Origin of the sequence: Okeania sp. SIO2F5, from assembly GCF_010692685.1 — a bacterium.
GTDB lineage: Bacteria > Cyanobacteriota > Cyanobacteriia > Cyanobacteriales > Microcoleaceae > Okeania > Okeania hirsuta.
Map to the genome: position 1 here is coordinate 1 of NZ_JAAHGU010000058.1, position 40,704 is coordinate 40,704.

The window sequence follows — 40,704 nt, forward strand, 5'->3', positions numbered from 1 at the left end:
ACTGCTCCATGGCCTCTGGAGTCAGCCAAAAAGTGAGACTCCCTCGCTGCTTTAAGGAGGCATCATACTCAGACCAGTTTTTGAGTCGATACAAGGACTTGGAGTTGGATTTAGACTTACTCTTACTCATATCTGCTGAGTGTAGTTTCGTGTACCATCTTGACTTCTTTATTTTTACCCTAAACATCATCTTTTGTGCAACAAAGCCGAAAAAAAGTGCAAAAAATGCTTTATGTATGTAATATCAAATCCGTTTAATTGGACATAAAAAAAATCTTCAATCGTCATAACTACCCTCATCTTTGTAATTCTTTCTCCTCCTGACTCCTGTCTCCTGACTCCTGAGGACTCCTAACTTAACCATTCTATGGCTGTTTAACCGGATTTGATATAATGTGTAATTTCCACTTTTATGTCTATTTAATTTATAAGTATTCAATCAGAGTTGAAAAAACCATCTTCTGACTTCAATGGCAAATCTCTCCCTGCTCTCTACTGACTGCTTTTCTCCCTAGCTAAATGTAGCAAAATTTTGAGATTTGGTATTATGGCAGGGAATAGGGAATATCAAATCCGTTTAATTGCACATAGCTCCAATTTAGACAGATAGGGAATAGTGAAATTTATAGCAATACTAAAAACGTTGAAGGGTTTAGCATCCTCTACAGAGAACAGACTACTGAATTGAAGTGAGGTTGTTCAACCAGATTTCATATAACAGGCAATAATGGGAAAAGTATTTCCCTATCTAACGTTCATCATCAGTCTATTTGCTCACCAAATCGTTCCTTTCTATATGATTTAAAAATTTAGTTGATTTTAGTGATTTTGTTGAATAATTATTAAAGATTTAAGCTCAGTCTTAAAGCAAAATTAAACAACAAACAAGTTGTTTATTAAACAAGATGAAAAAAATGTAATAAAATGTGAATCAAGTGGTTCAAAAAAATAGTAATATGTAACAATATAAATAAATTAAAACTTGAATAAGCAGGCAGTAAATATTAAGTAAATATCGACTACTATCAAAAGCAAATACCAAGAGCAGTAAGTTGAGGAGTATTATAGAAATGGAAACTGCCACGAAAGATACTAAAAGCAAAGATTCTCAACAACAAAAAAAGGGTAATCCTAGTGGCGATAAACGCTTTAAACAGTTAGATATTACAATGAAGCGGAATCAATATCGTCAAGATTCTTTAATTGAAGTATTGCATAAAGCACAATCAGTATTTGGTTATTTAGAATCTGATGTTTTGATGTATATAGCACGAGGTTTAAAGTTACCATTGAGTAGAGTTTATGGAGTAGCAACTTTTTATCATATTTTTTCACTTAAGCCTAATGGTGCTCATACTTGTGTGGTATGTATGGGTACTGCTTGTTATGTAAAAGGTGGTGGAGAGGTAATTAAAACATTAGAAAAAGAACTAGAAATAAAACTAGGAGAAACAACAGCAGACGATCAAATTTCTCTGATGGCAGCTCGTTGTTTAGGTGCTTGCGGGATTGCGCCAGCAGTGGTTTTTGATGGTAGCGTCGCAGGTAAACAAACTCCAGAATTAGTTATGGAAAAAATTAAAGGTTGGCAGGAGTAAATTTAGCCAAAAATCAACAGTCAAAATTCCATGGGTAAACATAGATATTTAGGTAAAGTTTTACCTGATTAAAAGTTGATATTTTTTGATTGTGGAAATATTTAAAGCTAGAAAAAGAATCCAGTTGTGAAGTTAGAATATTTAGGTAAGATGGAAACTAAGAAAAACTGGTAGTCCTGCATAGTAATGGTATACAAGAAACAAGGGATGCTTGGCACGGGAGCAAGATGCTCCCACTGCCGTACCTCGTAACAAAAATAATGCAACGCACGACCATGACAATGCACCACCACCGAAAAACAATCTCACTTAATTACTTAATGATCTATTTTTTTTTACTGACTTAATAAATCAAAATCAAACTCAAGAAAAGAAAAAAAAGCTATAGCACTACGCAAATAGGGCGCGGACATTTATAAATGCTCAAAGTTAGTCAGGGATGACTTCTGATTTCTAACTTTTAACTTCTGACTTCTGACTTGCGCTGTTAGTCAGGGATGACTTCTGATTTCTAACTTTTAACTTTTAACTTCTGACTTCTGATGTCTAACTTTTGACTTGCGCGTAGCGCTATAACTGCCGATCGCTCAGTGCTAATAACTAGAAATAAGAAAGGAGAACAAAATATGGACTATCAAGACTTGCTCGACATTGCCGAAACAGAAAAAAATAGACAAAAAAGCATTCGCGTTCACTGCTGCACATCTACAGGTTGTCAAGCGGCTAATTCTGTAGATGTGATGAAAAACATGAAAAATGCAGTTAAAACAGCAGGGTTGGAAGAACGTGTCGAAGTAGTAGGAGTAGGTTGTATGGGATTTTGCGGACGCGGTCCCCTGGTACAAATAGACCCCGACGACACCCTCTACGAAGAAGTAGAACCCGAAAACGCTGCCAGTATTATCGACGCACTCAATGGCGGTACTACCGAAGTCATTAAAGGCGACTCCCAACACCCATTCTTTTCTCATCAACTCCGCATCGTCAGAGAACACACAGGCAAAATTAATCCCGAACGCATCGAAGAATATGTCGCCGTCGGTGGATATCAATCTCTTTACCACGCATTACATGAAATGACTCCCAGTGAAGTCGTGGACGAAATTACTCGCAGTGGTTTGCGCGGTCGGGGTGGTGGCGGTTATCCCACTGGCTTAAAATGGGCAACCGTTGCCAAAATGCCAGAAGGTCAGAAATATATTATCTGCAACGGTGACGAAGGAGATCCAGGTGCATTTATGGACCGGAGCGTATTAGAAAGCGACCCCCATTTAGTATTAGAAGGAATGGCGATCGCTGGTTATGCTGTGGGAGCAAATCACGGTTTCATTTACGTTCGTGCTGAATATCCTCTCGCCATCCAACGATTACAAAAAGCTATTCAACAAGCCAAAAAATATGGACTCTTGGGTAGTCAAATATTCGACTGTCCTTTTGACTTCAAAATTGACATCCGTATCGGTGCTGGTGCATTTGTTTGTGGAGAAGAAACCGCTCTAATTAAATCAGTGGAAGGTAAACGTGGCAACCCTGTACCCCGTCCGCCATATCCTGCTCAGTCTGGACTTTGGGGATATCCAACTCTAATTAATAACGTGGAAACTTTTGCCAATATTGCCCCTATTCTGAAAAAAGGCGCAGAGTGGTACGCTAGTATTGGTACTGAAAATAGTAAAGGCACAAAAATATTCGCTCTCACAGGTAAAGTTAGAAATAACGGTTTAATTGAAGTACCGATGGGAATTACTCTGCGGGAAATTGTTGAGGAAATGGGAGGTGGTGTTCCTGGTGGGGAAGTGAAAGCGGTACAAACAGGGGGACCTTCGGGTGGCTGTATTCCTGTTTCCATGATTGACACTCCTGTAGACTATGACTCTCTGAGCAAAGTTGGTTCCATGATGGGTTCGGGTGGTATGGTGATTATGGATAAGGAAACTAGCATGGTTGAGGTGGCGCAGTTTTACATGGAATTTTGTCGTGGTGAAACTTGTGGAAAATGTATTCCTTGTCGCACTGGTACGGTGCAGTTATATGCTTTGCTGACTAAGATTTTGAATAAACAGGCGACTGCTATAGATCTAGAAAGGTTGGAGGAGTTGTCTTATGTGGTGAAAGATACTAGCTTGTGTGGTTTGGGGATGACTGCACCTAATCCGGTTTTGAGTACGTTGCGCTATTTTAAGCAAGAATATCTAGATTTATTGCAGGAGTCGGAGTTTTCTAGCAATGGTAAGGTATTAACTTAGGAGTCAGGAGTCAGAACTCAGGAGTCAGGAGAGAAGAAGGAGGTGCGCTATTAACTTGAAATGATATTAGGAGTCAGGAGTCAGGAGAAAGGAAGTTTTTGTGCTATTAACTTGAAATGATATTAGGAGTCACGAGAATGTAGGAGATGGCGATCGCCTTGCTAGAGAAGTCAACTAACAGGGAATTTGGATGAAAGAGTAACTCAAATACTAACTCCCTAAATATTTAAGTGGTTTATAACAGTTGAAAAGCTCTGCGATTTTACTTTTAGAAGAGGTGTAATATCAAATCAGCTTAGTTCGTTCTAAAAAAATGTTCTCTTCACGAGCGCCATTGCCAAATCTTTCTTAATCTCCCTATATCCTCATCTTCTCATCCTGGGAGGGGTTAGGGGTGGGTCTCCACAGTATGAATCTAGTTACACCAATGCTACCGGATTTGATATAATTTTAGGAGAAAATAAATATGTCAGTAAAAACGTTAACTATTGATGGCAATCAAATTGCAGTGGAGGAGGGAACTGCTATTCTTGAAGCAGCTAAGGAAGCAGGGGTTCGTATTCCTACTCTCTGTCATTTGGAAGGAGTTACGGATATTGGTGCTTGTCGGTTGTGTCTGGTAGAAGTTTCTGGGACGAGAAAATTATTGCCTGCTTGCGTGACTGAGGTTGCCGAGGGAATGGAAATTCAGACTCAAACTCAGAAGTTGCAAGAATATCGACGGATGTTGGTGGAATTGTTATTTTCTGAGGGCAATCATGTTTGTGCGGTTTGTGTTGCGAATGGGAATTGCGAATTGCAAAATATGGCAGTAGAGGTGGGGATGGATCATACTCGGTTTCCCTATCGTTTCCCAGACCGGGGAATGGATCTATCTCACAAGCAGTTTGGTATAGACCATAATCGTTGTATTTTGTGTACTCGTTGCGTGCGGGTTTGTGATGAAATAGAAGGAGCGCACGTTTGGGATGTGGGAAGTCGTGGTGCTGCTTGTTATATTGTTTCTGGTTTGAATCAACCTTGGGGAGAGGTGGATGCTTGTACTGCTTGCGGTAAGTGTGTGGATGCTTGTCCCACTGGTGCAATTTTCCGTAAGGGGGCAACGGTAGCTGAAATGGAGCGCGATCGCTCTAAGTTAGAATTTTTGGTTAATGCTAGGGAAAATAAACAATGGACAAGGTAAATGAAGTCTGAAGTCTGAAGTCTGAAGTCTGAAGTTAATTTGTTTGATTTCTATTTTGGCTAATCTATTTATTGTGGATAGTAAAAGGTGTTTTAGAGCAACTATTGAAATTATAGTTAGAGACTGAATTTATAAAATTCCCTGTTCCCTATTCTCTATTCCCTATTCCCTACTCCTTATTCCCTAATTAAAGGTATTAATTATGTCGAAAAAAATAAATAAAGTCTGCCACAGTTTAGTAGGGTGCGTTGCAACGCACAATTAATTACAGATAACAGATAATTGCCTAGCGCTGTAAAAGTAGCGATAACCTAATAAAAAGTCAAGCACGCAAGCAAATACTATTCCTTTGAAACAGAAAATTTGAGTGCTTTTATATTCCCTGTTCCCTGTTCCCTATTCCCTGTTCCCTAATTGAAGGTATTAATTATGTCAAATAAAATAAAATTTGCCACAGTTTGGTTAGCTGGATGTTCTGGTTGTCATATGTCGTTTCTCGACTTAGATGAATGGTTGTTTGAACTTGCGAATCATGTTGAGGTTGTTTATAGTCCGGTGGGAAGTGATATTAAAGAATATCCAGAAAATGTTGATGTTTGTTTGGTGGAAGGAGGTATTGCTAATCAGGATAATTTAGAAATAATTTTTGAGGTGAGGAAAAAGACTAAAACGTTAATTTCTTTTGGTGATTGTGCTGTTACTGCTAATGTGCCAGCTATGCGAAATATGTTGGGTGGTACGAAACCTGTTTTAGAAAGAAGTTATTTAGAGTTAGCAGATGAAAATAAGCAATTACCAAATTCGCCGGGAATTGTACCAGAATTACTTGATAAAGTTCGACCAGTGCATGAAGTTGTTCCAGTGGATATTTTTATGCCTGGATGTCCGCCTTCTGCTGATCGAATTAAGGCGACTTTAGAACCTTTATTAAAGGGTGAAATGCCAAAAATGGCAGGTAGAGAAATGATTAAGTTTGGGTAAAAGAAGAAGAAGTCAGGAGACAGGAGTCAGGAGACAGAATTAAGCTAGGGTAGGTTGGGTTAAGCGGTAGCGCAACCCAACAGATATATATTGAAGAAGGAGTTAGGAGACAGGAGTCAGGAGACAGAATTAAGCTAGGGTAGGTTGGGTTAAGCGGTAGCGCAACCCAACAGATATATATTGAAGAAGGAGTCAGGAGACAGGAGTCAGGAGACAGAATTAAGCTAGGGTAGGTTGGGTTAAGCGGTAGCGCAACCCAACAGATATATATTTTTGTTAGGTTTATCTTCCGGATAAGCTCGGCGAACATTCCTCAACTGAACCCACAGTATTAGTTAGTCAAAAAAAACTGATGAAAAAACACAAAATAAGTCTGATTTTAACTGTTATATCCTGTGGAATTTTAATACTTTTATCTTTATTAAATACTCCCGAGTCTTTAGCTACTCAACAAGCAAGAATTTCTCAGATTATTGATGGAGATACTGTAGACATTAGTCTGTCACAATGTCGAGTTCCTTGGAAAGGAAATTCACAACTTTGTAGAATTCGTTTAGCCTGTATTAATACTCCAGAAAGAGGAGAAAAACCTTTTTTTGATGATGCTAAAAACCGAATTGCAGAGTTGCTACCTATCGGAACAAAAGTTACTATTAGAGATACAGGTGATACTAGCTACAATCGTATGGTGGCAGAAATATTTAAAGATAATACTTCCATTAATTTACAACTGGTTAGTGAAGGAAAAGCTTCCCTTTTCTGTAAACATCTAAATGATACTTGCCCTAGTTTAAAAACTGCTTACTTGAATGCTCAAAATTCTGCCAAACAAGCAGGTTTAGGTATCTGGAATTCTCGACAACCTTGGCAAAAAGCCCGCATTTGTAATTAGAAGAAAACTGATAAACAAAGTAGAGGTAGTTTTGAGAAATAAATTTTATAATATTCTCAAAACCTAGTGCCGCTACGCAGAAGTTAAAAGTCGTAGGGGCGTTAACGATAGTTATGCGAAGCAAATGCCATTCGCCCTCAAAAGTATTGATTGGTAAAGCTATTAGAATTTTGTAACTGGTTAGTTATTTCTGCCATCCTACACTAGAGTTTAATTTAAGTAAGTTAGGTTTTGTTTCCTCAAGCAAAACTACTAAAATTACTTTCCTTTTACCTTCTAATAATGACAATTTTTAACGCCAACCTACACATCTTTTTTGTTGGGTTGCGCTCTCGCTTAACCCAACCTACTAAAATTACTTACCTGTTTTCTTTTCATCACATTAGTTACTTACTCAGAAAAATAGCTTTGAAAAATTTCTCAAAATCTAGAGATTATTTATTTAGTAAAGGAGAAAATAAACTATGTCTAAAACAATAGTCATCGACCCAGTAACTAGAATCGAAGGTCATGCCAAAATATCAGTAATATTAGATGATGCGGGAGAAGTATCCGACTGTAGATTTCATGTCGTAGAATATCGTGGCTTTGAAAAATTTTGTGAAGGGCGACCCTTTACAGAAATGGCAGGAATAACAGCTAGAATTTGTGGAATTTGCCCAGTAAGTCATTTATTAGCTTCTGCTAAAACAGGGGATAAAATTCTCGCAGTGCAAGTTCCTCCCGCAGGAGAAAAATTGCGCCGAATGATGAATTTAGGGCAGTTAACTCAATCCCATGCTTTAAGTTTTTTCCATCTTAGTAGTCCTGATTTTCTATTAGGTTGGGATAGCGACCCAGCTAAACGAAATATCTTTGGTTTAATGGAGGAAAATCCAGATTTAGCTAGGGCAGGAATTCGACTTCGGCAGTTCGGTCAAACAGTCATAGAATTATTAGGAGCTAAAAAAATTCATGCTGCTTGGGCGGTACCTGGTGGTGTACGTTCTCCCTTATCTGAAGAAGGGCGAAAATGGATAAAAAATCGTCTCTCAGAATCTTTTGAAACTACTAATATTGCTATTAGTTTGTTTAAGGGTTTATTAGACGAGCAACTGAAAACTGAAGCCGAAGTTTTTGGTAAGTTTCCATCATTATTTATGGGATTAGTTGGTGCAAATGGTGACTGGGAACATTACGGCGGAAAGCTCAGGTTTACTGATAGTGAAGGTAATATTGTTGCTGATAATTTAAGCGAAGATAATTATCAGGAGTTTTTAGGGGAAGCGGTGGAAAGTTGGTCTTATTTGAAGTTCCCTTATTACAAACCAATGGGTTATCCTGATGGAATTTATCGTGTCGGACCTCTTGCTCGTTTAAATGTTTGTTCTCAGATAGGTACAGAAAAAGCAGACCGAGAATTAAAAGAAATGCAAGAGCGGGTAGGTGGTGTTCCTACTTCTTCTTTCTTTTATCATTATGCTCGTTTGATAGAAATTATTGCTTGTTTAGAAAGAATTGAACAATTGATAGATGACCCAGATATTGTTTCTCCTCGCACTCGCGCTACTGCTGGTATTAACTGTCTGGAAGGAGTGGGAGTTAGTGAAGCGCCAAGAGGTACTTTATTCCATCATTACAAAGTAGATGAAAATGGAATTATTCAGAAAGTAAATATGATTATTGCCACTGGTCAAAATAATCTGGCAATGAATCAAACTGTTACTCAAATAGCCAAACATTATATTCACAATAATCAAATTCCAGAAGGAATGTTAAACAGGGTTGAAGCAGGTATTCGAGCTTACGATCCTTGTCTCAGTTGTTCGACTCATGCAGCAGGTAAAATGCCATTACATATTCAATTAATTGCGGCAAATGGCAATATTTTAGATGAAGTTTATCGGAATTAAAAGAAGGAAGAAGGAAGAAGGAAGAAGGAAGAGGGAAGAAAATTATCGATATAAAATTAACATCCTAGAAGTATCAATAGGGGTAAAAATTTCCAACTCCCCATCGCCAAAAATATCTTCCTGTAAAACAAGGAATAAATCAGAAGGAAGAAGGAAGAAGAAAGAAAATTATTAATATCAAATTAACTTCCAAGAAGTATTAGTAGGGGTGAAAATTTCCAACTCCCTATGGCAAAAAATATCTTTCTTTTTGTTTTTTCTTGATGGCAAAGATTGACTTTTGACTTCACCTATACTCACCTGATTCTTAGATGTAGCTTATGGCAATTAAAAGAAGGAATAAGCAAGAAGGAAAAAAATTATCAATATAAAATTAGCATCCAAGAAGTATCAGTAGAGGTAAAAATTTCCAACTTCCTATCGCCAAAAATACAACATATTCCTCCCATAAATAAGAAGTATAGAGATTAACAATTAAATATTTGTAGTGTGGGCATCTTGCCCGCGATGGATGTATCTCACCCTTAGTGGAATCTGTTGTATCTTTCTTTTTGTTTTTTCTTGATGGCAAAGATTGACTTTTGACTTCACCTATATTCACCTGATTCTTAGATGCAATTTATGGCAATTAAAAGAAGGAAGAAGGAAGAAAATTATCAATATAAAATTAGCATCCTAGAAGTATCAGTAGAGGTGAAAATTTTCAAATACCGATGGCAAAAAATATCTTCCTCTTTATTTTTGATTGAGAAGAAAGATTGACTTCTGACTTTAGCTATACTCACCTTATTCGCTGTTAAATTTTTGTCTTTATTCTCTTGACTCTTTCTTACTAACTATTTTTATATAAAGGGTGAAAAAAGAATGCTATACTTAGGTGAAACTTCAATTATTAAGTAATTAACACAGGCAAAATAACCTTTTTGATAATTATTAACCAGTTGGTGTTAATTATTATTATGTTTAGTTCTCCCCTACTCCCCCACTACCCTACTCAAGAATGAACTATGAAAAAAGAAAATTTATATCTTTGTATGGGTTCTGCTTGTCATCAACTAGGAGTTTATGAAGTATTGCCCAAACTTCAAAGTATGATTAGCGAATATCACCTAGAAGACAAAATAGAATTAAAAGGTTCATTTTGTTTAGAATCTTGTAGTGATGGAATTGTAATGAAATACAAAAACCAAGTATTCATCAAAATTAACCCCGAAAATATCGAACAAAAATTCCAAGCAGAAATCTTACCCACTATCAATAAACCAAAGGAGTAAATTATTTTGACTAACGAAAAAAATCTCTGGCAAATCCTCTGGGAATATGACCCCAATGGCTTAATTGTTGTTGACACCCAGATGAATATTACTCTAGTTAATCCAGCATTTTGTAAAATGTTTAATGTCAACCAAACAGAGATTATTGGTCAACCAGCATCTATAGTTTTAGAAGATTTAGCAGACTTTCAAAAAGTCTGGGAAAAAGATGAAGTAATTCGAGGAAAAGAAAAAAAATATAAACCTGAAAATCAAGCAAATTCTGAAGCAGATATTGTATATGTCAAAGAAGTAATTTTTCCCATTCGCGACCAAAATTTAATTGCTTGTATTATGGTTGATATTACCTATGAATGGCAACGAAAACAAGAAATGATTAATCTGAGAAACGAAACAGTTAGTAAAGTAAATGAAGTAGTCGATCATCAGATGAAAGTAGTGCAAGAAATTGCTGGTTTATTAGGAGAAACAACTGCTGAAACAAAAGTCAGTTTATTAAAAATTATCAAAATGGTAAATCAAGAGACTCTCTAATCAGGCAACAGGCAACAGGCAACAGGCAACAGTGTTATTATCCACATAAGTCCTAACCAACTCATTCTTTGCTATAACATCTCCAGTTTAATATTAATTATGTCTGTGAAAATGGGTAATAAATAATTGATAATAAGCTGATAGCTGACCGAAAAATTTGGGTAGTTACGCCTCCTCTTTTAACAAGATAAAAAAAGAAGATTCCGTATTTCAACTCTCCTTATTGTACAGGTACTGGTAACTGATTGATATATATAGCAATCCTAAATCATTTGTGATAATTTTATCAAAATAATTGGGTCGCGCAACCCTGCCTTTAAGGCGAAATATTTTTGGAGAGTTGCTCAAATACCCGTTACAAAAATAACTTCTGACTTCTGACTTCGTTAATGCTTAGGTGTTTCTTCCATATCTGTTCCCTGTTCCCTTTTCCCTGTTACCGAATAATTAATAATTAATAATTAAATAATTCTGGTTTAAAGCCTCCTCTTTTAAGGGAAAAAAAAAGAAAATATTCCTGATATTCAATTCCGTAACGGTTTTAACCAGAGGTAATTATCAATTATCCATTATCCATTAATGAACTATTCCCTGCTCCCTATTCCCTATTCCCACAACTCAAATAAGATTGATATAAATGGAAAATTTTTTAGATATTTACAATTTTAGCCTCAATAAAAAAGGCGAAGAATTATGTGGCGACCAAGTTAAATTCCGCAAAGCCGAAAATAAAACTATTATCGTTTTGTCTGATGGTTTAGGCAGTGGCGTAAAAGCTAACATTCTAGCCACTTTAACCACAGAAATTTTGATTAATATGCTAAATACTGATGACGTTTCTTTAGAAGATGTAATTGAAACAGTCATCGGTACTTTACCTATTTGTCAAGTTAGAAAAATTGCCTATGCTACCTTTACCGTAATTCAAATTAACTCCAAAAATAATAACTTTCTAGTAATTAACTTTGATAACCCTCCCGTTTTATATTTTAAAAAAGGTAAATTATTTCAGTTAGAAAACAAAACAGAAAAAATATTAGATAAAAAAATTACTTTATCTGAAGGTAAGCTAGAAAAAGGCGATTTCTTAGGAGCTATTAGTGATGGAGTTTTGTACGCAGGTTTAGGAGTTAGCTTAAATTTTGGTTGGGGTTGGGATAATATTGCTAAACATATCGAAGCTTTATTTATCAATCATACTCATACTGCTAGAAATATTGTTCAAAATGTAATTAAAAAAACTCATAATCTCTATGGAGGCAAAATTGGAGATGATGCCTCTTTCGTTGGAATTTATGTGCGAAAGAAAAATCCAGTAATGATATTTACAGGTCCGCCCCTAGATGAAAATAGAGATTTTGAATATGTAGAAAAATTATTAAATTTTCGCGGTCGGAGAGTTGTTTGTGGCGGAACAACTGGAAATATTGTGGCAAATTTTCTGGGAGAAACTATTGAAATGGATATTACGACGATGACTAAAGAAATGCCACCCATAGGTAAATTAAGTGGAATAGATTTAGTGACCGAAGGAATTTTAACTATTTCCAAATGTACAGAGATTTTGAAAAAGTCTAATTGCGATATTGGCAGGTTGCCTTCAGGAAAAAATGGTGCGGTGATGTTGGCAGAAGAAATATTAGAAGCAGATTCAATTTTATTTTTAGTAGGGCAAAAAATTAATGAATTTTATCAAAATCCTTTATTACCAAAAAATATTTCGATTCGTCGTAATTTAATAGAAGACTTAGTTCAATATTTGCGGGAAAAACAGAAAGAAGTAACTATAGAATATTGTTGAAACTAAGAAGTAATATCAAGTCTGGTAGCATCAGTCTTTTCAGGTAAAGGCAAGGAATAAGGAAGAGGGAGGAAGGCTTAAAAGTTGGAAAAAAAACTTACATTTCCTCTAGATATTCACGCTTAGGTTTACACAAACAATAAGTGTTTAAACATGAATTACCTAATCTTATTCTCTGTAATTTTTACAGCATCAGCTTTTTAGCTTGAGAGTATGTGTAATTAATTTTGTATGACTACTTACCAGCGGACATGATATAATATCAATTATCAGTTATAGTTTAAACTTTTACTTGTAATTTTTTGAAGCTTCTTAGCTTTTCTAATCTTAATGCGTATAAAAATTATTTAGATTTTATATTCTCTGTTGCCTGTTGCCTTTGACAAAAATTATATATATGGCTTAAATGTTGAACACCTTATTTCACAATTTAACAATTAAGATTCATAATTGAAAAAGCTGTAATTAGTAAAATCAATAATCAAGAGGAGTTAGAAATATGGCAGCAAAAAAAATTCTGATGCTGGTAGGCGACTATGTAGAAGACTATGAAGTAATGGTACCTTTTCAAGCATTACAAATGGTCGGTCATACTGTACACGCTGTTTGCCCTGACAAAACTTCCGGTCAAAGTATCAAAACTGCTATTCACGACTTTGAAGGCGACCAGACCTATAGCGAAAAACCAGGTCACAACTTTACTTTAAATGCTACCTTCGATGACATAGACCCTAGTGAGTATGATGCTCTAGTCATTCCTGGTGGTCGCGCTCCAGAATATATTCGTCTCAATGACAAAGTTTTGAAAATATGTCACCACTTTGCCGAGAATCACAAAGCGATCGCCTCTATTTGTCATGGTTTACAAGTGCTAGCTGCTGCTGGTGTTTTAGAAGGGAAGCGTTGTACTGCTTATCCAGCTTGTAGTCCTGATGTTTTGAGGGCAGGTGGTAAATATGTAGAAGTGGCTGTAGACCAAGTAGTAGTTGATGGTAACTTAGTTACAGCTCCTGCCTGGCCTGCTCATCCCCAATGGTTAGCAGCATTTTTGCAAGTTTTGGGAACTAAGATCGAACATTAGAAAATAGTAACTATCTTATATCAAATCCGGTTAAACAGTTATAGATTGGTAGTCTTTAGGAGTCAGTCCTCAGTCCTCAGTCCTCAGCTAGAGTAGCTGTCGGTAGGGCGACGTACAGGAGGAGAGAGAATCACTTTGATGAGCGTAGTTATGAGGATTGGATATTTTTTTTATGTCCAATTCCCCCGGATTTGAGATCAAACCACAGAAGAGTTTAAAACATGAAACGTCCTAGTTCTGTTTAATATCCAGTCTCATTAATTAGCCATAATAAATAGCCATAATAAAAATGTTCTTCTCTTGAGAGAGAATATTTTTTCGGTGCGGAATGCTGCGCAAACAAAATTTCCATTGTTTTCTACTCCCTAGAGATGTTGCATGCAACCTCCCTGCCCCTAAATTTTTTATTGTGGTTATTCAAACAGACATTAGAGTTGTCGCTAAATAAAGGGAAAAAATCACTCTAACCTAGACAGAGCAATAATTCCCAGCATTTTTGCTATCCAATAACTACAATCCTTACAGAACAAGGTTTTTGGGGAATTTTTAAGTTATAAAGCGACAAGTCTATTATAGTCAGATTTTTTCTTTTAGCGCTGAAAATAATATCCAATACTCTTTGAGCGATTCAACAAAAATGCTAGTCACAAAACAATGATTTAGGAAAAATTACCTTTTGATAGGGTTTACCAGTTTTTCACACCCTATCAAAAGGAACAATTATATTTGATCTCTTAACAAATTGAGTATCTCTACTTTGACTAATAGTATCTAGCTGACTTCTACTACTTACAATTTCTGTAGTAACAGAACTCAGAAAACTAAGTAATAGAGAACCAACTAACTTCCTAACTTCTCTAGCGGATATATTCTTTGAGGATACTATTACGATTTGGATGTCGTAACTTCCTGAGAGCTTTTGCTTCAATTTGTCGAATCCGCTCGCGAGTTACATTAAATATTTGACCAATCTCTTCCAAAGTTTTCATCCGACCATCATCCAAACCATATCGTAAGCGTAATACATCCCTTTCCCGTGGACTTAAACTATTTAAAACACTTTCCAAATCTTCTCGTAGTAAATTTTTGGATACTTGGTCTTCAGGAGTTTCCCCATCTGACTCAATGAAATCTCCAAGTCGAGAATCTTCTTCTTTACCTATAGGAGTTTCCAGAGATATTGGCAGTTGAGCTGACTTAGCAATAAAACGCAACTTTTCTATAGTCATCTCCATGTGAGTTGCTATTTCCTCCTCTGTAGGTTTGCGACCCATTTCTTGAGAAAGAAGTTTGGTAGTTTTCTTAATCCGGGATATAGTTTCATACAGATGAACTGGTAGACGAATAGTACGAGATTGGTCTGCGATCGCTCTGGTAATAGCTTGACGAATCCACCAAGTTGCATAGGTACTAAATTTATACCCTTTTTCATGGTCAAATTTTTCTGCGGCTCGAATTAATCCCAAACTACCTTCTTGAATCAAATCTTGGAATGACAAACCTCGGTTCATGTACTTTTTAGCGATCGAAACCACGAGACGCAGGTTAGACTGTACCATCTTTTCTTTAGCTCTACGTCCAAGTATTAAGCGACGCTTAAACTTTAGCAACTCCATGTCTACAGCATTTGCCCACTCACTAACTTGTGGTTCTCGATCCAAATGATACATTAGTTCTTCTCGAATTCGCTCCAATTCCAGTAAATCTGCAATTTTACGCGCTAGTTCAATTTCTTCATCAGCTCTTAATAACCTAATTCGTCCTATTTCTTGTAGATAAAGGCGAATAGAATCTTCAGTGTAATGCTTTTTTTTGCCCGCAGTCGCAGTCTTAGTACGAGACTTAGCAACTTTACCAGACTTCAGAATGTCCTCATCAGACTGAGTATCTGTATATCCTTCTCTCTCTGTGATTAAGATGTCTAACTCATTATCTGGTTGTCTGGCTGGGGTTTGCGGAAACAATTCGCTAGGATCTAGCTCAGGCTGAATTTTGGTTTCGATTACGTTGTTAGTCTGGATCATGTCGCGTTCCTCATGCTCCTTAAATTGAAGAATAAATTACTTTACAGAAGTTTTCTGTCTATGTTAAGACAGTATAGCTAGTGACCAAACCTATATGGTTTATGTTTTGTCTTCGAAATTGGGCATTTCTCTAAGTAAGCTTTGAATAAATATTTATTGCAGGGCTTACTTTATTAATATTGAACTTTTTTCCCTCGTGTTTAAAGTGTCAGATTATGGTTGGTAGTCGTGCCAACATCATTTTTATTATCCTTACTAAACTGCTTTGTAGCTCCTCTTGGGTCTCACAGGCCAATACTCTTTTGGAGACATTCTCAACAGAATCTTCGTCATTCAAGACGATTCAAGTTTTACTTAACCTTTCTGGTGATGACAAACCTTGATCTCCTCATTGAGAAGAACCCGCATAGTTACCTTTTTTTCCCATAACTTACTTTTACGTAAGTATATAGATTCAAAATTTTTACTAGCAGACAAGTATGAACTATTCTGGAACTTTTACCTGTCTGACTATGTATTTGCGTTTAGTACGTTTCTCATCTTTTACTGAGAGCTTGAGCTAGAGTAAAAGTCTTTCTTTGTCGGATTAGAGCCATAACTCTACTTTCTAGTTGCCTGTCTGAATGTTAGTTAGTTGAATAGGAATCTACAATACTGAGAGTTTGATCGTAACCTCGCATTGTGTTTGCTATGAACAATAAATTTTTAAGCTTTAGGCTATCTAATATGTTAGTAACATAACTTAAGCTTTCAGCCTATTAACAATTAAAAGAAACTGACACAAGCAATCTCAAATTAATGTATCAGCTACTCATTATCAAAAATGACAACTATTTAGACATGAAGGGTGTACCTCATAGTTGCCCCCCTTTCTCTTCCCACTTTATGAGGTAAGAATTTAGATGAGGGTTTTCATTTCTCATCTAACAGATGAAAAATAACACGCTAACCATAAACCTTTTAATCAATCCCAGAAAGGGATGAACTATAGTTATTATTTTTTTCTATTACACCTCCTTTTTTTCTTAGCACCTACTCTTACTATTACATCTCCTATTAATCTTAGGGTTGGTTGGTAAGATTTCTAGGTGACTATTTTTATTAGTTTAATGCTAGCAATAATCTGTACATTAATTTAGCTCCGCTATTTATCATGTTGAATTTAGAGAAGTATTCATAGTTTTTTCAAACATAGGACTTAATTTTAACTATAGATAAAAATTTTGCCCAACTGCTGACTGCTAATATTTTCAAGACTTGTTGGTTCAGTATTATTACTGATTCCTATATTATGATAATTAATTTTATTCTATCTGCGATAGTTGAAGTCTAATTGGGGAAAAACTAAGTACTTTCCAGTATAACAACTTAATTCGAGCAAAAGTCACTCTTAATTATCCTCATACTTATGATTTTTTTGTAGTTACGGTCATTACAGATCGATCTTTTGTTGTTTATTCTTCTGTAATCTAACACAAATTAATTAATTATTTGAATTTTTATGTTAATTTTTACACTGTGGTGTCAATCTTTAAATAATAGCAAATTTTGATATTTGTAATTTCTTAACTGTCTTATTGTAACTTTGGAGCTGACCTGTGAGCAAAAAAACTGTCAAGGTAGACTTAATAATCTGAAAAATATCTAATTTAGAGAGTTTGCTACTGCGAATAATACTTATCCTTTACATCATTATGTACACTCAATTGGTATTATAACAGATACCCCTTATATGTAAGTTATCTCAAACTTTAGCAATTAGGGTTAAATATTTACGTTAAGATAAATTAATTTTTTGATGGTAACAGTTTAACATCAAGATTTATGAGCAAACTTTTGTAAACACAAAGTTAAGGCGAGTGAAAATAGAAAATATGAAATCAATTCATTGCCAGCGCTGAATATGAAAATAGTTAGTATTAACTGTTGATAGATGCTCTTAACTGCTAAACATAAGTAAAATAACAAACTACAATTTTTGCCAGAAATTGATATTTATTAAGATTTATTAATTTAAGTGTGACTTTCTCATATTTGCCTATTTATTCCAAATAAGAACCTTTTCTCAAAAATTTGATGTAATTTTCAACAAAAGGGCGAGTAATCTTTCTGTTAGTGATTCTTTGCCCACTATGATAGTGAATCTGAGCATGAACATGATAACCAGAAGTTCTTCCTGTAAGTCCTTGAATACCAATTGGTTGTCCTTTCTTAATTCTTGTTCCTCTTCTTGGTGGAGAACCTTGAACTAAATGACCCATCAACCAATAATAATTAGTCCCATCACACATAAGTTCAACTATCTGACCTGCACCTTGGGCAGTTGTAAAACTTCCATTTGTGCCTTGAAATCTAGTTCTAAGAATAGTTCCTTGACAGGGTGCTGGAATGGGAATTTTTAATTTACCATTTTGTTCTAGAGTAAAATCGTAAGCTCCAGGAGGACTATCGTCAATCAAATAAGGTGTATGAACTACATAAGGGAGAAACCGATCGGATTTACCATAGTATGGGGGAAACAATGGACTAATTTTCTGGAAGTGTTCTTGTACCCATTCTTGAACAATGTCAATTTTTTTTATAGTTTGCTCGAAAATTTTGACTCCTGTTTTTACGAAAGGAGCTAGCACTGTTATATAGATCAAAGATATAAAGATCAAAAAAACTAAAAAATTTTTAATACTGCCAGTATAACGATTATCTTTTGCGTGAAAGGCAAGTTGTTTAATTATCAAAAAAAATGGTAATTGAGGGTACTTTATTGAATTTTTAGATATTTTTTTATATTTTAATTTTAGCGGAAATTTTTTCAAGAAAAATTGCATAATTGAATTTTTATTATTACAATCAATTGAGAATTATAAAGACAGTACAGTTGCACAATACTAAAGATGGTTTTCAGAAAATTATCTTTATTTATCAAAAACTTATAGATTCTCCTATTACGTCTTCAGGGCAAATAGAAGTAAACTATGTACCAATATATAGTTTTTAAACATACTATAACTGTAGAACTTAAAGAATAAATTTTACCTATTTTGTTTTTTTTTAGTTTGATATAAAATTCTTCATTATGTATCTGCTAAATTCCAGACATTGAGATTAAAAAATATAAAATTTTAAAATTTTTTCTATATATATTAGCAATCCTAAATCCTATGTAAAAAATTCAAAATATACTTAATAAGTTTGAAACTTTTCCTTCTATAATTTGTTGCCTTTGTTTTCAGGATAAAAAATTGTCAGTTATATAGTAATTTCATTTGAGTTGCGTAAAAAAAAATGGACGCTTTTAGACAAAAGGCAATCATGTTAGAGGCAACAGGTAAGAAGGTTTGCCGGACTTTTTACTGTTAGTGAATAACTAACTCTTGTTTGACATCTCATTTGAAAACGCTATAGTAATTTTCATTTAGTTAGATAGGATACAGATACTACAGTTTAAAGGTAGCTATAGTTATAACTGATTTAGTTCAGTAAAAAAAAGTCAGTCTAACCTTATTACTTTTTTTCTCATCCTCCGAGTTAAATAATCAGCACTTACTTCTAGTTTCTAGTATTTTAAAATCAAAAACTGTAGTAATGCTACTACTAACTAATACCTATTTCATGTAAAGCTACACAGAATGAGGTTTTAGGTATTGTGTATTATACCAATTTAATCTGAAGTGGCATAGAACTATCAAATTTATTAACTTGTATATCTCGATCTAAAGTCAACTTTGACGAAAATAATTTTATGCAACTTCTGATGAATTTGGTATAAGGAAATAGCAAAAAATCAATTATCCAATTCTTGGACACCTCCTCATCTCTGCTCCCTACTAAAGCAGGGCTGTTTCATTCTAAACTGTGCCATTTTATGCATTGACTAAACCACGTTATTTACAGCTTTAGGAAATTTATCTTTCCCTGTCTGAAAATCAATAAATTCATTGTCAAAATCTAGAATGAAATTACCCTGCTACTCAAGAAATATATTTTTATTTAAATTATTTAAAGTCCCTAATAAGAATTAATTTGAGTTATCTTTAATTACCCACTTCCACAAAATATTAGTAGGTCCTTGAGCACGAATCTGACATACTTGTTCTTCTAAACGCTTTTGTTCTTCAGGAGATAAACCCCAAAGAATATGTCTACTTTGCCAAACTAAAACAGCAGTTGTCATACCAATACACAAACCTAAACCAAGTGTCGGTAACCTATGATAAATCAAAGCGTAACGTACAGCAATCCAAGTAAAATGCTCTGCCCACAAAGAAATTTCTCTGCGTAAACTCCAGAGACTTAGAAAACCAATACTCATCCAAAGCAACCCAACTATCAGCCATCTAACGTAGATGATTAGTCTGTAAAGTCTTTCGACTCGGACTTTTAAAACTGGATCATCTTTGTTCATTTTGAGGAAGAAATAAGCAAGAGTAAATTTTTATGATATACCAATTTAATCAAAGACTATGACAAAACTTTTTAGAAGAAATAGGGAAAAATTAAGTATTATAATTTTCAAATTATCATTTTCCTATAGTTATTTTTAAATAGGGCTTGCTGATTAAATCTCAAAGTATTTACAGATAAAAGTTTTAGCCTTTTTGGGGTCGAATTGCAGTGCGCCTGTTTCAGTCTAAAACCCTCAAAAAGGAGCGTATTTTAGGCGCATAGTTGGGCAGAAAAATTATTCTTACAATTCTTACTCCTACCTCCTCTAAGTAACCATGTCTCCTGTCTCCTGTCTCCTGTCTCCTGTCTCCTACCCTCACCCATAAGACTTTTTCAGCAAACCCTAAACAGTATTTTCTTGGTCTTCTGGTAATTGAAAATTTTCTACTACTGGGTTAGGAATAGATTGACCAATACGCTCGCGCCACCAAGCTAAAAGTGTACTAGCAATAAAAATACTAGAGTAAGAACCTGCAATAAAACCAATAATTAAAGCTAAGGCAAAATACTTTAAAGTTTCACCACCAAATAGAAGAATGCCTACTAACGGTAATAGAGTAGTCACAGTAGTATTAATAGATCTGGTCAAAGTTTGATTGACTGCATCATCAACAATACGATCTATTGACTCTCCTGGATAGCGCTTAATTACTTCCCTAACTCGGTCATAAATTACCACTGTATCGTTAACCGAAAATCCAATAATAGTTAGTAGAGCAACCAAGAATAAACTATCTACCTCAACACCAACTACTAAACTAATAATTGAAAAAATACCCACCGTCACTAATATGTCATGGAACAGAGCGACAAAAGCAAATACTGCATAGTCCAACTGGAATCTAAAAGTTAGATAGACAGTAATACCAAAGAAAGCAACCAGGAGAGCTGATATTCCAGAAGTAAAAATTTGTCGTCCCAAAGTAGGGCCAACAGTATCAATTTGTGTAGAACTTGGATCGAATTCACCAAACTCTGAACTTAAAGCAGCGATTAATTTAGTTCTATTATCAACATCTAGAGTTTTGGTGCGTATGTCAAGAGCTTGTTTTTCTTCTCCTACAACTTGAATCTTGCTATTACCTAAATCTTGATTGCTCATTATTTCTCTAACAGCACCAACGTTAATAGCTTCATTACAACTGTTAGGCATACTGCAATCTAGTTCAAGTTGCAGGCGAGTACCACCAACAAAATCTAAACTTGGACGTAAAGGAGCTGCAATATCTGGCCTAGTCCAAGAAATGACCATTGCAATTAAACCACTAATGATGATCGCTCCTGAAATTGTCCACCATAGTGATCGCTGTTCAATAACACTGATTTTCATTTTTTACTGATTTTATAGAATAGGTGCTAGGGAATAGGGAACAATTAATAATTAATAATTAATAATTAATAATTAATAATTAATAACTAGACAGTGCAAAGTTCTTGAAATAACTATTCCTAGCTAAGGCTTTCAGCGCTCTAAAGGTTAAAAACTCTTTATTCAGAGCTGTAAGTACTGTAAGGTTTTACAGTAATACTTTCAGCCTTCAATGCAAATTTTTCTTGGGAAGAACTTTGTACTCTCCAGACTAATAATCACCTTTCCTTTAAAACGGATAGGATTTACTAATCATAAAAATTTTTCTTTATTATCCTCTTATTATCCCCTTAAAAGGCTATCCATTACCCACATCTTCCTTAACATAAAACTTGACAAAATAGACGAGTTATGTGTAAGTCTTGGATCGGCTTTTTCGGGATAAACAATGTATGGAAAAATACATTTATTTTGATAACTTCAGTAGTTTTACTTAGCTACTATGATTTTTTCCCCTTTCTCCCCTGCTCCCTGCTCCCCTTCTCCCCACAAGGGTTTCAAGACTTATGGGTAAAGGATAGCTTAAAAGAGGAGGCTTTACACCACAAATTTTCGGTAAAAGGGTTTTAGGATTGAAAAATGTCCCCGCCCAATTCTTGTACTGCTATATAACTGATTTTATAGAGGTCGGAACTGACCTCGCATCCCGATGTATTGTGATTAAAATAACGTTTACTTGAAAAAAGTGGGCTGGACTAACCATTTAAAGACAAATAAGCGTTTTGGTTAGATTTGTGGTTAGTCCTACTTCAATTTAACTCTGGGCAAAATAATTTTGGTTTGCGGAATTGGGAAAAACCGATCGCCCAAAACATTAGAGTACGACTACAAGTAACAGCAGTAAACATACTAATAGCTACACCAATTCCCAAGGTTAGAGCAAAACCTTTTACCAAACCAGTTCCTAACCAGAATAGTGCTATGCAAGCAATCAAGGTTGTGACATTACCATCTAAAATGCTGGAAAAAGCCCGATAAAAGCCAGACTCTACAGAACGATATAAAGTTTTACCAGCTCGTAACTCTTCCCTTGTCCGTTCAAAAATCAAAACATTAGCATCAACTGCCATACCAATACTCAGAATAAAACCAGCAATTCCTGGCAATGTCAAAGTCACTCCCAAGATAGCAAAACTAGCAATGGTAAACAGAGAATAAATAACTAAAGCCACATCAGCAATCATGCCAGGAAGTCGATAATAAACTACCATAAATATTAATACCAAAATTAGGCCACCAGCTCCTGCATAAACACTACGCTGAATACTATCTCGACCTAGAGTTGCGCCAACAGTTCTATTTTCCACAATTTCTACTGACACAGGCAGTGCCCCACCCCGGAGTTGTACTGCCAATTCATTTGCTTGTTCGGGTGAAAATCTACCTTGAATCACTGCATTACCACCAGTAATTCCTGTTTCTGCAAATTCAACCCCGACAGTAGGAGCGCTCAAAAGTTGGTCATCTAGGAAAATACCAATACTACGTCCAGTTCCTGCTAAATTTTTGGTAAGTTCCGCAAACTTCTGTCCTCCTTCAGAGGTAAAGCGCAAGGCCACATTCCAGTTATTAGAGCCAGGAGCTTCCGGTTCTGCTAAAGCATCTCTCAGGTCTTGGCCTTTGATGGTGGGTTCTTTGAATAGTCCGGCGATCGCTTGATTTGTTTTTTCTAGAGATTCTAAATTTTGAGCTATGGCCTCTGGGTCTTGACTATTTGTCAGTAATTCTTGCTCTACTAAACGTTGTCTTTGTAGTTGGTATTCAATTGCTAACTGTTGTTCAGTACCCTGTAATTGTTCGCGGAAGTCTAGTTGAGCGGTACCTCCTAAAACTCGTTCTGCTTGAGCTGGGTTATTTACTCCTGGTAGTTGGACAAGAATTTGGTCTTGTCCTAGAGATTGAACTACTGATTCTGATACACCTAAAGCGTTAACTCGATTTTCTACAATTTTTAGTACTCCTTCCATGACTCGTTCGTCGATAGTGGGAACTTCTTCAGAGGTTTGTAGTTGAATAGTAAGTTGTGACCCACCTCGAAGGTCTAGTCCCAGTCGAATCGGAATTTGATTCAATACTGTTACTGATGCTATTACTAGAACCAGAATTAAGGCTATATATGAATTTTGTCTGCGCATGATTTGACTAGTTGAAATCAGTATTTTGATAACTTAGGACTTAGGCAAAAAAACTACTTGTGGTGAGCAAAAACTATAACGTTATAGTTATAGATACATAGTCTATATATCTCAAAAATGCGTAAGTCTTGTAAATATTATTTTATTTTTTTATCTAATGGGTAAAACACCGCCACTTAGTTTTATGGCCAAGTCCTGTGCTTGTTCGGCCGTCAATCTAACTGGAATTACGGCCTGTTCGCTCATAATGCCTGTTTCTGCAAATTTAACAGCAACAGTTGGGGCGATCAATAATTGGTTATTGAGAAAAATACTGATACTACGTCCAGTTCCGGCCAGATTTTTGGTCAGTTCGGCAAACTTTGTTGCCGCTTCTGGTGTAAAACGGACAAGTATATTCCAATTATCTTCACTGGGGACTGGTTCTGGTACGGTGCCTCCGATGTGTTGGTTGTTAATGATGGGTGGTTTGAAAGGTTTTTAGTGATGGCCTCTTCATCTTCACTGTTTCTCAATAGCTCTTGCTTTGCTAATAGGTGTCTTTGCAGTTGATATTCTATTGCTAGTCCCTCCACCTGTGAGGTCTAATCCCAAACGAATTAGAATCTGAGTTAATACTGTTACTGATGCTGTGACTAGAACTAGAACTAAGGCTATATATGAATTTTGTCTGCGCATAATTTAACTAACTAAAACCAGTATATCTAGATGATTTAAAGCAGAACTCAGGAGACACAAATTAGCTTGTAGATAGGGCAGATGAGAGTGGGAAATTAGACCCCATAAGGCTTAAGGCCAGGAGCCTACTCCTCAGACCAAAGCAAACAAAATCTCCTAACTTCTAACTTCTAACTTCTGACTTCTGACTCTTCGACGTTTGCGCAGCGTCTCCACTAGGACAAAGTTGTAATATTTTACTTTTCTGTATACTGAGCTTTTTTAGAAAGCTTTTATTGACTAAATATCAATATCCGATGGTTCTGAACAAATATTTATCAAGTCAATTCAATTTCAATATAGGTCAATTATTTTTTACCTATAATATTAATACTGAGAAATCAATTTTTCCAGAAATTTATCTTAGCTTGAAATAGATATTAATTATATAATTTTTCATTTTCATTAATTACAGAATAGAGAATTAAGCAATCTTGAAACAGGGCAATATCAAGAAAAATAAAAAACTGACTCCTGAGTACTTTTCCTACTAACTAATTACTATCTTTAAATAGACAAGATAATTTAGATACAGATGCTCCTAGAGGAACATCTATATCCATATCCACAACAAAAAATTGACAACTAATTAAAGGCAGAAGTAGAACTAAGATTTGCAGCAATTTCACCTTATAGTTAATTTAAGTCAAAAAAGTTCATCAGTTTTCTTGCTTATTACTTCAACTTAAACTTGCATTGCCACCATTTTTTGTACTGCTTCAACAATCTGCTCTGGTTGTACAATTGTCAATCTTTCTAGCGTACCATTATAAGGTGTCGGAATATCTTGTGAAGATAAACGTAGAACTGGTGCATCTAGTTCATCAAATAATCTCTCATTAATTGAGGCAATTAACTCAGCACCAATACCACCTGTTTTCATACACTCTTCGACAATAATTACCCGGTGAGTTTTCTGAATAGAAGCACCAATAGTTTCAAAATCTAGAGGTTTGAGAGATATTAAGTCTATTACCTCTGGGTCATAACCCTGTTTTTCCAAACTTTTTACTGCTTGGGTAACGTGGTGACGCATTCGAGAGTAGGTCAAAATAGTTACATCTTTTCCTGTCCGTACCACTTCCGCTTTGTCTATAGGTAACAAATATTCCTCTTCTGGCAAGTCTTCCTTCAGATTGTAAAGGAGGACGTGCTCAAAAAATAGGACCGGATTATCATCACGAATAGCTGCTTTGAGCAAGCCTTTAGCATTGTAAGGGGTTGAGCAAGCGACTATTTTCAGGCCAGGAACAGCTTGAAAGTATGCTTCTAATCTTTGGGAATGCTCTGCACCTAACTGGCGACCTACACCACCAGGGCCACGAATAACTAATGGTATTTTGAAGTTACCACCAGAGGTATAGCGCAACATTCCAGCATTATTAGAAATTTGGTTGAAGGCTAATAGTAAAAAGCCCATATTCATGCCTTCAATAATGGGTCTTAACCCAGTCAAAGCTGAACCTATGGCCATTCCTGTGAAGCTATTTTCTGCAATGGGAGTATCAAGGACACGCAGTTCCCCATATTTTGCATAAAGGTCTTTGGTAACTTTGTACGAACCTCCATATTGACCTACATCTTCACCAAGAACATATACAGCCTGGTCACGGGCCATTTCTTCATCTATGGCTGCACGGAGAGCATTAAATAATAAAGTTTGTGCCATCTAAAGGTTTGATTATATGAATTTTAGGTAACAGTTCCCACTACTAATCTCACAATTAGAAATGGGCTTCTCATTGACTGGACTTAATTAGTTAGGACATAACATGGAGCTTTGTCAATAAATTTTTGCTCTAGCAATTATGCCCACTTTCAGTGCCGGGTTTTTGAGTTAGGTTAGATGGTGACATACTCCCACACGCTCGCTGGCGCGCATTGTGTGGGCTTCTCGTTTCGTAGCCCTGCCACTGCATCGGGCTCCACGAGCTTTAAGGACGGAATGCCCTGCCGCCCTATTTTTGATATTTATCGCTGCATTCCAGTCGCGGTCTATTACTATGCCGCAGTGCGGGCAAGAATGAGTTCGTATGTTTAATTCTTTGGGAACTTTTTCCCCACAATTTGAGCAATCTTGGCTAGTATTTTTGGGGTTTACTGCTATGGTTTTCTGTCCAGCATTTCCGGCTTTGACAGTTAAAATAGACAAGAATTGGCCCCATCCAGCATCATTAATTGATTTACTCAAACGGGTCTTTGCTAGCCCTTTGATATTTAAGTTTTCATGGGCAATAACTTCAGCTTTTGATAACAATGAATTGGCTGTTTTAAAGTGAAAATCTTTACGTTTATCGGCAACCTTTTTATGTTGTTTGGCTATAGCTTTGACAGCTTTTAACCACCTTTTACTTCCTTTTTTCTTTCGAGATAAACGTTTTTGCAAAGTCTTTAATCGCTTCTGAGACTTTCTATAGTATTGAGGGATGGGGACAGACTCTCCTTCACTTGTTACTAAGAATTCCTTCAGTCCCATATCGATTCCCAGAGTATTTTTTAATGTAGGTTCAACTTCACAACTCAAAGCTGGAACTGATTTGTCTTCTAGAGATAAAGTAATATAATAACCATCAGCTTTACGAGTAATCGTCACAGTTTTAATTATAAACCCTTCTGGTATTGGTCGATGCTGAATCAACTTTACCTTGCCTATTTTGGGTAAGTTGATCTTGTGTCCTTCAATACAGTCAAGTTTGATTTGAGGATAAGTAAAACTGCGATAACGTCCTTTTCCCTTAAACCTTGGTTTTCCTGATTTCTGTCCATTTTTGTCTGTTTTCAACCATCTATCAAAGGCAAATTTTACCCGTTTTATGCAATCCTGTAAAACCTGAGAGTGAATCAGTTTGTACTCAGGAAATTTGTCTTTGGTATTGACTAAATCTTTTTTTTGAGAGTAATAATTTGGATGGTCTCTTAGTTGAGGAATTGGCATCACCAAGGGGCAGGCGTTAACTGGGCAGCGATTTTCTTCCCACCATGAGAATCTTTCACCTAACCGATAGTTGTACTGCCGACGCAGCAATTCCAACCACATTTCTATGGTGGCTATTTGCTCTTTTTTGGGCCTTAATTTATATTGGTAAGCAGTGCGCATGGTGGAAAGTTTCCGGGGTTATTGCAATATCATAATACAAGCTGCTTCAAATATTTAATTGATTTTCTATTTATATTAATATAAAAAGGGGTTAGCAGTGGAAATTTCTCTTGATAATTTGTGGAACCAAGTTTTAGAAAGATTACAATTACAATTAAGCCGACCTACTTTTGAAACATGGATTAAAACAGCCAATGCCCAACAACTAGAAAATAATTGTTTGGTAATTTGTACACCTAACCCTTTTGCTCGAAATTGGTTACAGAAATACTATGTAAAAACTATTGCTGATGTTGTACATGATATTCTCGGTCATCCTGTAGAAATTTACCTAACTACGACAGTGGGAGAAAGTGTGGGTAAAGATAATTCAGAACTTATATGGTCTGAAAATAAGGTTGCCGATCTTTCAGAAAGTTTATCTAATCAAAAGCCTAAGCCAGCAAATCTAAATCCGAAATATATGTTTTCTAGGTTTGTTGTGGGTCCGAATAATCGTATGGCTCATGCAGCTTCTTTAGCAGTAGCAGAATCTCCAGGAAGAGAGTTTAATCCTTTGTTTTTATGTGGTGGAGTAGGCTTAGGAAAAACTCATTTAATGCAAGCTATAGGTCATTATCGTTTGGATATTTTTTCTGATTCTCAAATATTTTATGTTTCTACGGAAAAGTTTACTAATGATTTAATTGCTGCTATTCGTAAAGATAGCCTCCAAAGTTTTAGAGAACATTATCGAACCGCCGATGTTTTGTTGGTAGATGATATTCAATTTATTGAGGGCAAAGAATATACTCAAGAAGAGTTTTTTCATACTTTTAATACTTTGCATGAAGCTGGTAAACAAGTAGTTTTAGCTTCTGATAGACCTCCTAATCAAATTCCTAGTTTACAAGAACGTCTTTGCTCTCGGTTTTCTATGGGATTAATTGCTGATATTCAAGCTCCCGATCTGGAAACTAGGATGGCAATTTTACTGAAAAAGTCTGAGTATGAAAATATGGTTTTGCCTAGGGATGTAATAGAGTATATCGCCTCTAGATATCCTTCAAATATTCGGGAGTTGGAAGGTGCTTTGACCAGGGTTGTTACTTATATTTCTATTTCAGGTTTGCCGATGACTGTAGAGAATGTCGCACCTATTTTAAATCCACAAAATGAAAAATTAGAGGCATCTCCAGAAGCAGTTATTAACGCTGTTTCAGAAGTTTTTAATGTGTCTATAGAAGATTTAAAAGGAAGTTCTAGAAAACGAGAAATTACTTTGGCCAGACAAGTTGGAATGTTTTTGATGCGACAACATACTGATTTAAGTCTGCCAAAAATTGGGGAGGTTTTTGGTGGAAAGGACCATACAACTGTTATATATAGTTGCGATAAGATTGCCCAGCTACAAAAGAATGATTTAAACTTAGGCCAAACTCTCAGGCAGTTGAGCGATCGGATTAATTTTTCTAGTCGTCATTAAAGATTGTTTCTAATGTGAATGTAAAAAAATGAATCGGGAGTTAGTACTCAGGGATTGGGAAAAATGATTTTCTATTTATACTGGAATCAAGGTTTTTCTTAACTACTTAAAAAAATTAATGGAGCAGTATTTTTTTAAACTGATATAATACTTTCCCTAGATGGTCTAAGTTACTTACTTCTATTGACATTTTCTCCTCTTTTTTGATCTTCACCTCTTGTCTAGAATTACAGTTTGAGGTTTTTTTTCTTGAGTCTAAATACTTACTCAAGTCCCCCCTGTTTATGTACTACATTTTGTCGTACGGAATGTGGGTTTCAATATTTTCAAGTTTCTGAGTTCATAGATTGTATGAATAACATAATACAGGAGAACAAAAATTAAGTTTTCCACAGGTTTTCCACAGGGTATTTATTGATGAAATCATCGATATAATAGGGATTTTTTGGGTTTTCCACATTTTCCACAGATATTAACTTGAGATTTTATTACGGCTTTGTTGCGGCTTTGTTGCGATCGCAACACTCCCCTGCGAGAGAAATTAATTAGAATTCTACTTTATAGCTTTCTGGCTTACAGTTCTGTATCATACGATTAAGTATAGACCATTGTATGAACAACTCCACTGCTTGAGTATCAAATTTTCGTTGTCGCAACTTGCCTCCAAATATCACTTTGAGCCTCAACATTGTTGTCTCAGATAAGGAGCACCGATGGTATCCACTCTCACGTTTCCATTTTTTACGTCCCACTCTACGAATCTCTCTAAGATTGGAGTCCCTGGGATGAGCTGGAGCCTTACAGTTGCCATGATGCCAGATGATTGCATTTTTACGGGGTGGTATGGTTGGTTTTGCTCCCCTGTTACTGGCCTCAAGGTAACACTTGCATTGATCATAGGCTCCATCACCAAAGACTTGCCTAATCTCACCTTCTACTCCCTCCAATCAATCGGAAAATACTTGATCGTCACTAACTATTGTTAGTTGTGACCACGGCACTAACAATCTCTCCAGTTGCTTCATTGACGCCCAGATGCAATTTACGCCATGTCCGACGTTTGCTTATACCATGAACTCTTGTTTTCAATTCTCCCTCTCCATACACTTTTACCCCTGTAGAGTCTACGACTAGATGCATGGCCTCTTGGGCGACGGGGTGGGACTACTGGTATTTCAATATTCAATTTACTCAGGCGACGGGACAAGATACTGTGATCTGGTACTGGTAGCTCTAATTCCATTAAGGTAAATATAGATTCCAACAATCCCTCGGTTTGTCGTCCTGCCAAGTTAAATAGAGTAGCCAGGGTGGCCATTAATTCAATAGCGACGTTACTGTAGGTGTTAGATGCCCCCCGACATCCAGTTTTTTCTTGGTTTAGCCACTGCTCTATCACTTAATCACGCTCGCCAAAATGTCAGATTCCCCCTTTGTTTCAAAGAAGCATCATATTCAGACCAATTGCTTACTCTATAACGAGACTTGGACTTAGACTTTGGTTTGGACTTACTCATCTCTGGATTAGGATTTTGGTTTTTTGTGCCACTTACAGGTATTTTTACCCTAATTCCTCTTTTTTGTTTTTTGTGCAACAAAGCCCTTAAAAGGAGTAGTTTTTACCCTTGATGCTTTACACTGCCAAAAAAAACCGTGGCGGGAATTATCGAAACTCAAAATGATTATTTAGTCAAAGTTAAAAGGAATCAACCATTATTATATGCACAAATAGAACAGCAAGTTAAATCAAGCAAAACCGTTAAAAGGTATATAAATGACGAAAAAACTAGAAATCGCAAGACCATAACAGAAGTAGAGGTTTTTCATATACCGAATAATCTTGATGATTTATGGCAAGATGCAGGTTGTGTAATCAGAGTCAAACCCAGTGGTAATCGTGGGTCAAAATCAGTAGAAAGTATCAGTTATTACCTTTGCTCTCTCTCAGGGTTATCTGCTAGTCTAGGGTCTGGGATTCGAGGACATTGGTTAATTGAAAATCAACTAAATTGGGTAAAGGATGTAATTTGAGAAGAAGATTTCAGTCCTCAAAAATCAGGCTTTTCTGCCATCAATTTGTCGATGAGCGAAAACTTGGGTGTTAACTCTACTAAGGATACATGGTTTTGCTGGAATTAAAGCAGCGAAGCGCGTACTTGAGTAATCATCTCAAATATATACTTTCTGTTTGTACTTAAGTGTGGTATTAAATCGATTTTTTGATCTGAATTAATATGAAGTTGCGATCACACAGCAGAGGGCAATTTCTGGGTTAGTTTGACATTGGTTGGTGGCGATAGTACTACACACCGCGACGCGATCGCACTGCTTTGCATCACAAAAAATGGCCAGTTAAGCTAATATTAGGCCAAACTTGGGGTAAAGTCTGCTCATGACTCTATAAATCTACACCTAGAGTGAGAATGAAACAGCCCTGCCCTCCTGGGAGGGGAGCGTCGGGAGGAAAACCAATCAACCCATGCGGTTCTTAAAATAATGTGCTATTCTCAAAAGAATAAAGCTGCTGGGGTAGCAGTTTCAGTCTGTGGAGCGACCGTAAGGCCAAAAAGAGCTTCGATCTTGGAGGCAGGTGCTATGTTAGCGCAGCTCCTCTGTCAAGAGGCAGCAGAAGGTCTCTATGAGTGATTTTAGGGAATCCCGCGTTGTCGCTTAAGCACAACGTCGGCAGAATGTTAAGTTAGAAGTCTACATTACTTAACCTAAGAATTTTAGAATTTAAGTCCCTGTTGACATCCTCCCCGCACCTTCAGGTGCGGGGATTTTCACATGAGTGTAAAATTTTCCTCTTTCGTCAAGTCTCCTCATCAGATTTTTCTGTAACAATTCGCTTAACAATTGTTCTTCAGACCTTATTACACTGACTATAAAAAGCTATCCTTCTAGGGTGCAGCTTTAAACCCAAATTATTGGTAAATTTTTTTTAAAGCTTCTAGTTCCAGTAATAATAGTAAACTCCAATGAAATTAACTTGTACTCAAAGTGACTTAAATAGTAATCTTTCTCTGGTCAGTCGTGCAGTTCCTTCTCGCCCTAACCACCCAGTATTGGCAAATGTTTTATTAATAGCAGATGTAGAAAATCAACGCTTAGAATTAACAGGGTTTGACTTAAGTTTAGGTATTCGTTCAAATTTTCCGGCAGTTGTAGAAACAGGTGGGAGTTTTACTTTACCGGCCAAATTATTTAATGATATTGTCTCCAGATTACCAGATGGTAATATTACCATTGATGATGATGAAGGGGAAGCGATCGCCACTCTTACTTCTACATCTGGTCGTTATCAAGTTAGAGGTATGGGAGGAGAGGAATATCCGGAATTACCAGATGTGGAAGGTGGGGAGGTTGTCAATTTACCACCGGAAGCTTTGATTAATGGTTTGAGAGGAACTTTATTTGCCACAAGTCCTGATGAAACAAAACAAGTGTTAACAGGAGTACATTTAAAAGTACAAAAAGATGGTTTAGAATTTGCAGCAACTGATGGTCATAGATTAGCAATTGTTAAGACTGAAAGTGTGGCACCAGAGGGTGAGTCAGAAGTAGAAGAGATTGAAGAAATTGAAGAGTTTGAAGTAACAATTCCTGCAAAAGCTTTACGAGAGGTTGAACGAATGATTGGAATGCGTCAATCATCTGAAGCTGTTGCCTTGAGATTTGATGAAGGTCAGGTAATTTTTGAGCTAGGAGAACAATGTTTAACGAGTAGAAAATTGGAGGGTCAATATCCAGCTTACGGACAATTATTACCTGATAAGTTTACTAATCAAATTAATGTTAATAGGAAAGAATTTTTAGGAGCAGTGGAAAGAATTGCTGTTTTGGCTGACCAAAAGAATAATATTTTGAAGTGTACTATTGATAGTGTTAATCAGGAAATTTCTTTATCTGTAGATGCTCAAGATGTGGGTAGTGGTAGAGAGTCTATGGCAGCACAAATTTCTGCTGATGAACCGGAAGAAATCGCTTTTAATGTTAAGTATTTGATTGAAGGTTTGAAGGCTATTCCTTCAGCTTCGGAGATTTCTATTCAGTTAAATACTGCTACAAGTCCGGTGGTTTTAAATCCATTGGGTGGGGTAAAAATGACTTATTTAATTATGCCTGTTCAGTTAAGAAATTAGCTGTTAACTGAATTTTGCCCCCCTAGCCCCCCTACTTTGGGGGGAATAAGAGTCAATTTGCTTGCTCTAGTCCCCCAATTTTGGGGGATTTAGGGGGCTTGGATTTAGCATAAGGGACTTCTCAGACAGCCTCTAATGCGGATTAGTTGGAAACTTTTGGTAGGAATTTCCCCCTAAACTTCCTTTAAAAATTATTTGACTGATAACTGATAACTGAATTTTGCCCCCCTAGCCCCCCTACTTTGGGGGGAACAAGAGTCAATTTGCTTGCTCTAGTCCCCAAATTTTGGGGGATTTAGGGGGGCTTGGATGAGGTTTATCAATTATTCATTATCCATTATCAATTAATTAAACAACTACTTAATAGAATTATTATGATTGATCAAAAAATAGATGTAGAAGAACTTCTAACAAATCTCTACAACTCCTTCGATCCATTTCAACCATTACCAGCAGGAGACCCCTTTATGTTGACTGTAAAAAAGTCCGAGGAGATGGAGATGTTTTAGTAGATTTAGGCAGAAAAATTAAGCGTTCAAATAGGATGACTTGTCAACTTTATGCTGGTCATCGTGGGGCAGGAAAATCGACTGAATTACTCAGACTTAAACAATACTTAGAATCACAGAAAATATTTGTGGTTTATTTTGCTGCGGATGAACAAGATATTGATGCGGAGGATACAGTGAAAAAGGCGTTCCTCCAATTTTAAGTCACCTCAATCAACATCGAGAAAAATTCAGGGATGACTTTAATATTTGCTTTGTTTTTATCCTGCCTGTGTATGCTTTGAAATATTTTATTCATCGTTGCCCAGACTTTTTTGATTGGCGTTCTAATACTTTTGAATTTAAGTCCGATCCGGGGTTAGTAGCTCAAGAGTCATCTAGAATTATTCAGGAAGGAGATTATCAGAAATATCTGAGTTTAACTTCTGAAGAAAGAAGGCAAAAGTTTTTGGAGATTCAAGATTTAATAGAAGATGAAAATAATCCTGATGAAGAGAAAGGAAAACTATTATTTGAACAGGGATTAATACTAGCATCAGACAGAAAATATGAAGAGGAGATTGCTGCTTATGATAAGGTTCTAGAATTTAAACCAGATGATGACCAAGCTTGGTACAGTAAAGGCATTGCTCTATCAGATTTAGACAGATATGAAGAGGCGATTTCTGCTTATGATAAAGCTCTAGAATTTAAACCAGATGATGACCAAGCTTGGTATAATAAAGGTAATGCTCTAAAAAATTTAGGCAAATATGAAGAGGCGATTTCTGCTTATGATAAGGCTCTAGAATTTAAACCAGACTATTATCAAGCTTGGAACAATAAAGGCATTGCTCTAAAAAATTTAGGCAGATATGAAGAGGTGATTTCTGCTTATGATAAGGCTCTAGAATTTAAACCAGACAAAGACGCAACTTGGTATAATAAAGGTAATTCTCTATTAGATTTAGGCAAATGTGAAGAGGCGATTTCTGCTTATGATAAGGCTCTAGAATTTAAACTAGACAAAGACGCAGCTTGGTATAATAAAGGTAATGCTCTAAAAAATTTAGGCAGATATGAAGAGGCGATTTCTGCTTATGATAAGGCTCTAGAATTTAAACTAGACAAAGACGCAGCTTGGTATAATAAAGGTAATGCTCTAAAAAATTTAGGCAGATATGAAGAGGCGATTTCTGCTTATGATAAGGCTCTAGAATTTAAACCAGACTATTATCAAGCTTGGAACAATAAAGGCATTGCTCTATTAAATTTAGGCAAATATGAAGAGGCGATTTCTGCTTATGATAAGGCTCTAGAATTTAAACCAGACTATTATCAAGCTTGGAACAATAAAGGCATTGCTCTATTAAATTTAGGCAAATATGAAGAGGCGATTTCTGCTTATGATAAGGCTCTAGAATTTAAACCAGACTATTATCAAGCTTGGAACAATAAAGGTAATTCTCTATTAAATTTAGGCAAATATGAAGAGGCGATTTCTGCTTATGATAAGGCTCTAGAATTTAAACCAGACTATTATCAAGCTTGGTATTTTAGAGGTACTGCACTGTACAGACTGCTACGTTTTAAAGAAAGTTATGCCAGTATAACGAAAGGCCAGGAAATTAATCCTGATTTTGCTGAACAAATATTTAGTCAAAACATAAAAAATATTCTCACTAAAATAGGCTGGTACAAACTGAAAGAAATTTTTACTAAAGTTTTGATAATTATTAGGTTAAGGTAAAATTCCTAAAGGTTTAACAATAGCTGAAGCAGCATTAAAATTAGATAAAAATTGGGGAAACTTGCAACGTCTTAAAAAAGAACTTTGGGGCGAAAAACTATTAGCAGACGCAGCAAAATTATTAGAACATCCTCAGATAAAAATCTTACTATCAGAGAGCAAGGAGTAGGGAGTAGAGAAAAATTATTTTTCCCTTTCTTTCAACCGACATTCCGCACTTCATGCTGTTGTAGATATTTTTTTAGCTGTCGAGGGTAAATAACTTAAAATTTCGATTTTCTCGAATGCTTCTTCTGGGAAGACTTTTGACTTTTCCTATTTCTTTTAAGCTTTTCTCTCTGCTCAGTCACTTCCGGGGGCGGACCATAATCTCCATTCGAGAAGTAGATTCGCTCTACAATATGTTGTGGTTCCACCTCAATCCACAGACGAGCTCCGCCTGCTTGACTGTCGTTCGGTTGATGTGGCTGATAAACGATTTGGCAAGGTCCATCAATTTTGAGAGCGTGACAATAATCTTTCTTACCTCCTACTTTCACAGCAACTGCTGGATGAGAAGTTTTATTGTCTCGGTTATAGTCAATAGTCTTTCGTAAAACATGAATAAAGGTATTGCCTGTACGTTGATTCTTGTTCCAAGTACCTTCTGGACCGCGACGACCTGGTGTAATTTCTGGCATCCCGCGACCATTAACTGGAATCATCCAAAACCTTTTAACCTTACGAGCACCTATAACTCTGCCTTCTTTTAGTAGTACCCGGAGTCTAGCAGTGGAAATATTAAGTAAAAATGCTGCTTCTGTTGTACCTATTTCCATATTTATCAAAACTATTTCGTAAGAGTTTTTAATTTAATATCAAAAAAAATAATTTTTTAGTCTGTGAGGTAATAATACATAAAAATGGCTGATGGTTCAAGTTTATCGAAGACTAACTTTTAATTTTCTCTTGTAGGAGCATACTTAAATCTAATCTTTGTGCTTTAAGCAAAAGAAAAAAATCAAAACCTGCTCCCACAAAAAAATAACTAACCTAAACTTTTACCGCCTCAGCAAACCTAATCTTCAAATAATCATCCTCCATTTTTGCCCCCGCAGGTTGCAAAGCTGCCAAAGCTTGAGGCAAAACCAAATTCCGACGATGATTACCAATTCTAATATTCAACTCATCGCCAGTTTTATTCAATTGAATTTTCTCTTTAGGAATTCCAGGCAAATATAATTGCAAATTATAATTACCCTTTTCTTGCACTACCTTAACAGTATTTTCCTTATAATAAACCTGACTAGGATCTTCATCTCCATACAAAGTTTCTTTCAATCTTTCCAAAGCAGCCAAACCACACATTTCCTCAGAATAAAGAGGTACTTCTTTCACTGGCAAAGGTCTAAAATTATCGTGAATTTCTTGCCGATATTGCTGTTGATTTTCCTTCCACTTTTTAAAGAAAGGGTCAGTCACAGAATCAGGAATAATCCGATTAGCTACTACTAAATCTGTAGAAACATTGTACAAACTTAAATAAGCATGAGCGCGTAAAGACTCTTTAATTACCATCTTTTCAGGATTAGTAACTAACCGCACAGAAGTCTTAGTATTATCAGTCAAAACCTTTTCCAAAGCCTCAATTTGCTCATAAAACTCATAAGGAGCATCCATCACTTCCTTATCAGGCAAAGAAAAACCAGTAATAGGTTTAAAAATAGGTTCAAAAAGAGGTCTTAATGCTACCGACATTCCCTGCAAAGGCTTATAAAACTTCCTCATATACCAACCTCCCACTTCCGGCAAACTCAAAAGTCGCAAAGCAGTACCAGTCGGAGCAGAATCAATAATTAAAACATCATATTCGCCCTCATCATAGTGACGCTTCATCCGCACCAGACCAAAAATTTCATCCATTCCCGGCAAAATTGCCAACTCCTCAGCTTGCACACCATCCAAACCCCGCGCCTGCAAAACCTGAGTAATATAACGTTTTACAGCTCCCCAGTTTCCCTCCAGTTCCATCAAAGCGTCCAACTCAGCACCCCAAAGATTTTCCCTAACCTTCCGAGGTTCGTGGCTCATTTCCATATCAAAGCTATCTGCTAGAGAGTGAGCTGGATCGGTGCTGAGAACCAGAGTTTTATGGCCTAACTCCGCACAACGTAATCCCGTTGAGGCGGCCACTGATGTTTTGCCAACGCCACCTTTTCCCGTCATTAATATTACGCGCATTAATTACTTAACCTTTTCTGAAAAATTTTTACATATTTTAACTTTAACGGGTTTTTGAGTTTTCCAGCATATGGGGAATCTCGCATATCATACAAATCCGGGTTAAAAAAAAGGTATATATCTAAGTAGAGTTTAGCCAGGAATAGTTGGTTAACTTTTTGATTTCTGTTGTCATTGTTGATAAAGTACGACACCTTTGAACTCAAATCTCTTCCATTTCTTCTATACTTTCAAAATGTCTATTTATCAGAGGTTCATCTACTAATGCCCATAATCTTTCTGCCAGTTGTAATTCAGGGGAATATGGAGGTAAATATTCTCTAATTATCCCTAATGGGACTTTAACTTTCTGACTTCTGTGCCACCCAGCTCTATCTTCTACTAAGATGATTTTTTTTGTTTCTGATAATCCCGCATCAACAGCGACAGTTTCATATACTAAATTTAACCACTTGGTATTAACTCGTGGTATTAAATACCAATAAGTTTTTCCAGTTTGGAGTTCTATAAACCCATATACATACCGACGCTGCTCTACGAGACAGGGCGGGATTCCCTAACACCGCTGGTAAGGGCTTTCTGTTGCCTCTTGACAGAGGAGCTGCCTTAACATAGCACCCGCCCTCCGGGATTTACTCCCTTCTGGTCTTACGGTCGCTCCACAGTACGTCGCCAATCCGACGGCTCCCCTAGACACTGCGAGTCCCACAGCCAAAATGTTTATACTTGCATTTATGTCCCGGTCATGGTGACTAGCACATTTTGGGCAATCCCACTCTCTAATATTTAGAGGTAATTTTTCTACTACATGACCACAATTAGAATAACGCTTAGAACTAGGAAAATATCGGTCAATTTTGATTAATGTACGGCCATACCATTCAGCTTTGTATTCTAATTGCCTGACTAACTCTCCCCAGTTGGCATCACAACCCACCTCCATCTCCCTCCCGGGAGGGGAGCAAGAGGGGTGGGTTGTAATTCTTGACCATGTTTTTTACTCCTAAATCCTCAACTACTATCCTTTGGTTTTCTCTAATTAGTTGGGTTGTTAGTTTATGGGTATAGTCAAGCCTTGAATCTTTAATTTGGCCGTGTATGATAGGCACTTATTCACTGTGCGACTAATTCCTCTTAAACTACTGCCCTCAAAATCAGCCTGTATAACCATGCGCATTTGTTCAGGTTGATGGGTAGCTCCTCCCCAGGAGGCACTTGTCTACGATAGTATAAAGTGTCGAAAGTTTAACTGTTTGCCCAGCATTCCGCAGGAAAAGTTTGTTGACATTTGGGACAATAATTATCGTTGACTTCCTTTACTGGTCTTTCCATGATACCCGAGTTTGATGATGGCCATACAAAGGAAATTCCATGATGATTGAAAGTATTTAGGGACAATAATTATATGATCATTCCCACACTTTCTTGATGCACAACCCATTAATTTACTTGAAAAAGCTGCTTCAAAACATCTAGTCGAGAAATATCCCAATAGTCAATATGACTGTTAATAAGTCCATCCGTATTTAGTTTTAATTCACTCCATCCTGGTATTACCATTCTAGGCTTCCAAGGCAAAGGAGCTGTCCAACTAAGTGTCCAACGGGTTTTAATTAAATCTCCTAACTGACTAATATCGTGTAATTCAAGTTCAATATCGTTAAACCAACTTTTCATAAAACCGATCATTTTTTGATAACGCTCAATCCCTCTAAATTTATTCAATGGGTCTTTAAAGTAAACATTTTCTGCATAGATAATGTAGGTTTGATCGGCAGGAAATTTTTGATAATCTTGTTTAAGTATTGAAATAATATCCATTTTTTTAGTTGAATTTTTTACTGTAAAATTAGACACTTTTTCTCAGTTTTTGATTTGTTTTTTACTAGAGTTATTGAATTAGTTATAACTTATCAGTAAGTGCTTCAGCATTTAGACTTTATTTCCCAATGAGCCACTAAGGGAAGACTGTCGCGGAGAACAGCGGTACAACCACGCGTCGGCGAAGCACATTAGCTCCTCTATCAGAAGCTAGAAGCAAGTTGTCACAGGAGGTTTTTCGATAAGTATACAAATAGATTTGATATAACATAATAAAACTTAGTACTTGACTCAATTCAACCTAAAACCTAACACTTAATACCAAATTAAAAAAAGGTCGCTACAGTATTAATCTCAAAACTCCTACCAACAGAATAAAGCACTGTAACAGTATTTTTTGAAAATGGTATAACATCTTCTTACTTATGGTTCCACTTCCGGCTATAAACGCTCTAATTGATAACGCCAAACTGCCAAAGTTTTTTCACGACCTTCTGAATTCATATCTATTTTTCCCATTAAACCTTCTGCATAAAAGCGTTCTAAAGTTTGCATGGTTACTTCTAAAGTTTGTCCTTTAAATTTTGCTGCTTAATTACTTCGACAATCCGATTTTCTATTACTTCATTAAAATAGCTATAGATACCTTGTTCTTTTAAATCAAGCAATCTTTGAACCCACATTTTTGCTACAAAATGTAGTATGTAAAAGCCAGAAAGTTTGAGTAAGTATTTAGACTTAATAAAAAAATCTGGCGTTGCTGAATTGAGCTATGAATTTGTTAATGGTACTTAGACATTTTATGGTCGAAAAATGGCTAAGAGTCAGTCTAGGCAAGGGAATTACGTCAACCCCCTAAAAAGAGCTGGAACCCTTGTTAGTTAAGGATTTATACCTTTTTGAAATAAAACTCTCTACCTGTATATATTTGAAGCTATTTTATTTGATCACTCTATTTTGTGTAAGTCCCATTAAACTGAAGTACCCGAATACTTCAGATAGCAATCGCTATTCAGAGGAAAATTTGCTCACGGGGTGACAAGCACTTCAAAAACATTGTTAGATAGGGGTTTAAAGGCTATAGATGAGTGTTAAAATGTGAGATAATTTGTGATGATAATCATCATTATTGGCGAAGGTGATGGGTTCGCGATCGCGAACCCACACCATTACATCTAGTTGATTTATTTTTCAACTAAATTTTGCTCAAAACACTAATGTAAGCCAATTAAAAAATTTTTTTTTAATAATGGGATGAATGGTAAGAGGTTTAGGGTAAATAATTAGAGTTGTCGCTAAATAAAGGGAAAAAATCACTCTAACCTAGACAGAGCAATAATTCCCAGCATTTTTGCCATCCAATAGCTACAATCCTTACAGAACAAGGTTTTTGGGGAATTTTTAAGTTATAAAGCGACAAGTCTATTAAATATTATTTAACATTGACAGAGCTTTTCATCCCCTTTGATAATTCAACTTTTTCATCCGATTAAAATTGATCATATCTGTGACAAGTTCAACTAAATATTCCCCAGCTATGACCCACAATTC

General features: G+C 36.2%; 34 protein-coding genes and 1 pseudogene. 18 read left to right on the top strand and 17 right to left on the bottom strand.

The window, feature by feature from the left end:
* The first annotated feature begins 1,070 nt into the window (after nucleotides 1-1,070).
* Nucleotides 1,071-1,598 carry a bidirectional hydrogenase complex protein HoxE gene (hoxE, locus tag F6K27_RS18240; protein WP_287277758.1) on the top strand — a complete coding sequence of 176 codons (528 nt, stop codon included), beginning with the start codon at nucleotides 1,071-1,073 and terminating at the stop codon, nucleotides 1,596-1,598.
* Nucleotides 1,599-1,739: 141 nt separating this feature from the next.
* On the opposite strand, the gene F6K27_RS18245 is transcribed toward hoxE, so the two are convergent.
* Nucleotides 1,740-1,907, bottom strand: a complete 168-nt coding sequence (locus tag F6K27_RS18245) for a hypothetical protein (RefSeq protein ID WP_287277760.1) — start codon at nucleotides 1,905-1,907, stop codon at nucleotides 1,740-1,742.
* A gap of 317 nt (nucleotides 1,908-2,224) precedes the next feature.
* Between F6K27_RS18245 and F6K27_RS18250 the strand changes: the two genes are divergently transcribed.
* From F6K27_RS18250 to F6K27_RS18300, 11 genes are all read left to right on the top strand, one after another.
* Entirely contained in the window at nucleotides 2,225-3,844 is a 1,620-nt protein-coding gene (locus F6K27_RS18250) for a NuoF family protein (protein WP_287277762.1), read from the top strand.
* A 466-nt stretch (nucleotides 3,845-4,310) separates the two neighbouring features.
* The gene (hoxU, locus tag F6K27_RS18255) at nucleotides 4,311-5,027 is read left to right on the top strand and encodes a bidirectional hydrogenase complex protein HoxU (protein ID WP_287277763.1); all 717 of its coding nucleotides are present in this window, start codon (nucleotides 4,311-4,313) and stop codon (nucleotides 5,025-5,027) included.
* Nucleotides 5,028-5,456: 429 nt separating this feature from the next.
* Nucleotides 5,457-6,008: an oxidoreductase gene (locus F6K27_RS18260; protein ID WP_287277765.1), complete on the top strand. Its 552-nt coding sequence runs from the start codon at nucleotides 5,457-5,459 to the stop codon at nucleotides 6,006-6,008.
* A 352-nt stretch (nucleotides 6,009-6,360) separates the two neighbouring features.
* Nucleotides 6,361-6,900: a thermonuclease family protein gene (locus F6K27_RS18265; protein ID WP_287277767.1), complete on the top strand. Its 540-nt coding sequence runs from the start codon at nucleotides 6,361-6,363 to the stop codon at nucleotides 6,898-6,900.
* 464 nt (nucleotides 6,901-7,364) lie between these two features.
* A complete protein-coding gene (locus F6K27_RS18270; RefSeq protein WP_287277768.1) occupies nucleotides 7,365-8,792 on the top strand; it encodes a Ni/Fe hydrogenase subunit alpha in 1,428 nt (475 codons plus the stop codon).
* Entirely contained in the window at nucleotides 8,773-8,967 is a 195-nt protein-coding gene (locus tag F6K27_RS18275) for a hypothetical protein (protein ID WP_124145693.1), read from the top strand. The genes F6K27_RS18270 and F6K27_RS18275 overlap by 20 nt, the downstream gene beginning before the upstream one ends.
* 446 nt (nucleotides 8,968-9,413) lie before the next feature.
* Nucleotides 9,414-9,554, top strand: a complete 141-nt coding sequence (locus tag F6K27_RS18280; protein ID WP_287277770.1) for a hypothetical protein — start codon at nucleotides 9,414-9,416, stop codon at nucleotides 9,552-9,554.
* A 245-nt stretch (nucleotides 9,555-9,799) separates the two neighbouring features.
* Entirely contained in the window at nucleotides 9,800-10,066 is a 267-nt protein-coding gene (locus F6K27_RS18285) for a (2Fe-2S) ferredoxin domain-containing protein (protein ID WP_124145692.1), read from the top strand.
* Nucleotides 10,067-10,072: 6 nt separating this feature from the next.
* Complete coding sequence (locus F6K27_RS18290; protein ID WP_338043207.1) at nucleotides 10,073-10,600, top strand: PAS domain S-box protein; 528 nt, start codon at nucleotides 10,073-10,075, stop codon at nucleotides 10,598-10,600.
* Between the two features lie 637 nt (nucleotides 10,601-11,237).
* Complete coding sequence (locus F6K27_RS18295; RefSeq protein ID WP_287277771.1) at nucleotides 11,238-12,401, top strand: SpoIIE family protein phosphatase; 1,164 nt, start codon at nucleotides 11,238-11,240, stop codon at nucleotides 12,399-12,401.
* Between the two features lie 499 nt (nucleotides 12,402-12,900).
* Nucleotides 12,901-13,482, top strand: a complete 582-nt coding sequence (locus tag F6K27_RS18300) for a DJ-1/PfpI family protein (RefSeq protein WP_287277773.1) — start codon at nucleotides 12,901-12,903, stop codon at nucleotides 13,480-13,482.
* 857 nt (nucleotides 13,483-14,339) lie between these two features.
* Here the strand turns inward: F6K27_RS18300 and rpoD are convergent.
* From rpoD to F6K27_RS18345, 9 genes are all read right to left on the bottom strand, one after another.
* Nucleotides 14,340-15,506, bottom strand: coding sequence for an RNA polymerase sigma factor RpoD (gene rpoD / locus F6K27_RS18305; RefSeq protein WP_287277775.1), 1,167 nt, complete (start codon nucleotides 15,504-15,506; stop codon nucleotides 14,340-14,342).
* Nucleotides 15,507-17,548: 2,042 nt separating this feature from the next.
* A complete protein-coding gene (locus F6K27_RS18310; protein ID WP_161564591.1) occupies nucleotides 17,549-18,136 on the bottom strand; it encodes a M23 family metallopeptidase in 588 nt (195 codons plus the stop codon).
* 1,385 nt (nucleotides 18,137-19,521) lie between these two features.
* Entirely contained in the window at nucleotides 19,522-19,908 is a 387-nt protein-coding gene (locus tag F6K27_RS18315) for a hypothetical protein (RefSeq protein ID WP_287277777.1), read from the bottom strand.
* 384 nt (nucleotides 19,909-20,292) lie between these two features.
* Nucleotides 20,293-21,279: a protein translocase subunit SecF gene (gene secF, locus F6K27_RS18320; protein ID WP_124145685.1), complete on the bottom strand. Its 987-nt coding sequence runs from the start codon at nucleotides 21,277-21,279 to the stop codon at nucleotides 20,293-20,295.
* A 788-nt stretch (nucleotides 21,280-22,067) separates the two neighbouring features.
* On the bottom strand, nucleotides 22,068-23,453 hold the full coding sequence (secD, locus tag F6K27_RS18325) for a protein translocase subunit SecD (RefSeq protein ID WP_287277778.1): 1,386 nt from the start codon (nucleotides 23,451-23,453) through the stop codon (nucleotides 22,068-22,070).
* A gap of 150 nt (nucleotides 23,454-23,603) precedes the next feature.
* Nucleotides 23,604-23,915: a hypothetical protein gene (locus tag F6K27_RS34375; protein WP_375340855.1), complete on the bottom strand. Its 312-nt coding sequence runs from the start codon at nucleotides 23,913-23,915 to the stop codon at nucleotides 23,604-23,606.
* A gap of 39 nt (nucleotides 23,916-23,954) precedes the next feature.
* On the bottom strand, nucleotides 23,955-24,131 hold the full coding sequence (locus tag F6K27_RS18335) for a hypothetical protein (protein WP_287277782.1): 177 nt from the start codon (nucleotides 24,129-24,131) through the stop codon (nucleotides 23,955-23,957).
* A 724-nt stretch (nucleotides 24,132-24,855) separates the two neighbouring features.
* Nucleotides 24,856-25,839: an alpha-ketoacid dehydrogenase subunit beta gene (locus tag F6K27_RS18340; RefSeq protein ID WP_287277784.1), complete on the bottom strand. Its 984-nt coding sequence runs from the start codon at nucleotides 25,837-25,839 to the stop codon at nucleotides 24,856-24,858.
* Nucleotides 25,840-26,007: 168 nt separating this feature from the next.
* Nucleotides 26,008-27,267 carry a transposase gene (locus F6K27_RS18345; RefSeq protein WP_287277786.1) on the bottom strand — a complete coding sequence of 420 codons (1,260 nt, stop codon included), beginning with the start codon at nucleotides 27,265-27,267 and terminating at the stop codon, nucleotides 26,008-26,010.
* Between the two features lie 97 nt (nucleotides 27,268-27,364).
* Between F6K27_RS18345 and dnaA the strand changes: the two genes are divergently transcribed.
* Nucleotides 27,365-28,732, top strand: coding sequence for a chromosomal replication initiator protein DnaA (dnaA, locus tag F6K27_RS18350; RefSeq protein WP_287277788.1), 1,368 nt, complete (start codon nucleotides 27,365-27,367; stop codon nucleotides 28,730-28,732).
* Nucleotides 28,733-29,277: 545 nt separating this feature from the next.
* Here dnaA and F6K27_RS18355 read toward each other — a convergent pair.
* Nucleotides 29,278-30,249, bottom strand: a pseudogene (locus F6K27_RS18355) (IS5 family transposase).
* A 136-nt stretch (nucleotides 30,250-30,385) separates the two neighbouring features.
* On the opposite strand from F6K27_RS18355, the gene F6K27_RS18360 reads away from it, so the two are divergent.
* The 5 genes from F6K27_RS18360 (at nucleotide 30,386) to F6K27_RS18375 (ending at nucleotide 35,112) form a co-directional block, all read left to right on the top strand.
* Nucleotides 30,386-30,763 carry an ISAs1 family transposase gene (locus tag F6K27_RS18360; protein WP_161564590.1) on the top strand — a complete coding sequence of 126 codons (378 nt, stop codon included), beginning with the start codon at nucleotides 30,386-30,388 and terminating at the stop codon, nucleotides 30,761-30,763.
* 947 nt (nucleotides 30,764-31,710) lie between these two features.
* A complete protein-coding gene (gene dnaN, locus F6K27_RS18365) occupies nucleotides 31,711-32,874 on the top strand; it encodes a DNA polymerase III subunit beta (protein ID WP_287277789.1) in 1,164 nt (387 codons plus the stop codon).
* 374 nt (nucleotides 32,875-33,248) lie between these two features.
* Nucleotides 33,249-33,383, top strand: a complete 135-nt coding sequence (locus F6K27_RS33755) for a hypothetical protein (protein WP_353736012.1) — start codon at nucleotides 33,249-33,251, stop codon at nucleotides 33,381-33,383.
* Between the two features lie 35 nt (nucleotides 33,384-33,418).
* A complete protein-coding gene (locus F6K27_RS33760) occupies nucleotides 33,419-33,586 on the top strand; it encodes a hypothetical protein (protein WP_353736013.1) in 168 nt (55 codons plus the stop codon).
* A 77-nt stretch (nucleotides 33,587-33,663) separates the two neighbouring features.
* A complete protein-coding gene (locus F6K27_RS18375; RefSeq protein ID WP_287284616.1) occupies nucleotides 33,664-35,112 on the top strand; it encodes a tetratricopeptide repeat protein in 1,449 nt (482 codons plus the stop codon).
* A 263-nt stretch (nucleotides 35,113-35,375) separates the two neighbouring features.
* On the opposite strand, the gene F6K27_RS18380 is transcribed toward F6K27_RS18375, so the two are convergent.
* The 6 genes from F6K27_RS18380 to F6K27_RS18395 all read right to left on the bottom strand — a co-directional run bounded on the left by F6K27_RS18380 (nucleotide 35,376) and on the right by F6K27_RS18395 (nucleotide 39,153).
* Nucleotides 35,376-35,930: a DNA-binding protein gene (locus F6K27_RS18380; RefSeq protein WP_192901183.1), complete on the bottom strand. Its 555-nt coding sequence runs from the start codon at nucleotides 35,928-35,930 to the stop codon at nucleotides 35,376-35,378.
* A 214-nt stretch (nucleotides 35,931-36,144) separates the two neighbouring features.
* Complete coding sequence (locus F6K27_RS18385) at nucleotides 36,145-37,332, bottom strand: TRC40/GET3/ArsA family transport-energizing ATPase (RefSeq protein WP_124146668.1); 1,188 nt, start codon at nucleotides 37,330-37,332, stop codon at nucleotides 36,145-36,147.
* A gap of 202 nt (nucleotides 37,333-37,534) precedes the next feature.
* On the bottom strand, nucleotides 37,535-37,885 hold the full coding sequence (locus F6K27_RS33765; protein WP_353736015.1) for a transposase: 351 nt from the start codon (nucleotides 37,883-37,885) through the stop codon (nucleotides 37,535-37,537).
* 3 nt (nucleotides 37,886-37,888) lie between these two features.
* The gene (locus F6K27_RS18390) at nucleotides 37,889-38,275 is read right to left on the bottom strand and encodes an RNA-guided endonuclease TnpB family protein (protein WP_353736014.1); all 387 of its coding nucleotides are present in this window, start codon (nucleotides 38,273-38,275) and stop codon (nucleotides 37,889-37,891) included.
* Nucleotides 38,259-38,441 carry a transposase gene (locus F6K27_RS33770; protein ID WP_353735323.1) on the bottom strand — a complete coding sequence of 61 codons (183 nt, stop codon included), beginning with the start codon at nucleotides 38,439-38,441 and terminating at the stop codon, nucleotides 38,259-38,261. The genes F6K27_RS18390 and F6K27_RS33770 overlap by 17 nt, the downstream gene beginning before the upstream one ends.
* 331 nt (nucleotides 38,442-38,772) lie before the next feature.
* Nucleotides 38,773-39,153, bottom strand: coding sequence for a DUF2358 domain-containing protein (locus F6K27_RS18395; RefSeq protein ID WP_124146679.1), 381 nt, complete (start codon nucleotides 39,151-39,153; stop codon nucleotides 38,773-38,775).
* Nucleotides 39,154-40,704 lie beyond the last annotated feature (1,551 nt).

Bases quoted from the DNA above. Each gene is read 5' to 3' on its own strand.
- hoxE (WP_287277758.1), top strand. From the start codon at position 1,071: ATGGAAACTGCCACGAAAGATACTAAAAGCAAAGATTCTCAACAACAA.
- F6K27_RS18250 (WP_287277762.1), top strand. From the start codon at position 2,225: ATGGACTATCAAGACTTGCTCGACATTGCCGAAACAGAAAAAAATAGA.
- hoxU (WP_287277763.1), top strand. From the start codon at position 4,311: ATGTCAGTAAAAACGTTAACTATTGATGGCAATCAAATTGCAGTGGAG.
- F6K27_RS18260 (WP_287277765.1), top strand. From the start codon at position 5,457: ATGTCAAATAAAATAAAATTTGCCACAGTTTGGTTAGCTGGATGTTCT.
- F6K27_RS18265 (WP_287277767.1), top strand. From the start codon at position 6,361: ATGAAAAAACACAAAATAAGTCTGATTTTAACTGTTATATCCTGTGGA.
- F6K27_RS18270 (WP_287277768.1), top strand. From the start codon at position 7,365: ATGTCTAAAACAATAGTCATCGACCCAGTAACTAGAATCGAAGGTCAT.
- F6K27_RS18275 (WP_124145693.1), top strand. From the start codon at position 8,773: ATGAAGTTTATCGGAATTAAAAGAAGGAAGAAGGAAGAAGGAAGAAGG.
- F6K27_RS18280 (WP_287277770.1), top strand. From the start codon at position 9,414: ATGGCAATTAAAAGAAGGAAGAAGGAAGAAAATTATCAATATAAAATT.
- F6K27_RS18285 (WP_124145692.1), top strand. From the start codon at position 9,800: ATGAAAAAAGAAAATTTATATCTTTGTATGGGTTCTGCTTGTCATCAA.
- F6K27_RS18295 (WP_287277771.1), top strand. From the start codon at position 11,238: ATGGAAAATTTTTTAGATATTTACAATTTTAGCCTCAATAAAAAAGGC.
- F6K27_RS18300 (WP_287277773.1), top strand. From the start codon at position 12,901: ATGGCAGCAAAAAAAATTCTGATGCTGGTAGGCGACTATGTAGAAGAC.
- rpoD (WP_287277775.1), bottom strand. From the start codon at position 15,506: ATGATCCAGACTAACAACGTAATCGAAACCAAAATTCAGCCTGAGCTA.
- F6K27_RS18315 (WP_287277777.1), bottom strand. From the start codon at position 19,908: ATGAACAAAGATGATCCAGTTTTAAAAGTCCGAGTCGAAAGACTTTAC.
- secF (WP_124145685.1), bottom strand. From the start codon at position 21,279: ATGAAAATCAGTGTTATTGAACAGCGATCACTATGGTGGACAATTTCA.
- secD (WP_287277778.1), bottom strand. From the start codon at position 23,453: ATGCGCAGACAAAATTCATATATAGCCTTAATTCTGGTTCTAGTAATA.
- F6K27_RS18335 (WP_287277782.1), bottom strand. From the start codon at position 24,131: ATGCGCAGACAAAATTCATATATAGCCTTAGTTCTAGTTCTAGTCACA.
- F6K27_RS18340 (WP_287277784.1), bottom strand. From the start codon at position 25,839: ATGGCACAAACTTTATTATTTAATGCTCTCCGTGCAGCCATAGATGAA.
- F6K27_RS18345 (WP_287277786.1), bottom strand. From the start codon at position 27,267: ATGCGCACTGCTTACCAATATAAATTAAGGCCCAAAAAAGAGCAAATA.
- dnaN (WP_287277789.1), top strand. From the start codon at position 31,711: ATGAAATTAACTTGTACTCAAAGTGACTTAAATAGTAATCTTTCTCTG.
- F6K27_RS33755 (WP_353736012.1), top strand. From the start codon at position 33,249: ATGATTGATCAAAAAATAGATGTAGAAGAACTTCTAACAAATCTCTAC.
- F6K27_RS33760 (WP_353736013.1), top strand. From the start codon at position 33,419: ATGACTTGTCAACTTTATGCTGGTCATCGTGGGGCAGGAAAATCGACT.
- F6K27_RS18380 (WP_192901183.1), bottom strand. From the start codon at position 35,930: ATGGAAATAGGTACAACAGAAGCAGCATTTTTACTTAATATTTCCACT.
- F6K27_RS18385 (WP_124146668.1), bottom strand. From the start codon at position 37,332: ATGCGCGTAATATTAATGACGGGAAAAGGTGGCGTTGGCAAAACATCA.
- F6K27_RS18390 (WP_353736014.1), bottom strand. From the start codon at position 38,275: ATGGAGGTGGGTTGTGATGCCAACTGGGGAGAGTTAGTCAGGCAATTA.
- F6K27_RS18395 (WP_124146679.1), bottom strand. From the start codon at position 39,153: ATGGATATTATTTCAATACTTAAACAAGATTATCAAAAATTTCCTGCC.